The 57,671-nt window shown below is 71.1% G+C and carries 47 protein-coding genes and 2 pseudogenes (2 of these 49 cut by a window edge); 22 read left to right on the plus strand and 27 right to left on the minus strand.

The window, feature by feature from the left end:
* The 4 genes from H9Y04_RS25065 to H9Y04_RS25080 all read right to left on the minus strand — a co-directional run.
* On the minus strand, positions 1 to 42 hold the start of the coding sequence (locus H9Y04_RS25065; protein ID WP_187816266.1) for a putative immunity protein. It extends 504 nt beyond the left edge of the window; the window shows 42 of its 546 coding nt (coding positions 1-42); it begins with the start codon at positions 40 to 42; its stop codon lies beyond the left edge, outside the window.
* Entirely contained in the window at positions 39 to 698 is a 660-nt protein-coding gene (locus H9Y04_RS25070; RefSeq protein WP_187816267.1) for a suppressor of fused domain protein, read from the minus strand. The genes H9Y04_RS25065 and H9Y04_RS25070 overlap by 4 nt, the downstream gene beginning before the upstream one ends.
* Before the next feature lie 120 nt (positions 699 to 818).
* The gene (locus H9Y04_RS25075; protein ID WP_187816268.1) at positions 819 to 1,343 is read right to left on the minus strand and encodes an HAD domain-containing protein; all 525 of its coding nucleotides are present in this window, start codon (positions 1,341 to 1,343) and stop codon (positions 819 to 821) included.
* Positions 1,344 to 1,401: 58 nt separating this feature from the next.
* Positions 1,402 to 2,130, minus strand: coding sequence for a class I SAM-dependent methyltransferase (locus H9Y04_RS25080; RefSeq protein WP_187816269.1), 729 nt, complete (start codon positions 2,128 to 2,130; stop codon positions 1,402 to 1,404).
* A 337-nt stretch (positions 2,131 to 2,467) separates the two neighbouring features.
* Here H9Y04_RS25080 and H9Y04_RS25085 point away from each other — a divergent pair, with 337 nt between their 5' ends.
* From H9Y04_RS25085 to H9Y04_RS25095, 3 genes are all read left to right on the plus strand, one after another.
* Positions 2,468 to 4,465 (plus strand): glycosyl hydrolase family 28-related protein, encoded by a 1,998-nt coding sequence (locus H9Y04_RS25085; protein WP_308801090.1) that lies wholly within the window; start codon positions 2,468 to 2,470, stop codon positions 4,463 to 4,465.
* Between the two features lie 146 nt (positions 4,466 to 4,611).
* Positions 4,612 to 6,579, plus strand: a complete 1,968-nt coding sequence (locus H9Y04_RS25090) for a hypothetical protein (protein WP_187816271.1) — start codon at positions 4,612 to 4,614, stop codon at positions 6,577 to 6,579.
* 181 nt (positions 6,580 to 6,760) lie between these two features.
* A complete protein-coding gene (locus tag H9Y04_RS25095) occupies positions 6,761 to 8,668 on the plus strand; it encodes a S8 family peptidase (protein WP_187816272.1) in 1,908 nt (635 codons plus the stop codon).
* A 55-nt stretch (positions 8,669 to 8,723) separates the two neighbouring features.
* Here the strand turns inward: H9Y04_RS25095 and H9Y04_RS25100 are convergent, their stop codons facing one another.
* Complete coding sequence (locus H9Y04_RS25100) at positions 8,724 to 11,303, minus strand: helix-turn-helix transcriptional regulator (protein WP_187816273.1); 2,580 nt, start codon at positions 11,301 to 11,303, stop codon at positions 8,724 to 8,726.
* A gap of 123 nt (positions 11,304 to 11,426) precedes the next feature.
* Complete coding sequence (locus tag H9Y04_RS25105; protein ID WP_187816274.1) at positions 11,427 to 14,903, minus strand: indolepyruvate ferredoxin oxidoreductase family protein; 3,477 nt, start codon at positions 14,901 to 14,903, stop codon at positions 11,427 to 11,429.
* Between the two features lie 149 nt (positions 14,904 to 15,052).
* On the opposite strand from H9Y04_RS25105, the gene H9Y04_RS25110 reads away from it, so the two are divergent.
* Positions 15,053 to 15,499 carry an Lrp/AsnC family transcriptional regulator gene (locus tag H9Y04_RS25110; protein WP_187816275.1) on the plus strand — a complete coding sequence of 149 codons (447 nt, stop codon included), beginning with the start codon at positions 15,053 to 15,055 and terminating at the stop codon, positions 15,497 to 15,499.
* A gap of 11 nt (positions 15,500 to 15,510) precedes the next feature.
* Here H9Y04_RS25110 and H9Y04_RS25115 read toward each other — a convergent pair whose 3' ends face one another.
* Complete coding sequence (locus H9Y04_RS25115; protein ID WP_187816276.1) at positions 15,511 to 17,124, minus strand: long-chain fatty acid--CoA ligase; 1,614 nt, start codon at positions 17,122 to 17,124, stop codon at positions 15,511 to 15,513.
* A 262-nt stretch (positions 17,125 to 17,386) separates the two neighbouring features.
* Between H9Y04_RS25115 and H9Y04_RS25120 the strand changes: the two genes are divergently transcribed.
* From H9Y04_RS25120 to H9Y04_RS25130, 3 genes are all read left to right on the plus strand, one after another.
* The gene (locus tag H9Y04_RS25120; protein WP_187816277.1) at positions 17,387 to 19,138 is read left to right on the plus strand and encodes a helix-turn-helix domain-containing protein; all 1,752 of its coding nucleotides are present in this window, start codon (positions 17,387 to 17,389) and stop codon (positions 19,136 to 19,138) included.
* Positions 19,139 to 19,286: 148 nt separating this feature from the next.
* Positions 19,287 to 20,633 (plus strand): MFS transporter, encoded by a 1,347-nt coding sequence (locus H9Y04_RS25125; protein ID WP_187816278.1) that lies wholly within the window; start codon positions 19,287 to 19,289, stop codon positions 20,631 to 20,633.
* A complete protein-coding gene (locus H9Y04_RS25130; protein WP_187816279.1) occupies positions 20,630 to 22,267 on the plus strand; it encodes a carboxylesterase/lipase family protein in 1,638 nt (545 codons plus the stop codon). The genes H9Y04_RS25125 and H9Y04_RS25130 overlap by 4 nt, the downstream gene beginning before the upstream one ends.
* Before the next feature lie 78 nt (positions 22,268 to 22,345).
* Here H9Y04_RS25130 and H9Y04_RS25135 read toward each other — a convergent pair whose 3' ends face one another.
* Positions 22,346 to 23,083 (minus strand): TetR/AcrR family transcriptional regulator, encoded by a 738-nt coding sequence (locus tag H9Y04_RS25135; RefSeq protein ID WP_308801091.1) that lies wholly within the window; start codon positions 23,081 to 23,083, stop codon positions 22,346 to 22,348.
* 136 nt (positions 23,084 to 23,219) lie between these two features.
* Here H9Y04_RS25135 and H9Y04_RS25140 point away from each other — a divergent pair, with 136 nt between their 5' ends.
* The 4 genes from H9Y04_RS25140 to H9Y04_RS25155 all read left to right on the plus strand — a co-directional run bounded on the left by H9Y04_RS25140 (position 23,220) and on the right by H9Y04_RS25155 (position 27,127).
* Positions 23,220 to 23,828: an NADPH-dependent FMN reductase gene (locus H9Y04_RS25140; protein ID WP_187816281.1), complete on the plus strand. Its 609-nt coding sequence runs from the start codon at positions 23,220 to 23,222 to the stop codon at positions 23,826 to 23,828.
* A gap of 28 nt (positions 23,829 to 23,856) precedes the next feature.
* Positions 23,857 to 25,362, plus strand: coding sequence for an MDR family MFS transporter (locus tag H9Y04_RS25145; RefSeq protein WP_187816282.1), 1,506 nt, complete (start codon positions 23,857 to 23,859; stop codon positions 25,360 to 25,362).
* Positions 25,363 to 25,556: 194 nt separating this feature from the next.
* The gene (locus H9Y04_RS25150; RefSeq protein WP_187816283.1) at positions 25,557 to 25,865 is read left to right on the plus strand and encodes a hypothetical protein; all 309 of its coding nucleotides are present in this window, start codon (positions 25,557 to 25,559) and stop codon (positions 25,863 to 25,865) included.
* Positions 25,866 to 26,026: 161 nt separating this feature from the next.
* Positions 26,027 to 27,127 carry a glycoside hydrolase family 18 protein gene (locus H9Y04_RS25155; RefSeq protein ID WP_214661587.1) on the plus strand — a complete coding sequence of 367 codons (1,101 nt, stop codon included), beginning with the start codon at positions 26,027 to 26,029 and terminating at the stop codon, positions 27,125 to 27,127.
* Between the two features lie 195 nt (positions 27,128 to 27,322).
* Here the strand turns inward: H9Y04_RS25155 and H9Y04_RS25160 are convergent.
* Positions 27,323 to 27,933, minus strand: a pseudogene (locus tag H9Y04_RS25160) (dihydrofolate reductase family protein).
* A 73-nt stretch (positions 27,934 to 28,006) separates the two neighbouring features.
* Positions 28,007 to 28,849 carry a helix-turn-helix domain-containing protein gene (locus tag H9Y04_RS47970; protein WP_187816284.1) on the minus strand — a complete coding sequence of 281 codons (843 nt, stop codon included), beginning with the start codon at positions 28,847 to 28,849 and terminating at the stop codon, positions 28,007 to 28,009.
* Positions 28,850 to 28,856: 7 nt separating this feature from the next.
* Between H9Y04_RS47970 and H9Y04_RS25170 the strand changes: the two genes are divergently transcribed.
* A complete protein-coding gene (locus H9Y04_RS25170; protein ID WP_187816285.1) occupies positions 28,857 to 29,273 on the plus strand; it encodes a hypothetical protein in 417 nt (138 codons plus the stop codon).
* A gap of 81 nt (positions 29,274 to 29,354) precedes the next feature.
* Positions 29,355 to 29,885 carry a MarR family winged helix-turn-helix transcriptional regulator gene (locus tag H9Y04_RS25175; protein WP_308801092.1) on the plus strand — a complete coding sequence of 177 codons (531 nt, stop codon included), beginning with the start codon at positions 29,355 to 29,357 and terminating at the stop codon, positions 29,883 to 29,885.
* On the opposite strand, the gene H9Y04_RS25180 is transcribed toward H9Y04_RS25175, so the two are convergent.
* Entirely contained in the window at positions 29,872 to 31,401 is a 1,530-nt protein-coding gene (locus H9Y04_RS25180) for an SDR family oxidoreductase (RefSeq protein ID WP_308801093.1), read from the minus strand. The two genes, H9Y04_RS25175 and H9Y04_RS25180, sit on opposite strands and share 14 nt — an antisense overlap.
* Before the next feature lie 236 nt (positions 31,402 to 31,637).
* Here H9Y04_RS25180 and H9Y04_RS25185 point away from each other — a divergent pair, with 236 nt between their 5' ends.
* Positions 31,638 to 33,767 carry an MMPL family transporter gene (locus H9Y04_RS25185; protein ID WP_187816287.1) on the plus strand — a complete coding sequence of 710 codons (2,130 nt, stop codon included), beginning with the start codon at positions 31,638 to 31,640 and terminating at the stop codon, positions 33,765 to 33,767.
* Positions 33,768 to 33,850: 83 nt separating this feature from the next.
* Here the strand turns inward: H9Y04_RS25185 and H9Y04_RS25190 are convergent, their stop codons facing one another.
* Positions 33,851 to 35,233 (minus strand): cryptochrome/photolyase family protein, encoded by a 1,383-nt coding sequence (locus tag H9Y04_RS25190; RefSeq protein ID WP_187816288.1) that lies wholly within the window; start codon positions 35,231 to 35,233, stop codon positions 33,851 to 33,853.
* A gap of 325 nt (positions 35,234 to 35,558) precedes the next feature.
* The gene (locus H9Y04_RS25195) at positions 35,559 to 36,713 is read right to left on the minus strand and encodes a MerR family transcriptional regulator (protein ID WP_187816289.1); all 1,155 of its coding nucleotides are present in this window, start codon (positions 36,711 to 36,713) and stop codon (positions 35,559 to 35,561) included.
* A 249-nt stretch (positions 36,714 to 36,962) separates the two neighbouring features.
* On the opposite strand from H9Y04_RS25195, the gene H9Y04_RS25200 reads away from it, so the two are divergent.
* A complete protein-coding gene (locus H9Y04_RS25200) occupies positions 36,963 to 37,493 on the plus strand; it encodes an RNA polymerase sigma factor (protein ID WP_187816290.1) in 531 nt (176 codons plus the stop codon).
* 31 nt (positions 37,494 to 37,524) lie between these two features.
* A complete protein-coding gene (gene sigK, locus H9Y04_RS25205; protein WP_438818143.1) occupies positions 37,525 to 38,115 on the plus strand; it encodes an ECF RNA polymerase sigma factor SigK in 591 nt (196 codons plus the stop codon).
* A gap of 94 nt (positions 38,116 to 38,209) precedes the next feature.
* On the opposite strand, the gene pyrF is transcribed toward sigK, so the two are convergent.
* Positions 38,210 to 38,905 carry an orotidine-5'-phosphate decarboxylase gene (pyrF, locus tag H9Y04_RS25210; protein WP_187816292.1) on the minus strand — a complete coding sequence of 232 codons (696 nt, stop codon included), beginning with the start codon at positions 38,903 to 38,905 and terminating at the stop codon, positions 38,210 to 38,212.
* A 99-nt stretch (positions 38,906 to 39,004) separates the two neighbouring features.
* On the minus strand, positions 39,005 to 39,421 hold the full coding sequence (locus H9Y04_RS25215) for a hypothetical protein (protein WP_187816293.1): 417 nt from the start codon (positions 39,419 to 39,421) through the stop codon (positions 39,005 to 39,007).
* A 200-nt stretch (positions 39,422 to 39,621) separates the two neighbouring features.
* Between H9Y04_RS25215 and H9Y04_RS25220 the strand changes: the two genes are divergently transcribed.
* Complete coding sequence (locus tag H9Y04_RS25220) at positions 39,622 to 40,512, plus strand: alpha/beta hydrolase (RefSeq protein WP_187816294.1); 891 nt, start codon at positions 39,622 to 39,624, stop codon at positions 40,510 to 40,512.
* A 156-nt stretch (positions 40,513 to 40,668) separates the two neighbouring features.
* On the opposite strand, the pseudogene H9Y04_RS25225 reads toward H9Y04_RS25220, so the two are convergent.
* The 10 genes and pseudogenes from H9Y04_RS25225 to H9Y04_RS25270 all read right to left on the minus strand — a co-directional run bounded on the left by H9Y04_RS25225 (position 40,669) and on the right by H9Y04_RS25270 (position 50,722).
* Positions 40,669 to 41,498: pseudogene (locus H9Y04_RS25225) on the minus strand (IS5 family transposase).
* A gap of 188 nt (positions 41,499 to 41,686) precedes the next feature.
* Positions 41,687 to 42,652 carry an acyltransferase domain-containing protein gene (locus H9Y04_RS25230; protein WP_187816295.1) on the minus strand — a complete coding sequence of 322 codons (966 nt, stop codon included), beginning with the start codon at positions 42,650 to 42,652 and terminating at the stop codon, positions 41,687 to 41,689.
* A 211-nt stretch (positions 42,653 to 42,863) separates the two neighbouring features.
* Positions 42,864 to 43,925 carry a dihydrodipicolinate synthase family protein gene (locus H9Y04_RS25235; protein ID WP_187816296.1) on the minus strand — a complete coding sequence of 354 codons (1,062 nt, stop codon included), beginning with the start codon at positions 43,923 to 43,925 and terminating at the stop codon, positions 42,864 to 42,866.
* Positions 43,925 to 44,983, minus strand: coding sequence for an NAD-dependent epimerase/dehydratase family protein (locus H9Y04_RS25240; protein WP_236071369.1), 1,059 nt, complete (start codon positions 44,981 to 44,983; stop codon positions 43,925 to 43,927). Before H9Y04_RS25240 ends, H9Y04_RS25235 begins: the two co-directional genes overlap by 1 nt.
* A gap of 203 nt (positions 44,984 to 45,186) precedes the next feature.
* Positions 45,187 to 46,197 (minus strand): proline racemase family protein, encoded by a 1,011-nt coding sequence (locus tag H9Y04_RS25245; protein WP_187816491.1) that lies wholly within the window; start codon positions 46,195 to 46,197, stop codon positions 45,187 to 45,189.
* A gap of 1 nt (position 46,198) precedes the next feature.
* Entirely contained in the window at positions 46,199 to 47,122 is a 924-nt protein-coding gene (locus H9Y04_RS25250) for a dihydrodipicolinate synthase family protein (protein WP_187816297.1), read from the minus strand.
* A gap of 49 nt (positions 47,123 to 47,171) precedes the next feature.
* Positions 47,172 to 48,503 (minus strand): FAD-dependent oxidoreductase, encoded by a 1,332-nt coding sequence (locus H9Y04_RS47800; protein WP_187816298.1) that lies wholly within the window; start codon positions 48,501 to 48,503, stop codon positions 47,172 to 47,174.
* The gene (locus H9Y04_RS25260) at positions 48,500 to 48,751 is read right to left on the minus strand and encodes a (2Fe-2S)-binding protein (protein ID WP_438818149.1); all 252 of its coding nucleotides are present in this window, start codon (positions 48,749 to 48,751) and stop codon (positions 48,500 to 48,502) included. Before H9Y04_RS25260 ends, H9Y04_RS47800 begins: the two co-directional genes overlap by 4 nt.
* Before the next feature lie 97 nt (positions 48,752 to 48,848).
* Positions 48,849 to 50,033 (minus strand): NAD(P)/FAD-dependent oxidoreductase, encoded by a 1,185-nt coding sequence (locus H9Y04_RS25265; protein WP_187816300.1) that lies wholly within the window; start codon positions 50,031 to 50,033, stop codon positions 48,849 to 48,851.
* Positions 50,034 to 50,107: 74 nt separating this feature from the next.
* Entirely contained in the window at positions 50,108 to 50,722 is a 615-nt protein-coding gene (locus tag H9Y04_RS25270) for a helix-turn-helix domain-containing protein (RefSeq protein WP_187816301.1), read from the minus strand.
* 113 nt (positions 50,723 to 50,835) lie between these two features.
* Here H9Y04_RS25270 and H9Y04_RS25275 point away from each other — a divergent pair, with 113 nt between their 5' ends.
* The 5 genes from H9Y04_RS25275 to H9Y04_RS25295 all read left to right on the plus strand — a co-directional run bounded on the left by H9Y04_RS25275 (position 50,836) and on the right by H9Y04_RS25295 (position 56,439).
* Positions 50,836 to 51,516: a HEAT repeat domain-containing protein gene (locus H9Y04_RS25275; RefSeq protein ID WP_187816302.1), complete on the plus strand. Its 681-nt coding sequence runs from the start codon at positions 50,836 to 50,838 to the stop codon at positions 51,514 to 51,516.
* A gap of 4 nt (positions 51,517 to 51,520) precedes the next feature.
* Positions 51,521 to 52,525 carry a MerR family transcriptional regulator gene (locus tag H9Y04_RS25280; protein ID WP_187816303.1) on the plus strand — a complete coding sequence of 335 codons (1,005 nt, stop codon included), beginning with the start codon at positions 51,521 to 51,523 and terminating at the stop codon, positions 52,523 to 52,525.
* A gap of 166 nt (positions 52,526 to 52,691) precedes the next feature.
* Positions 52,692 to 54,035, plus strand: coding sequence for an MFS transporter (locus H9Y04_RS25285; protein WP_187816492.1), 1,344 nt, complete (start codon positions 52,692 to 52,694; stop codon positions 54,033 to 54,035).
* Between the two features lie 113 nt (positions 54,036 to 54,148).
* Entirely contained in the window at positions 54,149 to 55,459 is a 1,311-nt protein-coding gene (locus tag H9Y04_RS25290; RefSeq protein ID WP_187816304.1) for a BNR-4 repeat-containing protein, read from the plus strand.
* 149 nt (positions 55,460 to 55,608) lie between these two features.
* Positions 55,609 to 56,439: an IclR family transcriptional regulator gene (locus H9Y04_RS25295; protein ID WP_187816305.1), complete on the plus strand. Its 831-nt coding sequence runs from the start codon at positions 55,609 to 55,611 to the stop codon at positions 56,437 to 56,439.
* Positions 56,440 to 56,524: 85 nt separating this feature from the next.
* On the opposite strand, the gene H9Y04_RS25300 is transcribed toward H9Y04_RS25295, so the two are convergent.
* Positions 56,525 to 57,247, minus strand: a complete 723-nt coding sequence (locus H9Y04_RS25300; protein ID WP_187816306.1) for an SDR family NAD(P)-dependent oxidoreductase — start codon at positions 57,245 to 57,247, stop codon at positions 56,525 to 56,527.
* Positions 57,244 to 57,671, minus strand: partial view of a dihydrodipicolinate synthase family protein gene (locus tag H9Y04_RS25305; RefSeq protein WP_187816307.1) — the final stretch only. The gene runs 490 nt beyond the window's last position; only the last 428 of its 918 coding nucleotides appear in the window; the start codon falls outside the window, past its right edge; it ends in the stop codon at positions 57,244 to 57,246. The genes H9Y04_RS25300 and H9Y04_RS25305 overlap by 4 nt, the downstream gene beginning before the upstream one ends.

The following is a 57,671-nucleotide window of genomic DNA, read 5'->3' on the forward strand; positions in this document are numbered from 1 at the left end:
CTCGTCCATGGTCAGCTCGAATTCACCGTCTCCGGTCGTCATGACCCGATGGTCCCATCGCCACGGGACGCCGGCATGGGTGCGCAATCGTATGCCGTCCGGTACGCGCCCTGGACGACGGACGGACGTTGCGGGTCGACCGGATCGATCTCCCGCTCGTCGAAGAGGCTCTCCAGGGCCTCGAGGCCGTGGTCGCGGCGGTGGTCCTTCTCCGCCTCGGTGATCGGCAGCAGCCACAGGATGCGGGCGTGGGACGTCTCGCCCCAGGCGCAGACCTCGAAGTCGGGGCCGTAGGGGTACGGCAGGCTGATCAGGTAGTGGTCGCACGGGGAGTCGTCGAGCCACGGCCTGCCGATGGGGACGGTGTGTCCGACGTCCAGCCGCTGGCGGTCCGGGCCGCAGTGGTAGAACGCGTTCACGGTGAGGCTTTCCCGGTTCAGCCAGTCGTCCCGTGGGGCCGCGAGGAAGAACTCCGTCCCGTGCCCGTCCTCCTGGGTCGCCGCCCAGCAGCCGGACGTCACATACACCCACCACTCGCCCGGCCTGGCGGGGTGGATACGGAAGATCCGGAACCCGGGCACCCGCTCCTCGATGGGCCCTTCGACGCCCGGCAACTCGTCGATGACCTGCCCGGGAAAGTGCCGTTGCAGGTGCGCGCGCAGGGCCGCCCGGGCGGCGAGCAGGGAAACGGAAGACACGTTCCCATCATCGCAGCCGCGCCGGCGGCCGCCCCCGACGGGCCTCCGCGCACGGAGCGGAGCCCCGGCTCCGAGGATCGCGGCCGAGGCCTGCCACAGCCCTCCGCGCGCTCCGACCGCCTACGCGAGCGGCCGGCGCAGCCACGAGTCGAGTGCCGCGTAGTCGTCGTCGGTGAGTCCGATGCGGGCATCGACGCGGTGGAGCAGGGCGTGGGGACCGTGGTGATCGGCCGCCCAGGACCGATCCGCGTCCGTGATCTCGTCATCGACCCAGGCGAAGGGGCGCCCCGCGGCCCGTGCGACGAGGGTGCGGGTCTTCCAGTGCAGCCCCGCCCGGAGGTCCCGCTCGTCGCTCTCGGAGGGCTCCGGCCAGGAAACGACCTCGAGCGGAGGCAGTCCGAGCAGCGGGGCGATGCACTCGTTGGCCTCGTCCATCCAGGTCGTGGCCCACACCAACTCACAGGGCAGCGCGGCCAGTTTGCTGCCGTGTCGCGGGTCGACCCTGGTCAGAAGCGGGTTCGTGGCGACTCCGCGCAGGCCGGGGCCGAGCTCATGGACCGGGTAGTGCTCTGGAGGCGCCCCGAACGGGATCAGCGGACCGTCGACGTCGAGGAACAGCAGCGGAGGCAGAGAGGAGCGGATCACAGCCGCACAGGCTAGCGAGCGGCGCGCCGCGCCGGCGGTGCGCAGGAACGGCCGTACGTCACATCGGACGGTGGGCCACGAAGATGAATTCCCTGCCCGGGCGGTCCGCGGCGTCGCGGACCGAGTCGAGTGTGTAGTCGTGGGCAAACAGGTCGGCTTCGATTTCGGAGCGTTCGCGGAAGCGCAGGGTCGAGTCCGAGGTCAGAGTCTGACCGTCCGCGGCAAAGACGTAGGTCCAGCGGAAGGTGACCAACGGCAGGCTCACGTCGAGGAGTTCGACCCAGCTTTCGACCTCGCCCGCGCCGGGGATGTCGGTCAGGCGGTACGAGGCTTCGCGGGTCCACTCCTCCCAGGCACGCCGGGCCGGATCGCGGGTCTCGAAGACGAGGTGTCCGCCCGGCCGGAGCGTCGCATGGGCGCTGCGCAGGGTCTGCCGCCATGCCTCCGGGGCGACGATCTGCTGGGCGACGTTCGCCGTCATCGTCGCAAGGTCCGCCTGGAGCGGCGGCGCGGCGCCGGCATCGCCGTGGATCCAGCGCACCCTCTCGCCGCCCGGCTTGGACCGGGCCACGTCGAGCGAAGCCAGGGCAGGGTCGACGCCGGTGACCTCGATGCCCCGGGACGCCAGGAGGAGGGCGAACACCCCTGTCCCGCAACCGATGTCCAGCACCTGGCGCGCCCCGAACTCCGTCGCCATGCGGAGATACGTATCGAGATCGGGGCGGTCGCCGTCGAGCACGTCGTAGATCGCGGCGAGCCGCGGGTGTCCGAAGCATTCGTCAGCCATGCGCCCGACCGTACGCAGGCCTCCGCCGGCTCGGCGACTCGGTTTCGGGCCCCGAGGGCGGGGAGCGGCCGCGCAGGACAGGAGCCAGGTGATGCAAAAACCGCACTACACTCTGCAAGTTGACGGCTTAGCAGTGACATTTTGCGACCGAAGCTCTTGTCGCGCGGTCACGTCGGCCCTACTGTCACCTCACCTCACCTCACCTCACCTCACCCCGGCCGCCGCAGAGAATCGAGTCGCTCCGATGCCGCTGATCCGTCGGACCATCCGTCGCGCCCGCACCGAGAGACCGGCGCCGCCCCCGGCAGCGGCCCAAGTCCCGTGCGTCACAAGGACGGTGAGCGTTCTCGTCGTCCTCGGCCTCGCCACCGCGGGGCTCACGAGCGCCTCCACAGCGTCGGCGGGGTCCTCCCCCACCGGGCCGACTCCCGTGACCCGTGCGGGACTTGCCCCCGCGCTCACGGAAGGCCGCGGTGCGTCCGTACGGTTCCTGGAGCAGGAGGCCGAGAACGCCGTCACGGACGGGGAGCGGATCGGTCCGGACCGGACCCCCTACACGCTGCCCGCGGAGGCCTCGGGCCGCAGCGCCGTACGGCTCGAGCGCGGTGAGTACGTCGAGTTCACCCTGCCGAAGGCGGCGAACGCGATCACGGTCCGCTACAGCATTCCCGACGCCCCCGGCGGTGGTGGCATCAAGGCACCGCTCGACATCACGGTCGACGGCAAGCAGCGCCGCACCATAACCCTGACCTCGGAGTACTCCTGGCTGTACAACCAGTACCCGTTCTCCAACGACCCCGCGGCCGATCTCCTCCACCCCGACTGGTGGATCACCGAGTGCTCCTGCGTGCCGAGCGCCACCACCCCCGCGCCGGAGATCAAGAAGCCCTTCCGGCCCATGCACTTCTACGACGAGCAGCGGATGCGTCTGCCGAAGACCTACCAGGCCGGTGACAAGGTCCGCCTCACGGTCCCGGCCGACAGCAAGGCCGACTGGACGGTGATCGACCTGCTCGACTCGGAGCTGGTCGGCGCCCCGCATGTGCGGCTCAAGGCCGTCAACGTCCTGGCGCACGGCGCCGACCCCACCGGGCGCCGTGACTCGGCCCCGGCCATGGACCGGGCGATAGCCCAGGCCAGGCGCCTGGACCTGCCGGTGTACGTGCCGCCGGGGACATACCAGGTGAACCGGCACATCATCGTGGACGACGTGACGATCGAGGGCGCCGGCAACTGGTGGACCGTCTTCAAGGGCAAGCAGGTCGCACTCGACGAGCCCGCGCCCGACGGCTCCCGCCACACCGGCGTCGGCTTCTACGGGCGCGACGCAGCCGACGGGGGCAGCCGCAATGTGCACCTGTCCGGGTTCGCCATCGAGGGCGACGTACGGGAGCGGATCGACACCGACCAGGTCAACGGCGTCGGCGGCGCGCTGAGCGACTCCAGCATCACGGGCCTGCACATCCGGCACACCAAGGTCGGCCTGTGGTTCGACGGTCCCATGGACAACCTCCGCGTACGCGACAGCATCGTCGTCGACCAGATCGCGGACGCCCTCAACTTCCATACCGGCGTGACCGATTCCAGCGTCACGCACACCTTCGTGCGCAACACCGGTGACGACGGCCTGGCGATGTGGTCGGAGAAGTCGGCGAACGCGCGCAACACCTTCGCCCACAACACGGTGCAGTCCCCCGTACTGGCCAACGGCATCGCGATCTACGGCGGCACCGACACCACCGTGTCCCACAACCTCGTCGCCGACCCGGTCCGCGAGGGCAGCGCGCTGCACGCCGGATCCCGCTTCGGTGCCGAACCCTTCGCCGGGAAGCTGGAGTTCAGGAACAACACGACCGCGCGCGCCGGAACGTACGAACTCAACTGGAAGATCGGACTCGGCGCGATCTGGCTGTACGCGCTCGACCGCGACGTGGACGCGGACATCCGCGTCACCGGCGACCACTACCTCGACTCCACGTACAACGCGATCATGATGGTGAGCGAGTGGAGCGTGAAGGACAAGTACGCGATCCCCGCCGCCCACTTCAAGGACATCCGGGTCGACGGCACCGGGACCTCGGTACTCAGTGCCCGGGTGAAGGGGTCGGCGACGTTCGAGAACGTGGACGCCCGCCATGTCGGCGCCGTCGGCGTCAACAACTGCGGCGCCTTCAACTTCCCCGCCACCGGCTCGGAGTTCTCGCTCACCGACCGCGGCGGCAATGACGGCGGTACGGCCACGGGGTCCTGGCTCGCGCCCTGGATGCTGCCCAACACGATCACCTGCGACGACCGCCCGCCGGTGGTGACTCCGCCGCCGCCGGCGCCCTGGTGATCCCGCCACTCCCCCGTGAGCCCTCATCTCCGTGAGGGCTCACGGGAGTTGACGGTTGTGTGCCGCCTGTAACCAGATGCGCCGTCACTCGTTTGGCGGAGAGAAGGAACTCTCCCCTGACGAGCCTCGGAAGGCGTCACAGCCCCGTGTTCACCCTCCCCCGCCGCACCCGCCCCGTCGACCACGCGGAAGCCCACCTGGTCGATCAGTACACCCGTCTGGTGAGCCTCGCCTACCTGGTGCTGCCCGCCTCCCTGTCCCGGCACCGCCGCGTGCTGCTGGCCCACGGGATAGCGCAGCGGGCCCTGCCGCGCACCGGCAGGATCCGCGGCACGCGCCACCACGAGCGCGTGCCTCAGCAGCGCGGCGACACGGGCGGCGGGCAGTCCGTCGGCGACCAGCTGCGCGAGCGTGTGCTGCGCGCCGCGCTCGACTGCGAGCGCCGTCCCCGCGGCTGGCCGAAGCGCCTGCCTCCGCCGCGCACGGTGCTGACCTGGCTGCCGGTCGTATGGGGCCTGAGGCTGTTTCCGCGGGCGGGCGGCGCGGAGGAACTCGCGCTCGGCGCCAAGCTGGCGCACGTCCCCGCCGCCACCAGGGCCGCCTTCGTGCTGCGGCACCTGGAAGGCCTGGCCGACAGCAAGGCGGGCGCGCTCCTCGCCGCCGCGGGCGTAGCGGATCCGCGCCGTGCCCTGCGCGCATCCCACCGCCTCGACGCCACCGCGGGCGCCTCGGCCGAAACGCTCCTGCGCTCACAGGAGTTCGACGCGTGCTCGGTGCAGACCCGCCCCACCGATCTGCTGCGGCGCCGGCGGCGCTTTGGGCTCCTGTGGGCCGTCACGGCCGTCGTGGCCGTACTGGTCGTGCTGGCCACCGCACTCGGCGGCGACGACACCGAGCCGTCCGCTGCCGCCCTGCCCACCGGAGCGGCGGGCCCCGACCAGCTCGTCCGTGTGGGCGGCGACGTCTGGGCGGACACCTCGCGCGTCGATTTCACGGCCTGGCCTCCCCGTGGCGACCGGACCCGTGACGAGGAGCTCCTCACCCGCGCCCTCGCCACCTGGGCCGCGCCGCCGCAGGGCACCCGTATCGCCAAGAGCCCCGGCACCACGGCCCAAGCACCCACCGGTGCACCGCAGTTGCTGTACGCCGGAGAAGTCGACGGACAGACCGTGGCGGTGTTCCACGAGGGACAGCGCCTGGTGCGCTACAGCGAGCGGGACGGCGAGGCCGCCACGCTCGACTTCGCCCGCGCCGACGACTCCGATGTCACCACCGCGGCAGCCGTCGCGCTGACCCGCGGCGGCAACGGCACCCGCTATCTGCTGGCCCCCTGGATCGCCGAGGCGGAGCGCCGCGACCTGCTGCGCCCGGACACCCCAGCCCGTGCGCTGGAGTTCGGCAAGGACGGCATCACCGAGCCCGCCGCCGTCCCCTCCCCTGGAGGCTCCTGCGACGCCTGGCCGGTGCTCCAACTGCGCTCCTCCGACCGCATCGTCGAGAAGCACGCCTTCCTGGTCACCGATCTCGGCGGACTCACGCCCGCCCACCTCAGCTACACGCCGCTGCCCGGCCAGGGCGCCCCGGCCCGCCAGCCTCGTGAGGCCACCAGTACGAACGCCCTGACCAGCTGGGCCACCACCGCGTGCCGCCTCGACGAGTTCCGCGACGACGGCGTACGCGCCGTGAACGTATGGGACTTCGCCGAACAGGACCTGCCGGAGCGCGGCGGCCAGGCGGTGTGGTCCTGCGCCCGGGCCACCACGTGGCGCGGCCCCGGCCAGGTGCTGCTCCAGTTCAAGGCACGCTCCGCCGGTCCCGCGCCCGTGGTCGGCCGGGCCGCGCCGACGGCGGCGTGCAGCCGGTTCGGGCAGCACGTCCTGGCCACCGCGCAGTGGGTCGCGCCCTCCGGGGCGCGCTATCTGCTCGCCGCGGGCAGCAGGCAGGTCACGTCCCTCAAGGTCTCGGGCGCCGTCGACGCCACCGTCCAGGGCCGCACGCTCGCGCGGCGGATCGACTCCGCAGAGGTCCGGCCGAAGGTCCGCGCACGGCTCGCGAACGGCTCCACGCTCAAGCCCGTGGCCGGGACCGGCAACATCGAGCGGGCGGACGGATAGGTGGTGCACGTCGTGCGGCGCCGGATACGGGTACGCCGTGCGCCGCCGGATACGGGTACGCCGTGCGGCGCCGGATAGGGGTACGCAACCCGCTGATTGCGTACCCCTACTAAATACGGACCCGGATTGCCGCGGCCCGCAGGGGACTTCGAGGGTGGGGGCCACTCGGAGAGGAGTCCCCATGAGCATGACAGGAACGTTCCGGCGAAGAGCGGCTGCCGTCGCCACCGTGGCACTGGCAGCCGGCCTTCTCACCACCCAGGCACCGGCCCAGGCCGCCGCGCCTGCGGCGGGGAAGCTGCGCGACCTCGGCACGGCAGAGGTGGTGCCCGACCGCTACTTCGTGGTCCTCAAGGACAGCGCCGCGCGCCAGTCGGGCGGCGTGCCCGCCCAGGCGCAAGGACTGGCGAAGAAGTACGACGGCAAGGTCAAGTACACATACACCAGCGCCCTCAAGGGCTTCTCGGTCACCATGAACGAGCGGCGTGCCGAGCGGCTCGCCGCCGACCCGGACGTGGCATACGTCGAGCCGGTGGGGTACGCGCACGCCGTGGGGGAACAGCCCAGCCCGCCGTCCTGGGGCCTGGACCGCGTCGACCAGCCCGATCTGCCGCTGAACCAGAAGTACGGCTACCCGGACCAGGCCGGTGAGGGGGTCATCGCGTACGTCCTGGACAGCGGCACCCGCCTCAGCCACCAGGACTTCAGCGGACGCATCACCTCGGGACCCGACTTCATCGACAACGACTCCAACGCCTCCGACTGCAACGGGCACGGCACCCATGTCGCGGGCACGGTCGCGGGCACCAAGTACGGCGTGGCGAAGAAGGCGAAGGTCGTGCCCGTGCGGGTCCTCGACTGCCAGGGCAGCGGCGCCTGGGACGTCATCGTCAAGGGCATCGACTGGGTGACGCAGAACGGCACCAAGCCCGCCGTGGTCAACATGAGCCTGGGCGGCGAAGGCACCCAGTCCACGGCGGAGAACGCGGTGAAGAACTCCATCGCGGCCGGCTTCCCGTACGCCATCGCTGCAGGCAACAACGGGCGCGACGCCTGCGGATTCAGCCCCGCCCGCACCCCCGAGGCCATCACCGTCGGCAACAGCAACGACCAGGACGCCCGCTGGACGGGCAGCCCCGCACCGAGCAACTACGGCTCCTGCCTGGACATCTGGGCACCGGGCAGGAACATCACCTCGGCCGCGAACTCGGGTGACACCGGATCCACCACCATGACCGGCACCTCTATGGCATCCCCGCATGTCGCGGGCGCCGCGGCCCTGTACCTAGGCGCCAACCCGGACGCCACACCGCGGCAGGTGCGTGACGCGCTCGTGAACAACGCCGGCAACAAGATCACCAACCCGGGTACGGGGTCGCCCACCGGGCTGCTGTACACCGGATTCATCGGCGGCGGCGAACCGCCCGTCGAGGACGACTTCTCCCTCGCCGCCGAGCCGACGGCCGGCGCCGTCGACCCGGGCCAGTCCGCCACCACCACCCTGTCCACCGAGGTGACCAAGGGCGCGGCGCAGAGCATCGACCTGTCCGCCGCCGGGCTGCCCTCGGGAGCCACGGCCACGTTCGAACCCGCCACGGTCACCGCGGGCGACTCCGCCGCGCTGACCATCGCCACCACCGCGAGTACCCCGGCGGGCAGCTACCCGGTGACGGTCAAGGGCACCGGCACACAGGCCGAGCACTCCGTGACGTACACCCTCACCGTCAACGGTGACGACCCGGGCCCGGGCCGCACGTTCTCCGTGAGCGACTTCCGGATGATCCCGGACGCGGGCACGGTCACCTCGTCGCTGACCTCCAGCGCGAGCGGCAACGCGCTCAACCCGGTCTCCGTGACCGTGGACATCTCGCACCCGTGCGCCGAGGACGTGGCCCTGACGCTGGTGGCGCCCAACGGCAACGAGTACCGGATCAAGCAGGCTTCGTACGGCAGTTGCACCTGGTACTCCGGCGGCACGTACACCGTCTCCGGGGTGTCCTCGGCGGCGGCCGGCACCTGGCAGCTCAAGGTCTCCGACGCCTACGCCCAGGACGTCGGCTGGCTGAACGGCTGGAGCATCACCCTGTGAGACGTCCCGCGTCCCGCATCTGAACGCGGGCCCTCCCCGCGGGAGCCCTCCGCCCTCATCGCGTCCATGCGGTGAGGGCGGAGGGCAGTTCCGTACGGGAGGTCAGGGAGAGTTTCCGCAGGGCCTTGGCGATGTGCTGCTCGACCGTGCGGGGCGACAGGATCAGCTCGGCCGCGATCTCGGCGTTGGTGCGGCCCTCCGAGGCGAGCAGGGCCACCTCCCGCTCGCGCGGCGAGAGTGCGGATCCGTACGCCGGCCGTCCGCGGCGCGGCGGCGCCGGACGGTCCAGACCGTGGCGCCGCAGGACCGCGCCGCACCGTGCCGCGTCCGCGACGGCACCGAGCGCGGCGAACTGCCGCTCGGCGGCCACCAGTTGATCGGGGGTCTGGTGGGCGTCGAGCGCGCTGCGTCCGGCCCGTTCCAGGGCGAGCGCCGCGTCGTAGGGCTGCGGGACGGACGCGTAGCGCTCCGCGGCCTGCGTGAAACCGCTGCGGGCCTGCCCGGCGCGGCCGGCGAAGTGGGCGAGCAGCGCACGGCACTGGGCGTGCGCGGCGGCGGCGAGCGGTGCGTCGCGGTCCGCGATGCCCTCGGCGAACTCGGCAACTGCCCGCTCCGCGGCGCCCTGTTCGCCGGTGCGGCACAGCAACTCGACGTAGGACGGCACCAGTTCGGCACCCCATACCCAGACGGCTTTGGTCCGCAGGCGCCGCCACGCCGCTTCACCGGTACGGAGCGCCTGGGCCTCCTCGTCACGGTCGAGCAGACCCCGCAGCAGCACTCCCCCGGCCGCGGTGACCACGGGTGCGGCTCCGTTGTCGGGGGCGCTCAGGCCCGCTGCGCGCAGCTGCCGGTGCGCGGTGCTCCAGTCGCCGTGCGCCAGGGCCAACTGGCCTGCCACCAGGTGGGCCTCGGGCCGCGCGGGCGAGAGCGGATTGCGGGCGGCCAGTGCCTTGGCCCGGCTCTCCAGGTCCGACCAGTTGCCCCGTCCCCAGTCGATGCGCAGGGTGGTGCCCTTGGTGAGGTCCGCGTTGAACTCGGCGCCCACTCGCGACGCCAGCTGCAGGGCATGGCGGATGAACCGGTCGGCGCGGTCGTAGTGCCCCAGCCAGGCGACACCGTCGGCCGCGTTGCACAGGCCGCGCAGCACCTCGATGCGGTGTTCGCCGCCGAGCGCGTGCGCGGCGGCCAGTTCACGGGTCAGCGCCCACACCGCGGGATCGCCGGTCTCGGCCGTGAGGGAGACCCGGCCGGCCAGCGCCATCAGCTTGAGCGCGGGGTCCCCCGACCGGTCGGCGGCGGCCTGCGCCCGCGCGAGCCAGCGTTCGTTCTCCGTCACCGCGACGCCGGTGAGGAACGGCATGGCCAGGGCTACCATCGCGCGCACGGCCGGTTCGGGGCGGCCGCTCAGCTCGTCGACGGCGTGCGCCAGTTCGGCCAGCCCCTGCTGCGGGCTCCCGCCCTGGTTGACGATCAGCAGCGCCAGGTCGCGGCGGAGCTCCCCTCTGATGCCCAGGGGCAGCTGCTCGCTGTTGATGAGCCGTTCGAGCAGGGCCTGGGTGGTGTCGTCGAGTCCGGACAGATGTCCCGCGACCTGGGCGAGCTTGCGGGCCAGGCGTACCTCGACGGCCTGCGGCAGCCCTTCGGTGGCCAGCGCCTCCCGCAGCAGCTCGGCGGCCGACTGCGGGTCGGGGGTGCGCTGTTGTACGGCCCGGTCGGCGGCGGCTTCCGCCGTGCGCAGCCACGCCTTGGTGCTGCCCGCTGCACGATGGTGCCGGGCGACGCGGGCCAGCGGGACCGGCCGGGGCAGCCGTGCCAGCGCCTCGGCGGCCCGTCCGTGCAGCCGGCGGCGTACCGGTCCCGGCAGCCGGTCGAGCACCGCGCGGGCGGCGAGCGGCGGGTGGCAGCGGTAGGCGGCCTGCGCGGATTCGGCGAGCAGGCCACGGGCGAGTGCGGTAAGGAGAGCGTCCTGGGCGCGGGCGGCGGGCAGCCCGGCGACGGCGGCAAGGACCTTCTCGTCCGCGGCCTCGTCCAGTACGGCGGCCGCGTGCACCACGGCCAGGGCGTCCGCGTCGAGACGCGCGCAGCGGTCGAGGGTGAGCTGGGCGAGGCGGGGCGGAGCGCCGGGTGTCGCGGGGGCGGCCAGCAGGTCCGCCAGTACGTGGGGCAGTCCCGCGCTCGCCTCGTGCAGTGCCCGTGCCTGCTCGTCCGGGAGCTGCGACCAGCCGGCGACGTCGGCGGCGGTGAGCGGGGCGAGCTCGATCTGGGTGCGGGAGACGGTGTGCGCCTGGCTGCCGGCCATGCCGAGGGGAAGTCCTGGGGTCGGCAGGTCCTCGGGTCGGTACAGGAGCAACAGCCGCATCCCGGAGGGTGGTTCGGCCAGCGCGTCCCGCAGGAGGCTCAGCGTCGCGGCGTCCGCCCACTGCACGTCCTCGACGACCACCGGCTCCGGCCCTGCGAGCAGTTCGCCGTCCACCGGTCCGGCGCCGCAGCGCACCACGCGCGCTTGTGGCACGGCCGCGGCCACGAGGGCGCTCTTGCCGACGCCCGCCTCTCCGGCGACGTAGACGACGCATGGCGCCTGGGCCTGCGCCGCTCGGAGCGCGGCGAGTTCCCGCGCCCGGCCGATCAGCGCCACGCGACCACCCCCTGGTTGAGCGTGTGCACGACGAAGATGCACGGCAGGTGATGATCGCGCAAGAAGGAGGCGGCGAGGAACCCCTGTCGCACCGGCCCCCGTCCTGTGCCTGCCCGGCTGGCTCTACCGCGCCAGCTCGTCCAGTGCCTGCCGCGCCCGCGTGCGGTACTCCTCGACCCGGGCCATCTTGATGTGCTCGTATCCCTTGATGGTCTGCGGCAGTTCGGCAAGGCGTACGACGTCGTCGGCGTTGTCGGGAGTGAGCCGCTCCAAAGCCTCCCGTATCAGTTGCTGGTACTGCGTGACCAGGGCACGCTCCGTGCGCCGGACCTCGGTGCGGGCGAAGGGGTCGAGCGGGGTGCCCCGCAGGCGGCGCGCGGCCTTCAGGAGACGAAAGGCGGGTTCGCCGGTGCGGCGCAGGCGGATCTTGCGGTCGATGCCGAGGGCGCGTAGCACGGGCGGGTGCAGCAGGACCGAGATCTGCGCGTCGGGTCCGAACTCGGCGCGGATACGGGCCTGTTCGGTGGGGTCGAGGTGCAGGCGGGCCACCTCGTATTCGTCCTTGTACGCCATCAGGTGATGCAGGGAGCCGGCGAAGGCGTGCGCGATCCGGCGCCCGTCCTGCTCCCCCGCACGTGCGGTGGCACGGGCGGTCACGGCCCGCACCGCGCGGTGGTAGCGCTCGGCGTAGGCGCTGTCCTGGTACTCGGTGAGGTCCCGCACCCGCACGGCGACCGCTTCCTCCAACGTGCTGCTGCGCGCGAGGGCCGGGGCCGCCTCGCCCTCGCCCGCCTGAGAGTCGACAGGCCTCGCCTGTGAGTCGACGGGCACCGCCTGAGGGTCGAGCGCCAAGGCGCGCCCCCAGCGGAACGCGGCGAGGTTCTTCGCCACGGACGCGCCGTTGAATTCGACGGCCCGTTCCACCGCCCGCGCGCTGACCGGCAGACATCCGTGCTGGTACGCGGCGCCGAGCAGCATCATGTTGGCGGGCATGTGGTCGCCGAAGAGCCGCTCCGACAGGCCTTGGGCGTCCAGCGCGAGCGGTGCCCCGTCACGGGTCACGGAGGCGATCCTGACCAGCGCGTCCTGCGGACTGCCGGGCACAGCGACCTGTCGGGTGATCATTGCGGCGGTCGGCACCAGCGCCGAGTTCACGACGGCAATCGTCCGCTCGGGTGCGCAGGTCGCCAAGGTGGCGTCGGCGGCCGCGCCGAGCAGGTCGAAGCCGATGAGAACGTCAACACCACCCTTCGAAGCGCGTACGGAGCCGGTGACGGGGTTCTTGCCGATACGGATGTCGCTGACGACGGGCCCGCCCTTCTGCGCGAGTCCGGTCTGGTCGAGTCCGGCCGCGTGCAGCCCGTCGAGATGGGCGGCCATCTGCAGGATCTGGGAGACGGTGACGACGCCGGTGCCGCCGATACCAGGCATCCGCAGGACGACTTCACGGCCGCCGAACCGGTCCAGCGGTTCGGGCAACCCGGTGGGCGGTACGGGCAGCCGGGACGGTTGCTTCGCGCCGGATTCCCCTCGCGGGCTCCGGCCGGGCTCCACCAGCAGGAAGGAGGGGCAGTCGCCCTTCAGGCAGCTCAGGTCGGAGTTGCAGGAGGGCTGGTGGATACGGGTCTTGCTGCCGAACTCGGTCTCGACGGGCTGCACCGACAGACAGGTGGACTGCTCGGCGCAGTCGCCGCAGCCTTCGCAGACCCGCTCGTTGACGACCACCTTGGTGGCAGGGGCGGGCAGCAGTCCGCGCTTGCGCATCCGGCGTTCCTCGGCCGCGCACCGGTCGTCGTGGATGAGCACGGTGACCCCGTCGACGGCGGACAACTCCTCTTCCACTGACGCCAGTTCGTCGCGGTGGCGCACGCTCGCCCGCGGGTCGAGCCGGACTCCGCGGTAGGCGCGTGGCTCGTCCGTGGTGATCACGATGCGGCGGACGCCTTCAAGGGCGAGGAAACGGGTGAGCGCCGGGATGTCCAGGGCGCCCTCGACGTCCTGTCCGCCGGTCATGGCGACGGCCTTGTTGTAGAGCAGCTTGTACGTCATGGTCACTCCGGCGGCCACGGCGGCGCGGACGGCGAGGGACCCGGAGTGGTGGAAGGTGCCGTCGCCGAGGTTCTGGACGAAGTGCCGGTCGTCGGTGAACGGCGCGAGGCCGAACCACTGCGCTCCTTCGCCGCCCATCTGTGTCAGGCCGACCAGGTTGCCGCGCAGGCCGCTGCCGTCGAGCGCCACCATGGCGTGGCAGCCGATGCCCACGCCGACGAGCGTGTCCTCGGTGGTGCGGGTGGAGCGGTTGTGCGGGCAGCCGGAGCAGAAGAACGGGGTACGGGCGGCGACCAGCGGCAGCAGTCCCGGTGCGGCGGGCCGCGGCTTCGGTGCGGGCCCGGCCGTGGCGTGCGGCAGGTGTTCGGCGCCGATGAGTCCGGTCAGGGCCCTGCTGACGTCCTCGGCCTTCACGGTGCCGCGCACCGGCAGCAGGGTGCGGCCCGCCGCGTCCCGGCGGCCGAGGACGACAGGGGCGCCCGTCCTTCCGTACAGGAGCTGCTTGATCTGGCCTTCGAGGAAGTCGCTCTTGTCCTCCACGACCAGCAACGTCTCGAGCCCCTCGGTCAGTTCGGCGAGGTGTTCGCCGTCCAGGGGGAACGGCATGCCCAGGGCGATGAGGCGTATCCCGAGCCGCTCGATCGCCGCCTCGTCGATGCCGAGGTCGCTCAGTGCCCTGCGGACCACGGCGAACGACGCGCCGGCAGCGACCACACCGAGGCTTGCCTGCCGGGGGGAGGTGACGATCCGGTTGAGGTGGTGCTCGCGCGCGTAGTTCCGGGCGACGGACAGGCGTCGGGTGAGGAGATCTTCTTCCGCGTCGAGTGCGGCCGGGCCGACCAGGACCGGCGTCGCGGGCTGGGTGCGGCGCTGCGGAACAGGGATGCCGTGGCCCAGTTCGTCGAGGTCGACGGTGGCCGAAGAGTCCGCGACGTCCGCCACGATCTTCAGGGCCGTCCACAGGCCCGCCGCCCGCGACAGAGCGACCGCGTGCAGTCCGTATGCGATGACCTCGCGCACCGAACCGGGGGCGAACAGCGGCAGCCCGAGGCTCTGGCACATCACCTCGCAACTGCTCGGCAGCGTCGAGGACTTGCAGTCCGGATCGTCGCCGATCCAGGCGACCGCGCCGCCCAGCGGAGCGGTCCCGGCGGTCGTGGCGTGCCGGATCGCGTCGGCCGCCCGGTCGAAGCCCGGGTTCTTGCCGTACCAGAACCCGGTGACGCCCTCGTGGCGTCCGCCCGGCAGCCTCCCGAGGAGCTGGGTGCCGCCGACCGCGGTGGCGGCGAGCTCCTCGTTCAGGCCCGCCCGGAAGACGACACCGGCCTCGTCGAGGAACCGGGCCGCGCGCCCCATCTCCAGATCCACGCCGCCCAGCGGGGAGCCCTGGTACCCGGACACGAACACCCGCGTGTCCAGGCCCCGTTCATGGTCCAGCCTGCGCTGCTCGAGGGTGAGGCGCACCAGGGCCTGCACCCCGGACATCAAGGCACGGCCTTCGCCGGCCGTGTACTTGGCGTCGAGGGACGGGACTCGGGCGGGTGCACTCACGGGTTCCTCCACGGCGGCGGACGTGCGGGAAGCGGGAACTCCCCCAGCACACAACCCGCTTCCCCGGCACGCAAGACCTCCTCGTGCTCTCCCGCACAAGACGCAAAGAACTCATGACATCGGCGCTGTTCGCTTGCTTTCATTGCGCCATGCCGGGTCATGAGCTGGACGAGACCGATCACCACCTGCTGCGCCTGCTCCAGGCGGACGGCCGCCGTACCTTCTCGGAGATGGCCCCCGAGGTCGGCCTGTCCGTGGCCGCGGTCAAGCGCCGGGTCGACCGGATGCGCGAGTCGGGGGTCATCACCGGGTTCACGGTGCAGGTCGACCACGCCAAGCTGGGCTGGGGCATCGAGGCGTTCACGGAGCTGCGCTACGCGGGCACCACCAGCGTCAAGGAGATCCTCGCCAGTGCCTCCCGAACCCCGGAGGTGCAGGCCGTGTTCACCATCGCCGGTGACCTCGACGCCCTGGTCCACATGCGCGTTCGGGACATCAACCATCTGCAGGAGGTCATCGACCGGCTGCGCGGATCCGGCAAGGTCATCGGGACGCGGACTCTGATGGTGCTCGGCTCGTGGACGCGCGACGACTGAACCGCCGCTGGTCAGCGGCCGCGCAGGGACTGGCGCAGCGCCTCCTTGGAGAGCTTGCCCGTGCCCGTGGTGGGGATGGCGTCGAGGACGACGAACTCGTCCGGCAGCCACCATGAGGCGACCTGCCGCGAGACGTGTTCACGCAGTTGCTCCACGCTCGTGGTCGCATCCTCGCGCAGCACGACGAACGCCACGGGGCGCTCGACCCAGCGCGGATCGTCCCGGGCGACGACGGCGACCTGTGCGATGTGCGGATGCGTGGCGATGGCGGCCTCGAGTTCCACCGAGGAGATCCATTCGCCGCCGGACTTGATCAGGTCCTTGATCCGGTCGACGAGCCGCAGATAGCCGTGCTCGTCGAGGGTGGCCAGGTCGCCGGTGCGCAGCCAGCCGTCCTCGGTGAAGTGGTCCGCGCCCTCACCGCCGAAGTAGCCGCCCGCCACCCAGGGCCCGGCGACCTGCAGTTCACCCACGGACGTGCCGTCATAAGGGAGTTGAGCGCCGGAATCGACGTCCACGATCCGCAGGCTCACCAGCGGCACAGGCTGCCCCTGCGCTCCTCTGACGGCGTGCCGCGCCTCGTCGCCGAGGCTGTCGTGCTGGCTGCGCAGTCCCCCGATGGCGCCGACCGGGCTGACCTCCGTCATCCCCCAGGAGTGCGTGAGCGGAATCCCGACTGCCCGCTCGTATGCGGTGGACAGCTCGGTGGTGATCCGCGATCCGCCGCCGAGGAGCAGCCGCAGTGCGCTGAGGTCGCGGCCCATGAGCGCGGGAAGCAGATCGGTCCAGACCGTGGGGACGGCGGCGGCGAGCGTGACCCGGTGGCGCTCCATGAGGCCGGCCAGGTGCGTGCGGTCGGCCGACGGCCCGGGCAGTACGAGGTCGGCGCCGGCCATCAGGGCGCCGTAGGGCAGCCCCCAGGCATTCGCGTGGAACATCGGGACGATCGGCAGGACCACGTCCCGCTCGGTGACGCCGATCAGTCCGGCCGCCATGGTCCCGAGGCAGTGCAGCACCGTCGAACGGTGGCTGTACAGCACGCCCTTGGGGCGGCCGGTGGTGCCGGAGGTGTAGCACAGGCCGGCCGCGAGATTCTCCTCCGCGGCCTCGAACGTCGCCTCCAACGAGCCCTCGTACGGCTCGGATCGGGCCACCAGCTCGTCGTAGTCGTGGAAGCGCGGGTCCCGCGGCAGATCGGCGTCGGTGCCGTCGGGGAACACGACCCAGTGCCGTACGCCCGTCAGCCGGTCGACGAGCTGCCGGATCAACGGCAGATGGCGCCGGTCGAGGAAGACGACCTCGTCGCCGGCGTGCTCGACGATGTACGCGAGGTGGTCGGCCGAGAGCCGGATGTTGAGCGTATGCAGCACCCGCTTGCTGATCGGCGCCGCGGCGTAGACCTCCAGGTGGCGTCGGTGGTTGGCCGCCAGCGTCGCCACGCGAGCGCCGGGCGCCACGTCCAACGCGTCGAGCGCGCCGACCAGTTGGCGTACCCGCCGGGCCCACGCACCGTAGGAGAGCTCGCTCCCGTCGGCGTCGATGACGCGTTTGTGCGCGAACAGCGTCTCGGCGCGCTCGAAGAGGTGCGCGATCGTCAGGGGCCGCGGCTGCATGAGCCCGTCCATGGGTGGCTCTCCTCCCGTACGGATCCGGGCGTACGCGGATCCGCCACGCGCCCGTGCCTCGTGGCAGGCGGCCGTCAGGGCGCCGATCACGTGGTGAGCTCACCGTAGGAGGACCGATCACCGGCCCGGGAGGTGAGCATCGACCACAAGTCGGTCCCCAGGGGTAGACGAAACGTCCACCGGTCAGCACCATGGGCGATCACTTGGGCGACCGGCCGCGGACCGGCACCGGCGCCCGCCCCTCGACGAACGGCGTACGGACATGAACGAGCGAGCGGACACGACCGACCGACCCGGCCGTGAACGCGAGCTCGCCTCGCTGTACGCGACAGCACGGTCCCTGACCGCCCTGGGCGACGTCGACGACGTACTGGACTCCATAGTCCGGCACGCCCACGACCTCATCGGCACCGACTTCACCTACCTCTCCCTGCTCGGCGACGACGGCGTCCTGAGCATCACGGCCAGCGAGGGAACCATCTCCGCGGAGTTCCGCTCGGCGCACATCTCGCCGGGCACCGGGCTCGGCGGCAAGGTGATCGCCTCGCGCGCCGCGCACTGGGTCAGCGACTATCTCGCGACGAAGGAGCTGCGGCACGATCCCGGGTTCGACGCCGTCGTCGGCAACGAGGGTCTGGTCGCCCTGCTGGGGGTACCGCTCCTCGTACGGGGCCGGGTGATCGGAGCGCTGTTCGCGGCGCATCGCAGCGAACGCCGGTTCCGTACCGACGAGATCGCGCTGCTCAGCGCGTTCGCCGACCATGCCGCGGTCGCCCTGGACAACGCCCGTCTTTACGAGGAGAGCCGCGGCGCACTCGCCGAGCTGCGGTCGGCGTACCGCACCATCGAGGAGCAGATGGCGGTGATGGAGCGGGCGCAGTCGGTGCACGAGACCTTGACCAGGGTCGTCCTGGCGGGCGGCGGTCCCCAGGTGGTGGCCGGTGAACTCGCGGGCCAGATGGGCGGAGTCATCACCATCCTCGACCGGGACGGCGATCCCCTCGCCCGCGGCGGCGCGGGAGAGGAATCGGGTCACCCGATGCCCACCGAACTGATCGAGCGGGCACGCGGCACCGGGCGCGCAGAAACCGGCCGCGACAAGGACGGCCGGTGGCACAGCGCGGCCAGCATCCGGGCCGGGGAGAGCCTTCTGGGCACGGTGGGGTGGAGCCGTTACCAGGAGCCCTCGGCCATGGATCTGCGCAGCCTCGAACTGGCCACGCACGTCGTCGGGTTGCTGATCCTCAAGGACAACGCGGCCGCCGACGCGGCCGAGCGGCTCAGCGGTGAGCTCCTCACGGAGCTGATCGTCGCGGGGCCCGACGCGAGCGTGACCCAGCGGACGAGGGCCCGCTCCCGCGGCATCGACCTCGACGCCCTGGACGTGGTGCTCACCGCGGAAGTCGAAGGGGCGAGCGCCGCCGAGGTCGTGCGCCGTCTGCATGTGATCGCCCGGCAGGAGGCGGGTCTCGCGGGTGAGCATCTCGGCCGGGCGGCACTGATCGCGCCCGCCGAGGACGCGGAGGCCTTCGCCCGCGCCGTCCATGCGCGGCTCCGCTCGGAGTTCGGGCGGCCCGCCCTGGTCCTCTGCGAAAGCGTGACGGGCCACGACTGGGCGCGGGCCTTCTCGCGGGCCACGGGCTGCATGGCCGTCGTCCGGCATCTCGGGGCCGGTGACCTCGGCGCCACCACGGAGCGTTTCGCGCTGTACGCCCTCGCCTTCGACGTCGACCGCCGCGACGAGCTCGACCGGTTCCTCGCGGACACGATCGGTCCGCTGCTCGACTACGACGCCCGACGGTCGACGGATCTGATCGCCACGCTGGACGCCTACTTCGGCCACGACGGCAACCTGCGCCGCACCGCGGACGCCCTCCGCGTCCACCTCAACACCCTCCTGAAACGGCTCGACCGGATCAGCGGCGTCCTCGGCCACGACTGGCGGGCGAGCGACGATCTGCAACTGCGCCTGGCGATCCGCCTGGAGCGGCTGCGACGAGCCGTACGCGCCTGACGACAGGCTCGCGACAGGGTGGTGTTTCTTACCACCGAGCCACTTCCAACTGGGGAAGTTTCTGACCTCATGACGCCCTGCGCCGCTCCCTACAGTCACGGCCACCACAGCGGACAGAGCCGTGCACCGCCTGACTGAGGGAGACCACTTGAGCGTCACCGACGACACCGACCGCGTCCATGCGGTCGCGAGCCGCAAGGCGGCATTCCATCTCCTGCCGATCCTGTGCCTGGTCTACTTCATGGCCTTCGTCGACCGGACCAATGTCGGCCTGGCGAAGACCTCCCTCGAGGCCGACGTGGGCATCAGCGTCGCGGCCTACGGCACCGGAGCCGGCATCTTCTTCCTGAGCTACGCGCTCCTGGAGGTCCCCAGCAACCTGATCATGCACCGCATCGGACCGCGGCGCTGGATCACCCGGATCGCCATCACCTGGGGCGCCCTGTGCGCCTGCATGATGTTCGTGCAGGGCGAGCTCTCCTTCTACCTCGTCCGCTTCCTCCTCGGAGCGGCCGAGGCCGGGCTCTACCCGGCGCTGATGTACATCGTCACCGTCTGGTTCTCGCAGCGGCAGCGCGTGTCCGTGGTCGGCATCCTCTACCTCGCGGTCTGCGCCGGCCTCGCTCTCGGCGGCCCGCTCGGCGGCGCGCTGATGGAACTGCAGGGCACCGCCGGTCTGTTCGGCTGGCAGTGGATGTTCCTGATCGAAGGCGCGATCACCATCGTGGTCGGCGGCGTCGTATGGCGCTGGATACCCGACAAGCCCGCGGACGCCCCCTGGCTCACCGCGCGCGAGGCGGAGGTCCTGAACGAACGGGCCGTCGTACGGACGGCGCCGGCGCACACCGAGCTGAAGGGCAACGCGAAGATCGCCTTCGGCCGGCCCTTCATCCTCACGCTCTCGGTGATCTACTTCGCCAACCAGATCAACAGCGTCGCCATCCAGTACAACTTCCCGTCGATCGTCGAAAGGCTCGGTGTCGAAGGGTCGTTCACCATCGGCCTGGTGAGCGGCAGCGTGGGCATCGGCGCCCTGGTCGGCGTCCTCGTCATCCCCTGGCTCCACCGCCGCGCCTCGGGCGAGCTCCATGTCCTCACCGGCGTCACGGCCGCCACGGTGGTGGTGGCCGCGGTCTACACCCAGGTGGACGGCGCTCTGGCCCGCATCCTGCTGATCGACCTCGCGATGATGCTCCTGATCGGGGTGCTCCCGCTCTACTGGTCGGTCGCGATGGCACGGATGTCCGGGCTCATGGCCGCCGCGGGCCTCGCGTTCATCAACACCGTAGGACTCCTCGGCGGATTCACCGGCCCCTATCTGTACGGCTTCGCGGAAGGCCGCGGCAGCGAGACGGGCGGGCATGCGGTGCTGCTCGGCGCCGCGGTGCTCGGCGTGCTGCTGCTCCCGCTGCTGCGGCACACGGTGCGCGCCGAGGACCGCAAGACGGCAGCCGCCGAGCCCCGGCCCGGCGTCCAGGTGGAGGAGGCCCGATGAGAGCGATCCGGCGCGTGGGCGCGGCACTGCTCGGCATGGTCCTCGCGGCCACCACGATGAGCGCCGCGTCCGCGGACACGACGCGCAGCACGTCCGTCGTACGGCACACCGATCTCGGCACGGTCCGCGGACTCGACCAGAGCCGCACGACGGGCACGTACTCGTGGCTGGGCATCCCCTACGCCGAGCCGCCCGTGGGCCCGTTGCGCTGGCGCGCGCCGGTCACCCACCGGCCGTGGCACGGGGTGCGCGAGACCACCGCGTACGGCAACGGCTGTATTCAGCAGGGCCGGCTCTTCAGCCCGGCGCCGAGCGGTCCGCACTACGGACTCGACATCCGCGACGGCCTCGGCAAACCCGTCGGCTCCGAGGACTGCCTCACCCTCAACGTGTTCCGTCCCGCGACCGAGAAACGGGACCTGCCGGTCATCGTGTTCGTGCACGGCGGCAGCAATGTGGTCGGCTACTCGGCGGACCCGATGTACGACGGGCGTGCACTCGCCCGCAAGGCGGACGCGGTCGTCGTCACGGTCAACTACCGCCTCGGGGTCTTCGGCTGGCTGGACCTGCCCGCGCTCAAGTCGGGGGATCCGCACGGGGATTCGGGCAACTTCGGGACGCTGGACCAGGTCGAGGCGCTGAGGTTCGTGCAGCGCAACGCGGCGGCCTTCGGCGGTGACGCGTCGAACGTGACGGTGATGGGCGAGTCGGCCGGCGCCGTCGACGTCTGGGCGCTGATGGTCTCGCCGCTGAGCAAGGACCTGATGCACAAGGTGATTCCGCTCAGCGGCGGTCTGCTCTTCTCGACACCGCAGAAGGCCCGCACGTACGCCGAGGCGTTCCGCGACGAGGCGGTCGGCGCCGGCACCGACCCGCAGGAGGCGGTGCGCCGGCTGCGGGAGCTGCCGGCGGAGGAGCTCGTACGGGCGCAGATACGCCGCGGCGCCGCGGTGGGCGACCCGCCCGCGGTGATCGCCGACGGCACCGTCCTGCCCACGGACTACCACGCCGCGATCGAGGCGGGCCGGTTCCGCGACATCCCCGTCCTCGCGGGCAACACCCGCGAGGAGGGCAAGCTCTTCGGCTCGCTCATCGGCGCCTACCGGCCCACCGACTACGAGCGCTTCACGCGGCAGTACTTCTTCGATCCGGACCAGCCTTCCCCGTACGAGGAGAGCGACTTCCTCACCGACCGCTATCTGCCGGTCGACGGTCCGGGCGGCTGGAACGAGGCGGCCGGACAGCTGACCGACGCCATCTTCACGGGGATCGCGCTCGACTCCCTGGACTCGGTGCGCAAGGCCGGGAACACCCGCGTGTACCACTACCGGTTCGACTGGAACCAGGAACCGGCGCCGTTCGACACCGTCTACGGTGCCGCGCACGCGATGGACCTGCCGTTCCTGTTCCGCACCTTCGACGAGGGCCTGTTCACCTTCGCGTTCAGCCGGCGCAACGCACCCGGCAGGCTCCAGCTGTCGGACCTGATGACGGACAGCGTGCGGGCCTTCGTCCGCACCGGCGACCCGCAGCATGCCGCGCTCGGCATGCGCTGGGAGCAGTGGCCGAACACCCTGGTCCTCGACGCCGACGACCGGCGGGCGACGGTCCGCCCACTCTCCCCCGCCGGCTAGGGACGCGAGACCGCAGCCCCGGCCTCTTCGTACGCGAGGAGGCCGGGGCTTCCTGGTGCGCCTGCCCGGGGGACGCGGTCAAATACCGAGGCGCCGCGCGATGCCGTCCAATACGCAATCCACGCCGAACTCGAACTCCCACCCGGGGTCGTCCTTGCGGGAGGCGGCCAGAGAGTACGTGCGGTAGACGGGGTAACGCCCGGACTCCATCAGGTAGTTCATTTGCGGGGCCAGCGCCTGGCGGGCCTCGGCTCCGCTCCCCCACCCGTGCTGTTCCTTGAACTCACGCAGGGCGATCTCCGACTGCACCGCGCCCTGCACGTACGAGGTGACGGCACGGAACGCGGCCATCATCGCGTCGGCGTCGAGGCCGAGGTCGACCAGTGCGGCCAACTGCCGCTCGGCCACTGCCATCCGGGTAGGCGTCAGCTGAACGGCCCCCGCCGGAACCCGGCCCATCCAGGGATGCCGCAGCATCAACTCCCGGGTCTGCACGGCGAAGGAGCGCAGCACCTCGCGCCAGCCGGTGATCTCGTCGGGCACGGCGAGCTCAGCCGAGACCCGGTCGATCATCAGCGCCCACAGATCGTCCTTGCCGGACACGTGCCGGTAGGCGGCCATGGGGGCGACGCCCAGTTCGGTCGCGAGACGGCGCATGGTGACGGCGTCGGCGCCTTCCCGGTCGGCGAGCTCGACCGCCGCGGCGGCGATCCGTTCGAGCGTCAGGGCCGTACGGGGAGCGGGAGCCGTGCGCTCCAGGCGCTCCCAGAGCGAAGGCTCCACGATCCGGCTCTCGTCCTTCTTCCACTCTGCCACTGACCGCTCCTCCATCTCGACGTCGCGTACAGCGTATCCCTCAGTGGACGCCGTACACATCGCTTGTGTACGTTGTACACCGCAAGATACGCCGTACACATGCCGCGCCGTTCGCAGATCGCCAGGGGGTACCACCATGTCCAGCACCACGGCCCGCACCGCCGAGCCGCTTCGCGTCGCCGTCCTCGTCGGCTCCACCCGCGAGGGTCGTTTCGCGCCCATCGTGACGAGGTGGCTCAGCGGGCAGCTCGGCCGCCGCGACGACATGCGCACGGATGTCATCGACCTCACCGAGACGCCGCTGCCGCACACCCTGCCCGCCTTCGGACAGGAACCATCGCCCTCCACCCTCGAATTGCTGGCCGCGGTCTCACCCCGCCTGGCGGCCGCCGACGCGTTCGTGTTCGTCACGCCCGAGTACAACCACAGCTTCCCGGCCTCCTTGAAGAACGCGATCGACTGGCACAACGAGCAGTGGCACGGCAAGCCCGTCGCCTTCGTCTCGTACGGCGGCCTGTCGGGCGGTCTGCGCGCGGTCGAGCAACTGCGCGTCGTGATGGCCGAGTTGAACGCCACGACCATCCGCAACACGGTGAGCTTCCACAACGCGTGGGGCGACTTCGACGAGGACGGGAACAGCACCGAGCCGGCCGCCGACGTCGCCGCGAAAGCCCTGCTCGACCAACTGTCCTGGTGGGCGCACGCCCTGCGGGACGCCAGGTCCGTTCGTCCGTACGCCGCATGATCCACCGTCATCCAAGGAGGGGAATCCCATGGATACGCGTACGGAAGTGACTCCATCGGTGACCGAAGACGCCGCACCGAACGGGGAGGCTCCGCCCTCTCGGCTCGTCATCCTCGGGCTGCTGCTCGGCATCATCCTCGCCACACTCGACGGCACCATCGTCGGCACCGCGCTGCCGTCGATCGCCGGTGACCTGGGCGGTCTCGACCGGCTCTCCTGGGTCATCACCGCCTATCTGCTCACCACGGCCGTGTCCACGCCGATCTGGGGAAAGCTCGGCGACCTCTACGGCCGCAAAAGCAGCTATCTCTCCTCGATCATGCTCTTCCTCGCCGGGTCCGTGCTGTGCGGACTCGCCCAGGACATGGGGCAGTTGATCGCCTTCCGGGCCCTGCAGGGCATCGGCGCAGGAGGACTCTTCGTAGGCGCACTGTCGCTGATCGGCACCCTGCTCACCCCTGCCGAAGCGGGGCGCTCCCAGGCACTGATCGGCATCATGATGCCCGTCGCGCTGCTCGGCGGTCCGCTGCTCGGCGGCTTCCTCACCGACCAGCTGGACTGGCGCTGGGTGTTCTACGTCAACATCCCGGTCGGCGCGGTGGCCCTGGCGATCATCGGGACCCGCGTACGGCTGCCTCGGCGGCGGGTCAAGGCCCGGCTCGACCTGGCGGGCGTAGCACTGCTCACCACAGCGGTCCTCGCCCTGACCCTGCTCGGCAGTTGGGGCGGCGCGCGCTATGCCTGGACCTCTCCGCAGACCATCGGCATCGCGGCGGTGGCGGCCGGAGCACTCGCCGTCTTCGTACGGGTCGAACTCAGGGCGCCGGAGCCGGTGATCCCTCCCCGCCTCTTCGCGGACCGGAACTTCACGGTGGCGCAGGTCCTCAGCTTCGTCACGGGGGCGGCGATGATGGCGGGGGCCAGCTACCTGCCGCACTACATGCAGTTCGTGCAGGGCACGTCGTCGACGGTGAGCGGCCTGCTGCTGATTCCACTGATGCTGGGCATGATCGGGACCCAGCTGGCCATCGGGCGGCGGATCGCGGACGGCGGCGGTTACCGGGTCTATCCCCTCGCCGGGGGCGCGGTCGCCACAGTGGGTGCGCTGGCGCTGCTGGTCCTCGGCGTGGACACGCCCGTGTGGGTGGCGTCCGCGGTGACATTGGTGCTCGGGGTGGGAATCGGGTGCCTCATGCAGCCGTCGATGCTGATCACCATGAACAGCGCGGAGCCCCGGGACATGGGGGCGGCCACCGGCACGCAGACGCTGCTGCGAACGGTGGGGGGATCGCTCGGCGTCGCGGTGCTCGGGTCGGTGTTCGCGAGCCGGCTCGCGGACTCGGGCGCCGGGACGGTCGGGGCCGAGCTCACCCCGGAGGCGCTGCGCCGCCTGCCGGACGGAATCCAGGCGGCGTTCCGCGCGGGGGTCGTGGACGGGATCCAGGGGATCGCCGTCGGCACGGCCGCGCTGTGCGCGGTGGCGTTCGCCGCGGCCTGGGTGATCCGCGAAGTGCCGCTCCGGGGGCGCGAATAGAGGTACGCGGGGCGCGGACTCCAACGGGCCGGTGAGCATCCGGCGTACGGTGTCGGCGCACGCCGCCGCCAGGCGTAGAAATAACCAGCACCGGCAGGGGTGCGCGGCCGGTTGCCGCGCGCACCTGCCGGTGCTTGCTTGTGTGCTGAGCGCGTTCCGGCCACGGGGCGCGACAGCACGAGGGGGAGGTCCCCATGAGCCAGAAGTTCGTCCAGATCATCGACTTCGAGTCACAGCGGATCGACGAGATGCAGCAGCTGCTCGACCGCTTCGGCGAGCAGATGCAGGGCACATCCGGCGGCCCCACGCACCGCATCCTTCTGGCCGACCGGGAGCAGCCGGGACGTCACCTCGCGATCATCGAGTTCGAGTCGTACGAGGAGGCCATGCGCAACAACGAGCGCCCCGAGGTCGCCAAGCTGAACGAGCAGCTCACGGCCCTGTGCACGCGGCAGCCGTCCTTCACCAACTGCGATCAGCTGGACTCGCGCGAACTGAAGTGACCTGAGGCGGAGTTACGCGTCCGCGGAGCGATGGGAATCACGGGACCGCGGACGACGAACAGGAAGGGGGAGCAGGGAGCGCACGCCATCTTGCCGGGCTTGGTCTGGACCTGCCATGCTGCCCGCGCCGTCTGGCCGCTCCCTCTCCCCCGGAGGTCCGTATGCGCCGCCCTCTTCTCGTACGGCACAGATTTCTCGCCGTCCTCGGCCTGCTCGTTGCGCTCCTGCTGCCGACCGCGCCCTCGAGTTCCGCCGCGGCCGGCACCCCGCCGCAGATCTACGGGGCCTGGCACTGCGGCGACGACTTCTGCACCTGGGGCCGGGTGCGCTCCGTCGCCGAGTTCGACTCCATGAACCACTGGCTGATCGACCGCGGGGACGGACGCCCCTCGGTGAACCTCGTCGTGCTCAGCTTCGTTGAGCCGCAGAAGCTGCTCCATCTCACGGACGACGCCACGACGGTGGACGGCGCACCCAAGGGCATGACGCCCGAGATCGTGCAGTACTTCACCTCGCGCGGGGTGCGCGTGATGCTGTCCATCGGCGGACTCACCTACGCCGACGAATGGGATGCCGCACTGGCGGAGAACCCCGCGCAACTCGGACGCAACGCCGCCGCGTTGGCTTCCCGGCTCGGCGTCGGCATCGAGATCGACTACGAGCAGAACACCGACCCGAACCTCGCCGGGCTGCAGGCGTTCATCGACGCCTACCGCGCGGTGCACCCGTACGACGCGAGCGGCGGCAATCCCGCGGCGCGGCTCACCATCGATGTCGCGGCCGGCGACCGCTGGCTGATCGACATCAACCGCAAGGCGACTGCGGACTGGCTGCGGACGGACGCGCCGGTGCTCGACTACGCGAACGCGATGGTGCCGGCGCGCCAGCCCTCGGTGAGCGCGGCGACCGCGAACTGGCAGGAGCACGTGGACGGCAAGCCCCAGTTCGCCCCTCCGGTCCCGCCGCTCGCGCCCGCCAAGTTCACGGGCAGCCTCTACATCGCGTACGGGCGTTCACCGCTGGCCGAGTGCACGAACTTCGCGAGTTCGCTGCAGAACGCGACCGGGAACTTCGTGCAGAACGTGGCGCCCAACGGGGCGGGCTCGACGCCCGGCATGCTCGGCTACATGTTCTGGGCTGCCGAGAAGCCCTCCACCCGCGGCATCGGAACCCAGCCGCCGAACACCTGTGAGGGCGGCGTGGGCGCGGGAACCACGGCCTATTCCGTACCTGTGCCGATGCCTGCCCTGCGGCAAAGCTGAGGTGCACACCGGGACGGGCGGCTACCTTGGGGGGCCGCCCGCCCCGGACCGTCCCGACCGGCTGCCTCGACCAGCTCACCGCGCTGGTGAAGGCGCGACCGAAACGGATGCAGCACCGTCCTCACCTCATCGCGGTCCTCATCACCAAGACCGGGCTCGACTGCCAACTGCCCTGGCCTCAACCGGTAAAGATCTCTAGCGGCGCACCTTGAACCTGAGGTGCAGTACCCGGTCGCCCTGGATGACCACGTGGGGGTCCTCCAGCAGCTGCTGGCCGTCGATGCTGCCGAAGTAGCGTTTGCCCGACCCGAACACCACCGGCACCACGTCCATGGCCACCTCGTCCACGAGCCGGCCGCGAGGATCTGACCGCCCACCTCGCCGGCGCTCACAGCGACGACGCGTTCGCCGGCGAGCTCCTGAGCCTTGTCGATCGCAGCCGTCACGCCGTCGACGAAGTGGAACGACGCCTCGGGGTGCCAGCCCTCGGGCTTGGGCCGATGGGACACGACGACCACGTGGTCGCCGGCGGGCTGGTTGCCTTCCCAGCCGTTCATCAGGTCGAAGAAGTGGCGGCCCATCACGATCGTGCCAATCGACTCCCACATCGGCCGGACGTACTCCGCCGATGCACGTGAGACCTGGAAGCCGCTTCCGACGCTGGAATGGTCGTACTTCTGGTCGCCGCCTTGGGCGATCGGGGTGTTGCCGCTGAAATACCACTCGTGGAGTGGTCCGACGTCGTCGTCGGCGTCGGCGATGAAGCCGTCCACCGACACCACGTTGTGCATGATTACTGTGCCCACGGGTCCTCCTTGGCTCTCCCTGCGTGCGCACCCCGATCATGTCGCCCCGGGAGGCGACCGGGCATGTAAGAAATCAATCAGCGGGCATCGGTCCTGCGTCCGGCGGAAATCCTTGTTCGGCGGGGAACCGGCGCCGCAGGGCCAGGTACTGGGTCGGGGTGTGGCCGGTGAAGTCTTTGAACTCCCTGCTGAAATGAGCCCGGTCGAAGTAGCCTGCCGCGTGCGCGAGTTCCGACCAGTCGACCGGACGCAGAGGGTCCACGGACAGGATCAGCCGCGCGAAGCGATAGATCCGCGCCACCCGCTTCGGGGTGACTCCGACATGAGCCTTGAACTGCGCGGCCAGGTGGTTGCCGCTCACCCGGGCGTCCGCGGTCAGCGCACCGATCGGGATCGTTCCGTCGGACGCCTCCAAACGCCTGCCTGTGTGCAGGACCAGATCGAGACCGCGCGAGGGGTCCTCGGTAAGCCGCGACAGCAGCTCCGCTTCCAGCACTCGCAGTGTCTCGGTCGCCGAGGTGCTGTCGGCGACCTGGTTGCGAAGCCGGTCCAGCGACCGTTGCCAGACGGCGTCGACCGGCACCCATCGGTCCCGCAGCTCACTCACCGGCATGTCGAGGAACGGCGACATCCCCCACGGCTTGAAGTGCACCCCGACGAGCCGCACCCGTGCGGGGTATTCGACGAGGAAACGCCTGGCCCATACGCCCATGAACCACCCATCGGCCAGCACGGCCGGCGGCACGGCAGGGTCGGAGTCCCACAGGCGGACGGGCCCGCCCAGGTTGAGGAACAGGTGTGCCGACGGCATCGGGGGGGTGTTCATCCGGCGGTGGCGCGGCACCCCGGTGAGGCAGTAGATGTCGTCGACGAAACGATCGAGGGGCGGACAGGGAGCCCGGCCGACGTATTCCACCGGCACAGTGTGCCGGACAACCGTTCAGTGCGCGAGGGACGTAGCCGGCCGAGGGTTTCCGGCCTTTGATGATTCCGTCGCGGAGAGCGGCGAAGGCACCGTCCTCGATCTGCGTTTCGTAGGCCTACAGCGAATTTCCTGCTGGAAGGACATCGGCAAATTTCATCTGCGGACGGCGAGCCCGGCGGAGCGAGCCACGCTGGAGTCACGCATCGGCCCGATCGGAATGAAATGGGTCTTTCTCGTCGAAGGCGATTCACTCGAAAGCTATTTCATCGCCGGCCGTCTGCTGTGGGCGGAGTTCGTTCTTCCGTCACCGTTCACTGCGCCCAATCCCCTCGATCCCCTCAACAAACAAGAGGCGAGGTTGTATCAGCCCGTCGGAGACGTGGTGCATTCCACCGCCGCGTACCGCTCTCCTTAGAGGGGATAGGACGCAGGTGAGAATTCCTCGCTTGTGGGGGCCGCGTGAATAGGGAGAAGGCTCCGATAGGGTGGCCGGGTGGTGAGTGCGGGAGATTCAGGAGCAGGCGGCCGTCGGGCGCCGGCCGCGGCGGATGCGGAGCTGCAGGCGTTGGCGGTGCAGCTGCGTCGGATGAACGGTGAGATCAACCGGGTCGTGCACGGCTTCGCCGCCCAGCAGGGTCTGCACGCGACCGATGTGCAGGCGCTCGCCGCGATCCTGGACGCGGAGGAACCCCTCACCCCCGGCCGCCTGCGGGCGCACCTCGGACTCACCTCGGGCGCCGTCACGGCCTGCCTCGACCGCCTCGAACGAGCCGGGCACATCCGGCGCTCCCGGGACACCGTCGACCGCCGCGTGGTGCACCTGCACTACGTGCACGACGCGCGGCGCACCGCCCGTGCCTTCTTCCGCCCGCTGGCCACGGCCGCGAGCGAGGCACGCAGTCAGTTCACGGACGATCAACTGGCCGTGGTCGTACGGTTCCTCGCCACGCTCAACGACGAGCTCGCGGTGGTGCGCGAGGCGGCCCCCGAGAGCACTCCGCCTCACACTCGCCTCACCGGCGCTTAGCCTGCCGGGGCCTGGTGCCCGACGGCTCCTGCGCCGCGGCCCGTGTGATGTTGCGGGCCATGCCTCCGAACACAACGGTGTGGAAGGGCGCCACGCTCCACCAGTACAGGTGCCCCAGCAGGCCCCGCGGATGGAACAGCGCACGCTGCCGGTAGCGGGTACGGCCGTGGCCGTCCTGCTCCACGTACATCTCCAGCCAGGCCAGACCGGGCAGCCGCATCTCGGCGCGCAGCCGCAGCAGCCGGCCCGCTTCGATCTCCTCGACCCGCCAGAAGTCCAGTGAGTCGCCCACGCGCAGATGGTGCGCGTCGCGCCGGCCGCGCCGCAGCCCGACGCCGCCGACGAGGCGGTCGAGCCAGCCGCGTGCCGCCCAGGCGAGCGGGAACGAGTACCAGCCGTTGTCGCCGCCGATCCCCTCGATCACCCGCCACAGCGCCTGCGGCCCGACGTCCACCGAGCGTTCGCGGCAGTCGGTGTACAGGCTGCCGCCCGCCCAGTCGGGGTCGGTGGGCAGCGGATCGCTGGGAGCGCCCGGCACCGACGCGGAGGACCAGCGGGTGGCGACCTGGGCATCGCGGATCTTCTGCAGGGCCAGTTCGACGGCGGCCGCGAACGGCAGCGGCCGGCCCGGCGGATCGGGCACGTACGTGGCGATGTCGTGCTCGCCGCAGACGACTTCGTGACGCAGCGACTCGGTGAGCGGCCGCGCGATCGAGCGCGGGACCGGCGTGACGAGCCCGACCCAGTGGCTGGACAGCCGTGGCGTGAGGACGGGCACGGGCACGATCAGACGCGGCGGCAGGCCGGCGATCCGCGCGTACTGCCGCATCATGTCGAGATACGTGAGGACGTCGGGCCCGCCGATGTCGAAGGTGCGGTGCACCTCGGCGGGCAGGTCCGCGCAGCCGACGAGGTAGCGCAGGACGTCGCGTACGGCGATGGGCTGGATTCTCGTGCGCACCCAGCGCGGCGTGATCATCGCGGGCAGGCGTTCGGTGAGATAGCGCAGCATCTCGAAGGACGCGGATCCGGAGCCGACGATCACCGCGGCGCGCAGCACCGCCGTCGGCACACCGGAGTCGAGCAGGATCCGGCCGACTTCCGTGCGGGAGCGCAGATGGGGCGAGAGCTCCGCCTCCGGCACGCCGGCCGGGGCGAGCCCGCCGAGGTAGACGATGCGGCGCACCCCGGCCGCTCGCGCCTGCTCGCCGAAGATGCGGGCGGCTGTCCGGTCGGTCTCCTCGAAGTCCGTTCCGGTGCCGAGTGCGTGCACCAGGTAGTACGCGGTGTCGACGCCCCGCATCGCTTCGGCGACGTCCGAAGCGTCGGTCACGTCGCCGCGTACCACCTCCACCTGCCCGGCCCAGGGGTGGTCGCGCAGCTTGCGCGGGGTGCGGGCGAGGCAGCGCACCCGATGCCCGGCGTCGAGCAGTTCGGGCACCAGGCGGCCGCCGATGTAGCCGGTGGCGCCGGTGACCAGACAGTGCAGGCCCGGTGCGGTGTCCGCGGTGCTCACGTGGTCCTCCGAGCGGTGGTGGTGTTCCAGCAGTTGTTTCCGGAGTTCCAGCGTTCGCGGATGCGGGTGGGAACGCGGCGCGACACACCGCATCCGGACGGGCGGGTCCGCCCGAATACAGGGACATCGCGCTACGGGACACGCGAGGTACCCCTGCCCGACACGGCCCGGCGCGAGAATGTTTCAATCATTGAGATTGTTTATCTTCAAGCTATATTCGCTTCGAGAGGATCTTCATGTTCAGCGGAGCACGGCTCGCGCGGTGGCTGGTCCCCGTCGTCCTCCTGATCGCCTGGCTGGGCATCGGCGGCACGCTCGGGCCCTACGCAGGCAAGCTGGGGGACGTCGCCACCAACGACCAGGCCGCCTTCCTGCCCCAGAACGCCGAGTCCACCCAAGTCCTCGACGCCCAGCGGGAGTTCCGCCAGGAGGAGACGCTCCCCGCGATCGTCGTGTGGACCGGTGAGAAAGAGGGGCAGAAGCTCGGGGACGCGGAGCGCACCGCCGCCACCGAAGCGCTCGCCTCGCTCAAGGGCGCCCAAGGCACGGTCGACACCCCCTCCCCCGCGCTGCTCTCGGAGGACGGCGAGGCGCTGCAGGGCATCGTCCAACTGCGTCCCGACCTCGGGGAGAAGCTGCCCGAGGTCCTGTCCCAGGTGGACGCCGCCGCGTCCAAGGTGCCAGGCACCAAGGCACAGATCGCGGGTCCGGCGGCCAGTCAGGCCGATCTGTCCGACGCCTTCGCCGGCATCGACGGACTGCTGCTCGCAGCCGCCCTGGTCACGGTGCTGCTGATCCTGCTGCTCGTCTACCGCAGTCTGCTGCTGCCGATCGTCATCATCCTCGGCGCGGTCTTCGCCCTGGGGCTCGCCTGCGCCATCGTCTACGTGCTCGCCGACCACGACGTCGTACGGGTGGACGGGCAGGTGCAGGGCATCCTGTCGATCCTCGTCATCGGCGCGGCGACCGACTACGCGCTGCTGCTCACCGCGCGTTTCCGCGAGGAGCTGCCCGTCAGCCAGGACCGTATCCACGCGATGCGGTCGGCGCTGCGGCGGTCGTTCGGGCCGATCGTCGCAAGCGGGGCGACGGTGGCGCTCGGTCTGCTCGCGCTGCTCCTGAGCGATCTCACCAACAACCGCGCGCTCGGGCCCGTCGGCGCCATCGGCATCGTGTGCGCCGTGCTCAGCACGCTCACGTTCCTGCCGGCCGTTCTCGTGCTGCTCGGCCGTGCCGCGTACTGGCCGGCGAAGCCCAAGTCGGCGCAGGAGTCGGCGGGTCACGGGGTGTGGACGAGGATCGCCGCGCTGGTGGACCGGGCGCCGCGCAAGGTCTGGGCGTTCACGCTCGCCGCTCTTCTGGTCTGCGCCGGCTTCGCGCCCATGCTCACCTCCAAGGGCGTCCCCCTGGACGAGGTGTTCGTCAAGGACACGCCCTCCGTGGCCGCTCAGGAGACCCTCGGCCGGCACTTCCCCGGCGGCTCCGGCAACCCGGCCGTCGTGATCGCCGAGGCCGACCGGCTCGGCCCGGTGCTGGCCGCCGTCGAGGACACCGAAGGTGTGTCGTCGGCCGCCCCGGTGAGCGCGTCCGGCCGGCCCGGCGGCGGTCAACCGCTGGTCGTGGACGGACGCGTACGCATCGACGCGACCCTGCGCGACGCCGCGGACAGCGACGGCGCCAAGGACACCGTCGGGCGTCTGCGCACGGCGGTGCACGCGGTACCCGGGGCCGATGCGCTGGTCGGCGGGTACACCGCGCAGCAGTACGACACCCAGCGCACCGCGCAGGACGACCGCATGGTGATCGTCCCGGTGGTCCTCGCGATCATCCTCGTGATCCTGATCGGGCTGCTCCGCTCGCTGGCCATGCCGCTGCTCCTGGTCGCGACGGTGGCGCTCAACTTCCTTGCCACGCTGGGCGTCGCCGCCCTGGTCTTCGAGCAGCTGCTCGGCTTCGGCGGCACGGATCCGTCGGTGCCGCTGTACGGGTTCGTCTTCCTCGTGGCGCTCGGCGTGGACTACAACATCTTCCTGATGTCCCGGGTCAGGGAGGAGTCCCTGCGCCATGGCACCCGCGAGGGCGTGCTGCGCGGGCTGACGGCGACCGGCGGGGTGATCTCCTCGGCGGGTGTCGTGCTCGCCGCCACGTTCGCCGCGCTGGCCGTGATCCCGCTGTCGTTCCTCGTGCAGATCGCCTTCATCGTCACGTTCGGCGTGCTGCTCGACACCCTGGTCGTACGGTCGCTGCTCGTGCCGGCGCTGGTGCGCGACATCGGGCCGCGCGCGTGGTGGCCGGGGAAGCTCAGCCGTGAGCGGCCCGCGGCGGGCAGCCGTACGGAAGAGTCCTTGGCGCACGCAGATCGCTGATGCTGGGCCGGTGGCCGAGCCGCTTGTCGGGCTCGGCCACCGGGTCGCTCGACGGTCGGGCTCGGCCACCGATCGCTTGACAGTCAGGCTCGCCCACGGGCCCGTTTGAAGCGCTCCAGGCCGTCCGCCAACTCCACGATCGGATCCGGGTAGTCGCCGACCGCGGCGCGTTCGAGGCCGGGCAGCTTCCAGGGTTCGTGGACCGACGGGCCGTCAAGACCCGCCAGTTCGGGCACCCAGCGGCGCGTGTAGACGCCGTCCGGGTCGTACCGCTTGGCCTGGGTCACCGGGTTGAGAATCCGGTTGGGGCGGGTGTCGGTGCCGGTGCCTGCCATCCACTGCCAGTTGAGCTGGTTGTTCGCCACATCGCCGTCGACCAGCAGCGACAGGAAGTGCTCGGCGCCGATCCGCCAGTCCACGTACAGGGTCTTGGTCAGGAAACTCGCGGTGAGCAGCCGGCCACGGTTGTGCATCCAGCCCTCGTGCCGCAACTGCCGCATGGCCGCGTCGATCACGGGGTAGCCGGTGCGGCCCTCCTTCCACGCCTCGATGTCCGCACGCGCGGCCGCCGTCGCGGGGGTGCGCCAACGGTCGTGCTGCGTGCGGTAGTTCTCCCTGGCCGCCGCAGGGCGTGCGGCCAGGACCTGACGGTGGAAGTCGCGCCAGGCCAGCTGCCGTACGAAGGCCTCGGCGCCCGCGCCGCCCTTGCGCACCGCTCGCTGGACGCACTCGACCGGCGAGAGCGTGCCGAAGTGCAGATGCGGCGAGAGCCGCGATGTGCGGTCGCCGCCGAGGTCGTCGTGCCCTTCCTCGTACTCCGCGAGGCCGCCGCGCAGCCAGGCTGTGAGCTGCTCACGGGCCTGCCACTCGCCGCCGGCCGCGAGTCCCGGTGAGACACCGTGGAGGTGCTCGCGTACGGGAAGGGGCTCCGAGCCGACGCCTTCGGGCACCGGGACCTTGCGCGGGGCCGCGAGCGGGGTGCGCATCGGCTGCTGCGTCCAGTGCCGGTGATACGGGGTGAAGACCGCGAAGTGATCCGACGAGGCCGGGGTCACCGTGCCGGGTGCCACGACGGTGCCCACACCGTCATGCACCACGAGACGGCACCCCGACGACTCCAGAACGGAACGCAGCCGGTCCTCGCGGCGCCGGGCGTGCGCACTGTGGTCGGCCGCCATGTGCACCGCATCCGCGCCGCATTCGGACACCACCTTGGCCACCTCGTCCGCGAGGTCTCCGGACCGCAGCACCAGGCGCCCGCCGCGCTCGCGCAGTCCGGCGTCCAGGTCGACGAGGCAGTCCGCGAGGAACGCGAGCCGGTTGGGTGCGGCGAATCCGGCCGCGTCGACGGCACGGTCGCGTACGAACAGCGGCACCACCTCACCCGCCCCGTCCAGAGCCGCCCGCAGGGGCGGGTGGTCGTGCAGGCGCAGGTCGGAGGTGAACAGGACGACCGACACGGTCATGGGGTGTTCCTTCGGGAGGGCCGGTTGCGTCGGGTGGGGGCGCAGTGGATGCGGACACCCTTCGATTCGCTGCACCGACGTCTCACGGATGCAATCGACGTCCCAGCGATGCAATCGACGTCTCCCACATGCACCGGATGGCCGCGACGCGAGGGGTGCATCCGACGGAGGGCCGACTCCCGAATCCCCTGCGGCGGTCGGGCACCCTGCCCACTCCCCTCAACCGCCGGCCGGCCGCGCGTCAGCGGGAGTGACGCGCGGCCGGCGCACGATGCGTTGCTTCGCGTGCGTCACGGTGCTCGGCGTGCGTCGGCCCGCTTCCGGTTCACCCGCTGTCGTCCGGCAGGTTCCGCGGCGGCGCCGTCGACGACTGCAGCACGGCGCGGAACAGCGATTCGAGGACCGCGAGGCCGGAGGCGAGACCCGTCAGGCGGCTCGCACCTTGTTCGTGCGCCGCACTGCTCCAGCCCGTACCGGCGAGCAGCACCAGCGGGTGGCTGCGAGCGCCCCGCACACCCCACTCCAGCGAAAGCAGCGAGCGGACCACGGAGAGGTCGGCGGTCCGCCGGGTCTGCGACCACAGCACCACCGCGCACGGGCCGATGCGGCGCACCGCCGACTCCAGGGCTTCCGCGGAGACCGCGGCGCCGAAGATCCGGGTGGGCAGGCCGCGTTCGACGAGCGCGGCCCACAACGCCTCGATCGCCAGGCAGTGCTGCTCGTCCGGCATACAGGCGAGAAGCACCGGGGGCAGCAACGGCTCGTGCTCCGGGGCCCGGACGGCGGACCGCAGCGTCGTCGAGACATGCCAGGACAGCATGTGCTCGATGTCCACGACGCACTCGCCTGATGTGGCCCACTTGCGGCCGACGGCGTGCAGCGTCGGCGCGATGATCTGCTCCCAGGCGACGACGACGCCGTACGAGTCGACTGCCGACCGCAAACGGGCCTGCACCGCGGCGGCGTCCAGCCGCAGCGCCGCCCGTCCGAGGCCGCGGCTCTCGGGCCACACCTGGCCGAGCGGCAGCTCACCCAGGTCGCCGAGCCCCGAGCCGGGGCTGAAACCCGAACCGGGGCCGGAACCCGAGCCCGCGCCGGAAGCGGTGTGCGGGCCGGAACGGGAGCCAGAGCCTGTGGAGCCCGGCTCCGCACCGCCGCCGCCGAGTTCCTTGGCGGGCACCTCCCGCGCCACCGGCGCACCCGCCAGGGCGAGCCGGGCGGCTTCCGCGGGAGCGATGCCCTGCGCGGTGAGCCGGCACATCTGCTCGAGCCTTGCGACATCGGCAGGCCGCCAACGCCGGTGACGGCCCTGCTCACGGCTGCTGGGGCCGATGCCGTACCGGCGTTCCCAGGTGCGCAGGGTGGTGGGCGCGACGCCGAGCCGGCGCGCCAGCGCGCCCGTGGTCAGAGCGGCCTCGCCCGGCGCGGACGCGTCCCCCGGCTGTGTCCCGCGCTCCTGGTCGTCCGCCTCACTCGTCATCCGCTGCTCCTCACCACTGCGTAGACCTCTGCATGCGTACTTCCGCGTTTCGCCTGCATACGGAGGCACCTGCGTCGCCTGCGTACGGAGACACCTGCGCCACTGCCCGACCACTGCGTCCGCTCGCCGCCGCTACCGCTACACCAAACGATGCACAAACGGTTCATGTTGTGCACTGCTTCCGTCGCGGACGAGCCTCCCCGTAGGCAAACGGTGCAGCCCCGTCGCACCCGACGAAGGAGGTACGAGATGACCACGACGGCCGAGTCCTCCGTGGCCTTCGAGGAGCTGTACGACGAGTGGGCCTCGCTCGTGCATCTGGCGGCGCGGCGCGCGCTCGGCGACGAGTTCGAGGCCCAGGACGTCACGCAGCAGGTGTTCGTCGCCGCGTGGCGGGGCCGCTCCGGCTACCGCCCCGAGCGCGGCAATGCGCGCTCCTGGCTCCTGGGCATCACCCGTCACAAGATCGCCGACGCGCTGGCGGCGCGGACACGCAGGGCCAAGCTGGTCGACGCGGCCGCCCATAGGGCGCCCCAGGTGTTCGTCCCCTCCGCGGACGGGCTGCTCGCGCAGCAGGCCGTGGACCGCATCGTGATCCAGAGCGAGCTGGCCCGCCTTTCGGCCGTACAGCGGGACGTCCTGCGGCTGGCCTTCTACTCGGACCTCACCCAGGTGCAGATCGCCGAGCGGACCGGCCTGCCGCTCGGCACGGTCAAGAGCCATGTGCGCCGGGGTCTGCACGTTCTGCGGGACAACCTCGAGCCCGGTATCCAGTGTTGAGCGATCCGCGACCCGTGGGCGAGGGAGTCCGGTGAGGACGGCAGACGGCAGCGACGCGGGCACCCGCCCCACCGGGCGTGTGGACCTCGCCGTGGCGCTCGCCGCGGTGGCCCAGGGCGACCAGGAGCACTTCGGCCTCGTCTACGACCAGGTCGGCGGACCGGTGCTCGGCCTTGTTCGGGGCGTCCTGCGCGATCCGGCGCAGGCGGAGGAAGTCGCGCAGGAGGTCCTGGTCGAGGTGTGGCGCAACGCCGCACGGTTCCGGCCCGACAAGGGCAGCGCCATGACCTGGGTGATGACCTTGGCGCACCGCCGCGCGGTCGACCGGGTCCGCTCGGTCGAGGCCGCGCGGGAACGCGAACACAAGGCGTCGCTGCTCGACCGCACACCCGCGTACGACCACGTGACCGAACACGTCGAAGCCCGCCTGGAACAGCAGCGCGTGCGTCGTTGTCTCGGAGCGCTGACGGCGCTGCAGCGCGAAGCGGTGACGCTGGCCTACTACCGGGGTCTCACCTACCGCGAGGTCGCCGAGGTCCTCGCCCTGCCCCTGGGCACGGTCAAGACCCGCCTGCGGGACGGACTGATCCGGCTGCGCGACTGCTTGGCCACAACCACCTGACCACCACGGACCTCATCGCCCTGCACTCTCCGCCCTGAGCAGCCCCTACCCTCCGGGCAGCCGTCTGATCACCGAGCCCGGCGGAAAGCCGCGGTCACAGCCCCAAGTCGGCGCGGACGAGTCGGATGGCGGCCACGGGGTTCGGCGCCCGGGTGACCGATCTGCCCACGACAATGTGGGACGCCCCCGCGGCGACGGCGGCGCGCGGGGTACCAGGCCGGGCGTGCTCGGCTGGGTCCTCACCGGGCAGCGCGACGCCCGGCGTGACGATCAGCGGGTTCGAACCCAGTACGCCACGCAGTTGCGCGGCTTCCTGCGGTGAGGCGATCACACCGTGGCATCCCGCCCGGTGCGCCAGTTGCCCCAGACGCAGCACCTGCTCCCCGGCGGAGGCGTTGACCCCGACATCGGCGAGGTCGGAGCCGGTCATGCTGGTCACGACGGTCAGAGCAAGTACGCGCAGGCACGCAAAGTCGCGGGCCGCCGCAACAGCGGCGGCCATGATGCCGGTGCCTCCCATGCTGTGCACCGTCACCATCGACGCACCCAGTGCACCTGCGGCACGGACCGCGCCCGCAACGGAGTTCGGAATCTCGAAGAGCTTCAGGTCCAGGAACACCTCCTTGCCCTTGGCCACGAGGTGCTGGACGAAGTCCGGCCCGGCCGCTGTGAGCAGTTCGAGCCCGACCTTGTAGAACTGGCACTCGTCGCCCAGCCGGTCGACGACCTCTTCAGCCGCTCGGCGGTTGTCGAAATCCAGGGCAACGATGATCGGACTGTTCGGCTCCATGGCGTCATTGTCCAGATCACGCTCAACCGCGGCTGAGGCGGTCCCAGGTGTATACGAGACAACCCGCTTCCCTCGGCCCAACCCCGTACCGATGCCCGTTCAATCGCCAGTGGTACCCCAAAAGCACAGCTCATCGGGGTGGCCGTCGCTGCGGTAGGCAACTGTGCAACAGCCGGACCCACGCCCGAACGGCGGGAACCACCCGTCACCTGAACGCTTGACCGCCTCCTCGATGATCACCCGTGAGGGCTCGGCCGTGCCGAACAACTCAAGGACTTCCCCACCCTCGACCATCCGCACGTCGCCGGCATCTTCCATGTCCGGCTCACACCGGACGACGCGCGCGACATCAAGCACCGAATGCGCTGCCTCTTCCTCCAGCCAGCCGCTGCCGTCCAGGTCAGCGAGCGTCTCGACGCCTTCCTCCCGGTAGTAGTCAGCATCCCGGGCGAAGACGGCCTGCCGCGGATGGTCGAGCGCGGCCTGCCGATCAATCCGGAAGGGCGTGAAGTACACCCACCTACTCGCTCCCATGCAGGCGACCGTACCTACGACGTACGACACGGAGGCAGCCCCGCGGACACTCCCAGATCGACGGTTTATCGGGCACCCGCCAGCGTGATCCGGCCAGGACGGACCCTGGTGCGCCTTTCTCCAAGAGGTGCGGTCGACATGTGAGCAAAGGTGCCCCTCCATGGCCATGACAAGGGGGATACGTGATCAAGAGATGGCTGATCGTCGGCGCGGCCCTGGCCGGTCTGTTCACCGCAGGTCTGGCACCGGTTCAAGCGGCGGCGGAACCGGCAGCACCGCAGATGGCAGCACCTCCCGTCCGGGACGACTCGATCGATGAACCCGTGTACTTCCTCAAGGGTTACTCGAAGGGCGACCCGCCGGGTGTCAACTGCGGCAACTACTGGGGCCCGGCACTCAAGTTCTTCAAGGACGAGGGATGGCAAGGCCCACGGCACACCGTGGCCTTCTACGCCAACGACAGAAACTGCAGCATCCGTATCGCTCGGGGCTCCACTGCGACATCCATCCGCGAACTGGGCCGACGCCTCGCCTGGGACATCCACCGCCGCTACTCGACGCAAGGAAAGTCGGTCGACCTCATCGGCCACTCGATGGGCGGACTCATCGCTCGCGCGGCACTGACCGGCGTCCAGGAGCAACTGCCCGGCTGGCCGCCGTACATCTACGTCGAGGATGTGGCGACGCTGGGCGCCCCGCACGACGGTATGGCACTCGGCTACTTCTGCCTGGCGGTCCAACTGTCGCGTCAGTGCAAGGAGATGCGGCCCGGCTCCGCATTCCTGGACTGGACGGCACAGAATCCGCAGTCGGCGCAGGGAACCGACTGGACACTCATCGGCGCGAGGGACGACGGAGTCGTCGGCATGTCCGCGCTGCGGATGCGTGCCGGCCACAGGGTCTGGTACACGGGGGACAACGAGGGCTGGAGCCATGGCGCACTCAACGACATCACCACGGGCACGTACGCGATGATCTACGAGAACCCGCCGGAGGTCGCACAGGAGAAGGAGAACGGCGCGGCACCCGTGCGCGCGGCCATGAACTCCCTGTACTGGTGGAAGAACTGGTAACCGCGTAGGCGAGAAAGAACCGACAACCTTCCTGGACAGCACCACGACCTTGGTGCTGTCCAGGAAGATCAGCTGCTGTGGACGATGTCGAGGACGTACAGATGCTCGTGGGGACGGTTGATCCAAAGGAAGCGCCCTAGGAGTTGTCTTCAAATGTCACGCCCACATCAGGAGCGAGGCGAGGGTGACTGCTGCCTGGTAGGACTCGACGGTCTTGTCGTAGCGGGTCGCGATGCCGCGCCACTGCTTGAGGCGGTTGAAGCACCGTTCCACGACGTTGCGCCGCTTGTAGAGCTGCTTGTCGAAAGTCGGCGGGCGCCCGCCCCGGCTGCCGCGTCGGAGCCGGTTGCGGACCTGATCGACGCGCTCGGGAATGGTGTGGCTGATGCCGCGACGTCGCAGCCAGGTCCGTATGGCACGGGAGCTGTAGCCCTTGTCTCCCAGCACGTGGGCGGGCCTGACCCGGGCCCGGCCTGGCCCGAGCCGGGGCACCCGGATCGCCTCCATTACGGCGGTGAACTGAGTGCAGTCGTTGGCGTTCCCGCCGGTGACCGTGAAGGCGAGCGGGCGGCCGAAGGCGTCGCAGGCCAGGTGGATTTTGCTGGTCAACCCTCCCCGGGAGCGTCCGAGCGCCGGCGGGCGGAGCCCCCTTTTCGAGCCCCGGCCGCGTGCTGGTGGGCGCGCACGACGGTGGAGTCGACCGAGACCAGCCAGTCGATGTCTCCGGCCGCGTCCGCCCTGGCCTGCGCGGCCCGCAGCAGCCGCTCGAAGGTTCCATCCAGCGCCCACCGCCGGAAGCGGGTGTGGAGTGTCTGCCACGGCCCATACCGCTCGGGCACATCCCGCCATGCCGTGCCGGTACGGAACTTCCACACGATCCCGTTGAGGACCCTTCGGTCATCCAACCGCTTGCGGCCCCGCAAGGACGCGGGCAGCAGCGGTGAGACGAACTCCCACTCCTCGTCAGACAGTTCATGGCGACGTATCACCCGACCATGATCCACCACTCAAGATCAATTGAAGACACCGCCTAGGCGTGATCTCTGAACCCATTGCCCGTAGCAGCCCCGCAATGAACTCCGAAAGAGCGGAGGCTTGGGGCGGCGTGTGCCCGTGCAGGAACCGCCGGTAGCGGTCAGCGACGATACGACGCGGGCCGGTCAGGTCATGCCGGTCACGGCAGCCGCAGCCACCCCCGCCCCATGTGCCAGTGGCCGCCGCTGTCCAGGTGGTCGAGCAGGGCTCGCTGCAGGGAGTTGGCGCGGGGCAGGCCTTGGGTGCTGGTCGTGCCCGGGCGGGTGTGGAAGACGAACTCCAGGACGTCCTCGTCGCAGACCGGGAGGTCGCCGTGCGGGGTGAAGAGGCGCTGGAAGGCCAGGATGTTGGCGTCCGGCTTGAGGTGGTCGCGCAGCGCCGGGTCGAGCAGCCAGGAGTGGCAGGTGGCGAACTCGGCCGCGTGTTCCGGATGGTGGCGCCCCATGAACGGCCTCGCCGCGGCCAAGGAATCCTCACAGGCGGCGGGCGTGAGCGGTCCGTCGGCGGCGATGTGCACATCGAGAACCGGTGCGCCTTCGCCCGGCCCGTCAGCCGGTGGACCATCCGCTTCCCAGGAGGCGGAGTCGTACGTCCGCAGTTCGAACTGCAGGCGGCCGAGGCGGTGCAGGGTGCCGCGCAGGTGGCGGACGATCCACGTCTGGCGGTCGAAACCGCCCGTGCCATGGGCGAGACGGTACGTGGTCATCTTGGCGCCGAGGTCGGCGAAGGTCGCCCGGTTCACCTCGTCCGGGATGCCGCGTTCGCGCCGCGGGACGAGTGCGTCGTGCAAGGACAGCAGGCAGACGTGGACGTAGAAGTAGCGGCCCGCCTCGCCGAGTTCGGCGGGGGCGTGCGGCCACTGGTCAGACGTGGGCATGCCCGCGGTAGCGAACAGGGCCCGCCGGCAGTGGATCAGCGCGTCCCACAGTTCGGGCGTGCGCTTCGGGTCGGGCAGCGTGGCCGCAAGGGGAGCCCGGTCGGGTTCGGGGATGGCGAAGTAGTCGAGCGCGGTCGAGAGTTCCGCCTGCGACAGCGGTTTGGGGTCGGGTGTGCGGGAGTCGGCGGGCTGACTGCACAGCGTGTCGAGCCAGTCGTCTGCGGTCATCGGTGTGCTGCCTCCGTGAGCGGGAGTCGGGCGGCCGCAGCGGGCGCGATGGGCGCGGCGGCTTCGGTCCTACGAAGCACCGCAAGGGTTTCCGGCCGACGCGTGCGGAGTCAATCCGGGCGACGTGCGCGGCGTCGATCCGGCCGACGTGCGCGGCGTCAATCCGGCCGACGTGCGCGGCGTCAATCCTGGGCACCCGCCGACCACGACGTCAGCTCAGCCAGCGTTCGAGCCCTTCGGCCACGAAGGCGTCCTCCTCCCTCAGCCACAGGTACAACTCGCGCACCCGCGCGATCTCCTCGCGCTGCCCGGGCGAGAGCGGCTCCCCGGGATCCAGGCACCAGATGCCGTCCAACAGCCCTTGCTGCCGCAGCACTTCATGGACCCCGGCAATCACACCCGCAAAGGAGTTCCGCACGTCGTACACGGCGGCGTTGGAGTCGGTGTCGCCCGTGAGGCGGGCCAAGGCGCGCTCGCGGGCCGCGTGGTCGCCGGCGCGGGCGGCGTGGACCTCCGCGAGGAGGCGTACGGCGGAGCGGGTCCACACGGCCCAGTGCCCGAGCAGCCCGCCCACGAAGTGCCGTACGACCGGGCCGGCCGGGCCGTGCACATGGAAGGGGGTGAGCAGGTCGTCGACAATGTTGTCGTCGTTGCCGGTGTAGAGCGCGACCTCGGTGCCGCGGTCGGATTCCGCGATTCCCTGGACGAGTTCGAGGGTGCGGTAGCGGTCGAACGGCGCGGCTTTGACCGCGACCGTGGATTCCTGGTCGGCCAGCCGGCGCCAGTACGTACGGGGCAAGTACCGTCCGCCGACGGCCTCCTGGAGGTAGAAGCCGATCACCGGCAGTACCTCGCCGACGGCCGCCGTACGGTCGAGCAGCGCGTCGAGGTCCGCTTCGGGCAGCCCGGCCGGAGAGACGAGGACGGCGTCGTAGCCGAGTTCGCGGGCGGTCGCGGCTTCGGCGACAGCTTGCCGGACGGGGCCGCAGACCCCGGCGATCAGGGCCACGGGCCGCTCCCGGACCTGCTTGGCGGCCTCTTCGGCGGCGAGCTGCAGTACGGGCCTGAGCAGGCCGTGGTCGCGCAGGGCGAACTGCGTCGTATGCACGCCGACGGCGAGCCCGCCCACGCCGGCCTCCATGTAGTAGCGGGTCAGGGCGCGTTGGCGGCGCTCGTCGAGCCGGCGGTCCGCATCCAGGGCCAGGGGGTGGGCCGGGATCACGGTCCCCCGGTGCAGCAGGGCGGCGATGTCCTCGGTCAGACGGGCGGCCATCAGAAGCGTCCGTCCCGTCGCTCGAACTTGGTGGGCTTGTCCCAGGTCTCGCCGCCCGCGAGCAGCCAGTCGGCCTGAAGGTCGATCAGGGCGCCGAGCGGCAGATCCGGGTAGCCGAACAAGGTGTGGCAGAGCGTCGCGTCGCTGAGCAGACTGGTGACGGGCGGCTCCCCGCTGAACCGCGGTGTGACACCGAGCCGTTCGGCCAGGCGCAGCGCAAGGACCCGGACGCTCGCGGTCTCCGGGCCGGTGAGATTGAGCGTGAAGGCCTCGTCCGGGCCGGTATGGCCGAGGCAGCGCAGCACGACTTCGTTGGCGTAGCGCTGCCAGACCACGTTGACGGCGCCGGTCGTGAGGTCGACCGCCTCGTCCCGCAGCAGGGTGCGAGCCAGATCGGCGAGCACTCCGTAGCGCGGTTCGCAGGCGTAGTTGAGGCGGATCAGCGCGACCGGTGTGCCGAAGGTGCGCGCGGCGTGCCGGAAGACCTGCTCACGGCCCAGGCAGGTGAGTGCGTAGTCGCCCTGCGGGCCGGTGGGGTCGCTCTCGCGGGGTCCACCGGCCGTGGGCGCCGTCATGGCGTACACGTTGCCGGTGGACAGCGCCACGGTCCGGGCCGCGGGAAAGCGGCGGGCGACATACGCGGGCAGCACCGTGTTCGTCATCCACGCCTGCTCGGGTGCGGTCGCAGTGCCGAATTTCGCTCCTACGAGGTGAATGACCGCGGTGGCATCGGGCAGGTCTGCTACCGCCGCCGGGTCGCCCAGGTCGACGCGCAGCGTCCGTACGCCCTGCTTCTCCAGATGCGCGGTGCGCGCTTCGTCGGTCCAACGCGACACCGCGACCACCTCGATATCACCGCGTCCTGCAGTGTCGAGCGCACGGCGCGCCATGACGGATATCCCCGTGCCCGTCTTGCCCCCGGCGCCGAGGACCAGCATGCGGCCGGCCGGCCAGGCGGCGGCCTCGGCGGCCAGTTCCGCGCCGGGGCGGGCGAGTTCATCCTCCAGTTCCGCCACGGACCGGGGCAGGACTTTCCTGCGAACTCCCATCTCGGACATGCGAACCCCCATCCCGGAATTCATTCCCTTTTGCGGAATGAATTCCTCGAATCAATTGAGCCGCAGCAAAGAAAGCATGGGATATCGCACGACGCAAGGGGTTGACGCGGAGGATTGAATTGGATTGAATCCCGAGGAATCCTTCGCCAGGAAATCGGCGGGAAAGAATGAATTCTTTCCCGCCGGGCCCGCGGATGAGTTCGTCAGAGTGTGAACCCGCGAGGGAAGGGGTCGTCCGGGTCCAGGAGGTACTGCCCCATGCCGGTGATCCAGGCCGAACCGGTCACCGTGGGGATCTGCGCGGGCAGGCCGCCCACCGTGGTCTCCTCGATCAGCCGGCCGGTGAAGCGGGTGCCGAGCAGGGATTCGTTCACGAAGTCCTGGTCCAGGGGCAGTTCACCGCGTGCGTGCAGCTGTGCCATGCGGGCCGAGGTGCCGGTGCCGCAGGGCGAGCGGTCGAACCAGCCCGGGTGGATGGCCATCGCGTTGCGCGCATCGCTGCCGTTCTCGCCCGGGGCCACGAGCTGGACGTGCTTGCAGCCGCCGATGGTGGGATCGGCCGGATGGATGGGCCGGTTCTGCTCGTTGATCGCGTCCATGATGGCCAAACCCGCCGCGAGCATGCGGTCCTTGGCGACGGCGTCGGTGCGGTCGAAAGGGATGCCGAGATCGGCGATCGGCAGGATCGCGTAGAAGTTTCCGCCGTACGCCATGTCGTACGTGACCGTGCCGATCCCCGGCACGTCGGCCTTGGCGTCCAACTGCAGGGCGAATGAAGGGACGTTGCGGATCGTCACCGCCGTGGCCCGGCCGTCCTCGACGGCCACGCGGGCCAGGACGAGACCGGCCGGGGTGTCCAGACGTACCTCGGTCACCGGCTCGGTGACCTCGACCATGCCGGTCTCGACGAGGACGGTCGCGACGCCGATCGTGCCGTGGCCGCACATCGGCAGACAGCCGGAGACCTCGATGTACAGCACGCCGTAGTCGGCGTCGGGCCGGGTGGGCGGCTGCAGGATCGCACCGCTCATCGCGGCGTGCCCGCGGGGTTCGTTGACGAAGAACTCGCGTACGTGGTCGAGGTGTTCCATGAAGTACGCGCGGCGCTCGGCCATGGTGGCGCCCGGGATGACGCCCATGCCACCGGTGACGACGCGGGTCGGCATGCCCTCGGTGTGGGAGTCGACGGCGGAGTAGTAGCGCGATGCCCGCATCTCAGGCACCCACCGGCTGCTCGGCCAGATAGCTCACCGCACGCTTCATGTCGGCGTCGAGCGCGGCCAGTTGGCCGCCCGCCAGCGGCCCGCGCGGTGGCCGGCACGGTCCGCCGTAGCGGCCGACGAGGTCCATTCCGTGCTTGATGGCCTGGACGAACTCGGTGCGCGAGTCCCAGCGGAAGGCCGCGACGAGGGGCTCGTAGAGCTCCCTGGCCTCCGTGAGCCGGCCGGCCAGCGCAAGCTCGTAGAGGCGTACGGACTCGGCGGGGAACACGTTCGGGAAGCCGGCGAACCAGCCGGTGGCGCCCATCAGGAGCGCCTCGAGGACCAGGTCGTCGGCGCCCGCCACCACGGTGATCTCCGGCGCGCGCTCCCGTATCTCCAGGATCCGCCGTACGTCACCGGAGAACTCCTTGACGGCCACGATGTTGTCGATCGCGGCGATCTCGGCGACCACGTCCGGGGTCAGGTCCACCTTGGTGTCGATCGGGTTGTTGTACGCCATGACCGGCAGGCCCGCGGCCGCGACCTGCTCGAAGTGGTCAATCACCTCGGAGGTGTTGGCGCGGTACATGGTCGGCGGCAGACACAGCACACCATGCGCGCCGTCCTCGGCGGCCTTCTCCGCCCACGCCCTGGCCTGGTGTGCGCCGACACCGTGCACACCGACCACCACGATCCCGTCGTCGCCGACGGCCTCGATCGCGGTACGGGCGACGGCCCTGCGTTCCTCGTCGGTGAGGGAGGAGTACTCGCCGAGTGAGCCGTTGGGGCCGACGCCCCGGCAGCCGTTGTCGATGAGCCAGCGGCAGTGCTCGGCGTACCGGTCGAGGTCGACGCGGAGTCCGGCGGGGGCGGCCGGGTCCTCCGCGTAGGGCAGGGCGGTGGCCACGATGACCCCGTCGAGCTTCTCCTGTGTCATGTCGTTCCCTCTCCTTGTGCTCGTCGGGGGGTGCGGTGTCATCTGTGCGTCAGAGGGTCGGTTCCTCGGCCAGCTCGCCGAGGCGGATCGGGGCGGCGATCGGCCGGCGGGCGAAGGTGGCGGCGGCGTCCGGGATGCCGGTGAGCTCGGCGACCGCACGGCCGCAGACGCGGCCCTGGCACGGGCCGAGTCCGGCGCGGGTCACGAGCTTGAGCGCACGGCCGCCGCAGACCTCGCGCTCGCGGGCGGCGCCGCGCAGTTCCCCGTACGTGACCTCCTCGCAGCGGCACACGAGGGTGTCCTCGCGCAGCCAGGTGCGCCAGCCGTCCCGTACGGGGTACGCGGCATCCAGCGCGGCCGCGAAGCGGCGTCCCCTGCGGGCCTTGCGCAGCGCTCGTACGGGTGGTGCGGGGTGGGCGCCGAGCAGCCGGGCGGCGCTGGCGCCCGCGATCTCGCCCTCGGCGGCGGAGAGTTCGGCTCCGCCGATGCCGGTGAGCTCACCTGCGGCGAACACTCCGGGTACGGAAGTGGCCTGCGCGGCGTCCACCGTGACGAACCCGTCGGCCAGGGCGCAGCGCGCCGCCACCGCGAGTTCCAGCTGCGGTGTGAATCCGAATCCCACGCACACGGCGTCGACTTCGACGCGGCGCGCGCTGCCCGGGACGACCGTCCAGTCGGGACGCAGCCGGGCGGTCGTGACCGACTCCACGCGATCCGTGCCGTGCGCCTCGATGACCGTGGTCCGACGGCGATACGGGACCCGCTGCCGGGCCAACACGCTTGCGTATCCGGCCAGTTCACCCAGCTTGCCGATGCCCGCCGACAGGCCGCCGCCCGGCCGGGCGAGCCATCCGGTGACGGGGTCGCCCGCCTCCAGCACCCCGGCGACCTCCGCGCCCACGTCGAGCAGGGACCGGGCCACGGGCAGCAGGAACGGTCCGGTCCCGGCGAGCAGCACCCGCTCCCCCACCCGTACTCCTTGGCCTTTCGCGAGCGCCTGCGCGGCGCCCGCCGTGAAGACGCCGGGCAGATCCCAGCCGGGGAACGGCAGCGCGCGGTCAAAGGCGCCGGTGGCCAGCACGAGGGCCGGAGTGTCGATGCTGCGCCCGGACCTTCCGGGGCCGTCCGCAGGTCCGGTGCGCACATGCACCCGGTGCCCGCCCGCCACCGGTTCGAGCGCCCACACCACCGACTCGGCCAGGTGCTCGACGCGGGCCGGCAGCGTGAACCGCTCCGTGCCCGCGCGGGTGTCCTGCCGGTGGTACTGGCCCCCGAGCCGGGCGCCCGAATCGATCAACAGCACGTCCGTGCCTGCCTGCGCGGCCGCCCGGGCCGCCGCCATTCCGGCAGGCCCCGCGCCCACGACGACGACGCGGCTCATGACGGGAGCTCCGCACCGTGCTGCACGCGGATGTCGTCGCCGTCGCGCACCAGGCGCTGACAGGCCCGTACATCCGCGACACCGTTCACCACGACCAGACAGTCGAAGCAGACACCGATTCCGCAGAAGACACCTCGCGGCCGACCGCTGCCCCGGGTCGTACGCCAGGACGTGAGGCCCCTGCCGAGCAGCACGCCCGCCACGGTCTGCCCCTCGAGGGCCGTGGTCTCCTCACCGTCGATCCGCACCTTCACGCCGCGGCCTCCCCGTCGATCCGTACGCTCACGCCACGGCCTCCCCGTATTTCCGTACGGTCCTTTGGCGGCCTCCCGTCGATCGGCATCCTCACGCCGCCGCCTCCCCGTCGATCACGGCCGCCCGGTCCACGCGGAAAGGCTCCGGGTCGACCTCGGGCACGGCTCCCGTGAACAGATCGGCGAGCAACCGGCCGGTGGCGGCGGCGAGTCCGATGCCCGCGCCCTCGTGACCGGTCGCATGCCACAGGCCGGGCAGCCTGGGATCGGCGCCGATCACCGGCAAGTGGTCGGGCGCATAAGGGCGGAAGCCTCCGTACGCCCGCATCACCGGCACATCGGCCAGGACCGGGAAGAGCGCGACGGCCTTACGGGCCAGCTCGCGAAGGACGTCGATGCGTACGGTGTCGTCGAAGCCGACGCGTTCGCGGCTGGAGCCGATGAGCACGGTGCCCGCCCGCGTGGACTCGACGACCGTGGAGGTCTGCAGATCGGCCTCGCCGCTGGCGACCGCTCCCACGTAGTCGGCGTCGTACACCTTGCGCCGTACGGTGCCGGGCGGCAGCGGACCGGTCACCAGGATCATGCCGCGCCGGGGCAGCACATTGATCGGGGCGCCGACCCGGGCGGCGAACGAACCCGCCCACGGGCCACAGGCGTTGACCACCGCACGGCAGGCGATCGTGCCGCGGTCCGTGCGCACGCCGCTGACCCGGCCGGCGGAGTCCCGGGTCACCCCGAGCACCTCCGTGCCGGCCCGGACCTCGCCGCCACGTGCCCGTACCGCGGCGAGCAGGGTGGTGGCCGCGAGCACCGGCTGCAGCTGGGCGTCCTCGGGATAGTGGACGGCGGCGGTGACCTTGCGGGTGAGGTGGGGTTCGAGTGCCGCCGCGTCCGCCGGGGCGATCTCGTCCGCCCGGATCCCCACGGCACGTTGGGCGGCCGCGAAACGCGACAGCGATGCGGCGGCGTCCGGCGTGGTCGCGACGACCAGGCCGCCCTTGGCCTCCCACTCCGCCTCCGCCAGAGCGGGGCCGAGCTCTTCGCGCAGCGCGGCGAGCAGTTCGGGCCAGCGGCGGCGCGAGACGCGGGCGAGTTCCAGCTCGGGGCCGGGCGCCTTGTCGGAGACCAGCACATTGCCCTCGCCCGCGGCGGTCGTGCCGGCGGCGATCGCACCGCGGTCGAGCACCGTCACCTCGAGGCCGGCGGCGCTGAGCGCCTCCGCACAGGCCGCGCCGATCATGCCGGCACCGGCCACCACGACGTCCGGGCTCACCACCCACCCCGCTTTCGTTCATTTCAATGAACGGGGCGAGACTAGAAAGGAGTTGAGGGCACGGTCAACCCTTCTCACAGCTCCGGCTTCCGCGGCGCAGGCACCGCACACGATCCCCGCAGCGCGGGCGGCCCGGAATCCGCCGGGTACTCCAGCATCAGAACGGAGACGACCGGCCCGCCGACGGTCTCGTAGACATGCGGGCCGCGCGCGTCGAAGCACACGTAATCGCCGGGCCCCAACTCGTACGGCGCCTCCGGCGGACCCACTCTGAGCTGCCCCGACGTCACAACGACGTGTTCGCGCCCCGGGTGGCCCGCGGAGTGCTGCACCTCGCCCGGGCGCACTCGCTGGTCGTACAGCTCGATCGCCTTGTCGGTGATGTCCATGCGGCGCAGCATCCGCAGATCCACCGCGTTGCTGCTGAGCACCTCGAGCCCCCTGGAGCGCACGAGCACCACATCCGGGTCGGTGCGCTCGGTGAGCAGGGAGGAGACCGGAACCCCGAGAGCGTTCGACAAACTGAACACTGTCTCGATCGTGGGGTTCCCCGTGCCGGACTCCAGCTGCGACAGCGTCCCCTTGGCGATGCCGGACGCGCGAGCCAGCGCGGAGAGCGTGAGCCCCGCCTGTTCGCGCAGCACGCGAAGGTTCGCCCCCAGCACCCTGCCGGCCTGTTCCCGTACCACCCGACCTCCTCGGCTCCTGTGCGCTGGAGGCTACCTCGCGGTGCGCGCGGCCGAACCGGTTTGACCTTCACACGGTGACAAGGTCTTGGTTCGTGACCGAGGAGGTGATCTCGATGACGATCACGACACAGGACACGGAGAGCACCCGCGTGCTCCAGGCACTCGGCGACGGCCGTGCGTCGGTGCGGCTGCGGGCCGCGCTGGCGGCCGGTTCGGCGCCCGCGCCGGGGTTGGTCACTGCGCTCGTCGAGCTGTGCGCGATCGAGCCGGAGTTCTTCGTACGGGACATGCTGACCTGGGCGCTCACCCGCCACCCGGTGGACCTGACGCTGCCCGCGTTGCTGCGCGAACTCGGATCGGAGTGCGTCCAGGCACGGAGCCAGGCCCTGCACACGCTGTCCAAGCTCGGGGACCGGCGCGCCTGGCCCGCGCTCACCCACGCGCTGCTGACCGACACCGAGGACGAGGTGGCGCGCAGCGCCTGGCGGGCCGCGGTGATCCTCGTACCGGAGGGCGAGGAGCCGGCGCTCGCCAATGTGCTGGCGACGCAGCTCGGGCGCGGCGGCCGGGAGACGCAGCTGAGTCTGAGCCGGGCGATGATCGCGCTCGGCGACCGCGGTGTGCCCGCCCTGGAGGCGGCAGCGACGGCGCCGGGCGAGGGTGTGCGAGCGCATGCCCTGGCCACGCTGCGGCTGCTGCGCGATCCGGACGCGGGGTTCGAGTTCGCCGTCGAGGAGGCGAAGCGGATCGTCGCGTTGCAGGACCGCCCCGGCGATGATCGCCCGGAACAATAGGCACATGCTGATCGGCGAGGTGGCGAGAAGGTCCGGGGTCAGTGCCCGCATGCTGCGGCACTACGAGTCGCTCGGGCTCCTTCGGCCCACGGCGCGTACGGGCACGGGCTATCGGGAGTACTCCGCCGAGGACATCCGGCGGATCTTCCATATCGAGAGCCTGCGGACGCTGGGCCTGTCGCTGCGCGAGATCGGGCGGGCGCTGGACGATCCCGGCTTCGCGCCCGCGTCGCTCGTGGGCGATCTCATCGCGCAGACGCGGCAGCGCATCGCGGCGGAGACGGAGCTGCTCACCCGGCTGCAGCGGATCGACTCCGCCGACCCGGGCAGTTGGGAGGCGGTGCTCCATGTGGTCGGGCTGTTGCAGGCGTTGGGGTCGCACAGCCCGGACGCTCGGCAGCGCGCGGCCCTGGACTCGGCCGATGACGCTCCGGTGCCGAGGGAGGCCTTGGCCGAGGCGGTGCTCAGCGAGACCGATGCCCATGTGGCGGGCGCGCTTCGCTGGGCGCTGGCCCGGGCGGGCGAGGACGTGCCGGCGGTGCTCGCGGAGGGCCTGACCTCGGCGAGCACCGAGGTGCGGGAGCGTGCGGTGCGCTGCCTGGCCGAGATGACCGGCGCCGATGTGACCGACCTCCTGCACCGCGCCCTCGCCGACGAGGACGCCGTGGTGCGCGGCCATGCGGCGGTCGCGTTGGGCAGTCGCGGAGCCGTCGAAGCGCTGCCGGTGCTCGTCGACATGATCGTGGAGGGTACGAGGGACACGGATGCGGCCGACGCGTTGAGTGTGCTGGCGGGGGATGCGGCCGCGGCGGAGCGGATCGCGGGGCTGCTCGTGGACCGCCTCGGCCGGCCGGATACGGAGGCGGGGGCGCGGGGGCGGCTGACGCAGGCCTTGGCGGGCATTCCCGGCGAGACGACCGACCGCGCTCTCGCGGAGTTGTCGCGGGACGAGGACCGGGCAGTGGCGCTGACCGCCGCGTATCTGATCGACCTGCGTGCGTCAGACTGAGCGGCGTGCGGTGTGTGTGTGCGCGGGCGTCACCCACCTTCTCAGCACTCATCCACATAATGCAATCCCTATTCAAACTGTGGACCGTCCTGTAAGTTCCGGCGGCAGCGCAGAGTTCACAGCCCTGCGCGCAGAACGGAACGGCGCAGGAGGCGCAGTGAGCCACATGATCGACCAGTCGTCGCGCGGCGCCGGCCAGGCCGACGACCCACAGACGGCCGACGTCCCACAGGTGAAGGAGCCGGACGCCAAAAGCCTGCGCAAGGTCCTCGTCGCGGCGGGCCTCGGCCACTTCGTCGAGTGGTTCGACTTCGGCATCTACGGCACCCTCGCGGTGATCCTGGCCCACCAGTTCTTCCCCTCGGGCAACCCCCAGGCCGAACTGCTCTCCACCTTTGCCGTTTTCGGCGCCGGGTTCGTCATGCGCCCCCTGGGCGGCATGTTCTTCGGCTCGCTCGGCGACCGTATCGGACGGCAGAAGACGCTCGCGATCGTCGTCCTCACCACCTCGGCCGCGACCCTCGCCATGGGACTGCTGCCCACTCACGCCACGGCCGGCGTGCTCGCTCCGGCACTGCTCGTGCTGTGCCGTCTCGTCCAGGGCTTCGCCGCGGGCGGCGAGAGCGCGGGCGCCACCACCCTGCTCGCCGAGTACGCGCCCGAGCGCCGCCGCGGCTTCGTCACCTCGTGGATCGACGCCTCCGGCTTCGCCGCCTTCGTCGCCGGTTCCGGCCTCGTCCTGCTGCTGTCCGCAGCTCTTGGCGACGCGATGGACGACTGGGGCTGGCGCATCCCCTTCCTGCTCGCCGCCCCACTCGGAATCGCCGGGTTCTATCTGCGCTCGCGGCTCGAGGACTCCCCCGAGTTCCGCAAACTCAAGAGCGAAGGAGGCCAGTCGCGTTCGCCGCTGCGCGAGAGCTTCACCATCGCGCGCACGGCGATGCTGTTCTGCGTCGGCTTCATGGTCATCAAGGCCGTCGGGCACTGGGCGCTGCAGACGTTCATGCCCGGATATCTGCAGACCACGCTGGAGTTCAGCCGGGTGCAGGCCTTCGCCATCACCACGGCCGGTCTGTTCGTCGTCGCGCTCGCGGTCCCGTTCATGGGCGCGCTGTCCGACCGCGTGGGCCGCAAGCCCCTCCTCATCGCGGGCAGCGCCGGCATGGCGGTCCTCGCCTGGCCCGCGTTCTGGCTCCTGAGCGTCGGCAACGGGCTGCTCGCCGCGGTGGCGATGATCGCGCTCGGCCTGTGTCTGGCCGCGTTCGACGGCGCGATCTCCGCGGCGCTCGCCGAGCTGTTCCCCACGCGGGTGCGCTACGGCGCCATGGCGGTCTCGTACAACTTCGCCGCCGCGATCTTCGGCGGCATGACCCCCTACTTCGCCACCTGGCTGATCGGCGCGAGCGGTTACGCACTCTCCCCCGCCTTCTACCTCATCGTGATCGCCGTCGTCTCCGGCGTCACGGTGCTCAGGGCGCGCGAGACGGCACCCGCTCGCATCTCCGACTGATCTGTTCGCCGCACGTCATCCACACGGCCCCCACCGCACTCCTCGTACACGGTCCACCGCACTCCCGTCATCCCCAGCTCGCCGCACGTCACGTCACTCAAGGGAGAGTCACCTTGCGGCTTCTCAGTGCACGCTCGTACGCCGTCACCGCCGCGGCCCTGGCCGGTCTGCTCACGCTCGCGGGCACCGGGCAGGCCGCCCCCGCACCCAGCGGCACCCAGCCCCTTGCGGCGGCCACGGTCTCCCCCGTTCCGTACGCCATGGACTCGTCCAACCAGGCCGCCTGGTGGACGCCGGTGGCCACGTACAAGGGCGTGGGCCAGTACACCTACTTCGCCTTCAACGAGCCGGGCTCGACCGCGGCCACCCACCGTCCTGCGATCGCGCGGCGCGCCCCGGACGGTACGTGGAGCCGCCTTCCGCTGCTCACGAGCACCGGTGCGCAGGCCGAGTTCACGGACGACATCGGGCACAACCAGCCGTCCGTCGCACGCGACGGCAGCGGCCGGCTGCATGTGTTCACGTCCATGCACTGCAACCCCTGGCGCTACTTCCGCTCCACGGCCGCCGGCGGAAACGTCACGGACCACGCGTCCGAACTGCCCGACGCGGGACAGGGCATCACCTATCCCGTCCTGACCACGGCACCCAACGGCGATCTGTATCTGACCGCCCGCGTCGGCTGCGGCAACGACCAGCGCCCCGGCAAGCTCTACCGCTGGGACAACGCGGCCTCCCGCTGGACCACCGTGGCCACCTTCGCCGCCGCGCAGTACCGCTCCGTCTATCCGGACGATCTGGCCGTGGATGCTGCAGGACGGGTGCACATTCTGTACGAGTGGTCCAAGGCGCCCTCCTCGGCCTTCCGGCACCAGCTCTCGTATCTCCGCTACGACCCGGCCACGGGCACGTTCGCGGACAGCACGGGTGCGACCGCCACCGTGCCCGCCACTCCGGGCACCGCGGACGTGATCCAGGACCTCACCACCGGTGAGCAGTGGAGCACCGACAACACGGGATACACCGGACCGGCCGTGCAGAGCGCCAAGTTGACGCTCAGCGGGTCCTCGCCGCGTATCGCCTATCGCTATCGGTCGGCCGACAGCGGCGGTGTCTTCCGCGTGTACTTCGCCGCACCGAGCGGCGGCGGCTGGGCGCGCCAGACCGTGTACGCCGGCGGGCAGACCGCCGCGGCCCTGGGCATCACGCGGGACGAGACGGAAGCCGAACGGGTCTACTACGTCACCGCGTCCGGCACCGACCGCGTGTTCGCCGCACGTGCCGTGGGCGGCGCCTGGCAGTCGCAGTCGGTCGCGCCCGGACTCGCGGCGGACCGGCTCGCGGTACGACGGGACTCGGACGGCGTCGACGTCCTCTACCTGCCGGACACCGCGCACGGCACGCTCCACTACGGGCGTCGCTGAGGCCGCTGACACCGGTGACAGCCGGGCGAGATCTCCGGAGAAAGCCGGAAAAGACGGACGGCATTTGATCCATTCCGCCAGAATGGACAAGAATATTGCAAGTAGTGGATAACGCATGTGGCCACGGCCGCTGAGGGAAGAGGAGCACCATGGCAGCCGAATCCGTTGCCGGTACGCAGGCGGTCGAGCGCGCCATGTCGCTGCTCGGCTGTTTCACCGATGAGCAGAGCGAGCTGCGGATCACCGAGCTGTCCGCGAAGACCGGCCTCGGCCAGTCCACGGTGTCGCGGATGATGTCCTCGCTCGACCGGCTCGGCTATGTGGCACAGGACTCCCGCACGGGTCTGTACCGCCTCGGCCCCGCGGTCGTGACCATGGGTTCGGTGGCGCTGAACGGCTCACCGATCTACCGCGCCGCACGCCCCATCGCACAGAACCTCGCGCACGCCACGGGACTCGGCGTCAATCTGGCCGAGTTCCGCGAGAACGCGCTCTTCTATCTGTGCAACTTCGAGGGCGCCAAGTCCCCCAAGTCCTTCACGATGGCCGGGCGTACGGCTCCGCTGCACGCCACGGGCATGGGCAAGGCGCTGCTCGCGCAGCAGTCGCCGGAGTTCGTCCGCGCGTACTTCGCCGACGGCCTCGCGCACGGCTACACGCCGCACACCATCACCGACCTGACGGACATGGCGGACGCGCTCGCCGAGATCCAGAGCCGCGGATACGCCACCGAGGTCGAGGAACTCGCCTTCGGCCGGGCCTGTCTGGCCGCCCCGATCCGCGAGCGCGGCGGCCAGGTGGTGGCCGCGCTGTCGCTGAGCGGGCCGCTCTCGGAGCTGGATCTCGCCCGGCGCCAGCAGGAGTTGGCCCTCATGGTGATCGAGGCCGCGGACGAGGTGTCCGTGGCACTCGGCTACACGGTCTCCTTCGCCGCCCAGCCACGCCTCGCCCCGGCGGCGGCACGCGAAGCCTCCCGCTGAGCACACCGCACGACAGGCCTGCCTCGGCCCACGGTTCTTCAACCGCGGGCCGAGGCAGGCCTGTTGAGTACAGACATCGGTCCGCTCACGTATCCCCGTACAACTTGCCCCGCAGATCAGGGCGCAGGAACGCGGCCGGTGAGGCGATGGACAGGCCGCCGTCCACCGGCAGGACGACACCGGTGACGAACGGGGCCGAGGCCAGGTAGAGCACGGCCCCTGCGACATCGGAAGGCTCGCCGACGCGCCCCAGCGGATATCCCTCGCCGACCTGCGGTAGATCGTGGTTGCCGATCATGCCGGGCGCGACCGCGTTGACCCGCACCCCGCGCGGACCGTAGTCGAGCGCGAGCTGCCGGACGAGCCCCTCCACGCCCGACTTGGCCGCCGCGTATCCCGGCAGTGAAGGTGCGGCGAGTGTGGCGTTCACCGAGCTGATCGCGACGATGCTGCCGCCCGCCGGGAGTACGGGCAGGGCGGCGCGGGCGGGGAAGAACGCGGTGTCGAGGGTATTGGCGATCGCCCGGCGCCAGTCGTCGGGATCGGCCTCGTGCGCCCGCGCGGGCGCCATGACGGCGGCCGCGAGCACCAACACGTCCAGCCCGCCGAGGCGTTTCACGGTGCGGGCGACCGCCGCGTCGGCGCCCGCGGGTGCGCTGACGTCGAGCGTCAGGTTCTCCACAAGCGCCTCGGGGACGTCACCGCCGACGGACACCCCGACGACGCGGTCCCCGGCCTCGGTGAAAGCCTCGGCGACGGCATGGCCGATCGGTGACGTACTCCCGATCAGCAGAACGGCACGGCTCATGCGCGCACCTTATGCCGCACGGGCAGCTGAAGATCTTCGAGGATGTCGTCGAGCGCCCTGGCGGTCAGCGGATCGAGCACCTGCGCCGGCAGCCGTACGGCACCCGATGCGATGATGCCGCGCCGGCGCAGCACCTCCTTGTGCACGGCCCAGGCCTGTCCCGAGCGCATCCCGAGGTGGATGAGCGGGAGCAGCCGGCCGAACGCCGCCCGTGCCGCGGCCCGGCGTCCGGCGGCGAGGTCGTCGAGGATGGTGCGCAGCAGGTCGGGGAACTCGCAGGCGGGCATGGTGCCGACGCTGCCGTGGTCGTACTCCTCGAGCAGCGAGAGGGCGTTCTGTCCGCCGAGGACGGCGATGCACGTGCCCGCGGATTCGGTGACGGCGGCGACCTTCAGCGGGGTCGGGGGTGCCTCGACCTTGACGG

Source organism: Streptomyces polyasparticus, assembly GCF_014493765.1.
Taxonomy (GTDB): domain Bacteria; phylum Actinomycetota; class Actinomycetes; order Streptomycetales; family Streptomycetaceae; genus Streptomyces; species Streptomyces polyasparticus.

What these genes read in the sequence shown, in the direction of transcription:
- H9Y04_RS25080 (WP_187816269.1), bottom strand. Translation starts at nt 2,130, where the DNA reads ATGGCTGACGAATGCTTCGGACACCCGCGGCTCGCCGCGATCTACGAC.
- H9Y04_RS25095 (WP_187816272.1), top strand. Translation starts at nt 6,761, where the DNA reads ATGAGCATGACAGGAACGTTCCGGCGAAGAGCGGCTGCCGTCGCCACC.
- H9Y04_RS25110 (WP_187816275.1), top strand. Translation starts at nt 15,053, where the DNA reads ATGCCGGGTCATGAGCTGGACGAGACCGATCACCACCTGCTGCGCCTG.
- H9Y04_RS25115 (WP_187816276.1), bottom strand. Translation starts at nt 17,124, where the DNA reads ATGGACGGGCTCATGCAGCCGCGGCCCCTGACGATCGCGCACCTCTTC.
- H9Y04_RS25120 (WP_187816277.1), top strand. Translation starts at nt 17,387, where the DNA reads ATGAACGAGCGAGCGGACACGACCGACCGACCCGGCCGTGAACGCGAG.
- H9Y04_RS25130 (WP_187816279.1), top strand. Translation starts at nt 20,630, where the DNA reads ATGAGAGCGATCCGGCGCGTGGGCGCGGCACTGCTCGGCATGGTCCTC.
- H9Y04_RS25140 (WP_187816281.1), top strand. Translation starts at nt 23,220, where the DNA reads ATGTCCAGCACCACGGCCCGCACCGCCGAGCCGCTTCGCGTCGCCGTC.
- H9Y04_RS25145 (WP_187816282.1), top strand. Translation starts at nt 23,857, where the DNA reads ATGGATACGCGTACGGAAGTGACTCCATCGGTGACCGAAGACGCCGCA.
- H9Y04_RS25150 (WP_187816283.1), top strand. Translation starts at nt 25,557, where the DNA reads ATGAGCCAGAAGTTCGTCCAGATCATCGACTTCGAGTCACAGCGGATC.
- H9Y04_RS25155 (WP_214661587.1), top strand. Translation starts at nt 26,027, where the DNA reads ATGCGCCGCCCTCTTCTCGTACGGCACAGATTTCTCGCCGTCCTCGGC.
- H9Y04_RS25185 (WP_187816287.1), top strand. Translation starts at nt 31,638, where the DNA reads ATGTTCAGCGGAGCACGGCTCGCGCGGTGGCTGGTCCCCGTCGTCCTC.
- H9Y04_RS25190 (WP_187816288.1), bottom strand. Translation starts at nt 35,233, where the DNA reads ATGACCGTGTCGGTCGTCCTGTTCACCTCCGACCTGCGCCTGCACGAC.
- H9Y04_RS25195 (WP_187816289.1), bottom strand. Translation starts at nt 36,713, where the DNA reads ATGACGAGTGAGGCGGACGACCAGGAGCGCGGGACACAGCCGGGGGAC.
- H9Y04_RS25200 (WP_187816290.1), top strand. Translation starts at nt 36,963, where the DNA reads ATGACCACGACGGCCGAGTCCTCCGTGGCCTTCGAGGAGCTGTACGAC.
- pyrF (WP_187816292.1), bottom strand. Translation starts at nt 38,905, where the DNA reads ATGGAGCCGAACAGTCCGATCATCGTTGCCCTGGATTTCGACAACCGC.
- H9Y04_RS25230 (WP_187816295.1), bottom strand. Translation starts at nt 42,652, where the DNA reads ATGACCGCAGACGACTGGCTCGACACGCTGTGCAGTCAGCCCGCCGAC.
- H9Y04_RS25235 (WP_187816296.1), bottom strand. Translation starts at nt 43,925, where the DNA reads ATGGCCGCCCGTCTGACCGAGGACATCGCCGCCCTGCTGCACCGGGGG.
- H9Y04_RS25240 (WP_236071369.1), bottom strand. Translation starts at nt 44,983, where the DNA reads ATGTCCGAGATGGGAGTTCGCAGGAAAGTCCTGCCCCGGTCCGTGGCG.
- H9Y04_RS25245 (WP_187816491.1), bottom strand. Translation starts at nt 46,197, where the DNA reads ATGCGGGCATCGCGCTACTACTCCGCCGTCGACTCCCACACCGAGGGC.
- H9Y04_RS25250 (WP_187816297.1), bottom strand. Translation starts at nt 47,122, where the DNA reads ATGACACAGGAGAAGCTCGACGGGGTCATCGTGGCCACCGCCCTGCCC.
- H9Y04_RS47800 (WP_187816298.1), bottom strand. Translation starts at nt 48,503, where the DNA reads ATGAGCCGCGTCGTCGTCGTGGGCGCGGGGCCTGCCGGAATGGCGGCG.
- H9Y04_RS25275 (WP_187816302.1), top strand. Translation starts at nt 50,836, where the DNA reads ATGACGATCACGACACAGGACACGGAGAGCACCCGCGTGCTCCAGGCA.
- H9Y04_RS25280 (WP_187816303.1), top strand. Translation starts at nt 51,521, where the DNA reads ATGCTGATCGGCGAGGTGGCGAGAAGGTCCGGGGTCAGTGCCCGCATG.
- H9Y04_RS25285 (WP_187816492.1), top strand. Translation starts at nt 52,692, where the DNA reads ATGATCGACCAGTCGTCGCGCGGCGCCGGCCAGGCCGACGACCCACAG.
- H9Y04_RS25295 (WP_187816305.1), top strand. Translation starts at nt 55,609, where the DNA reads ATGGCAGCCGAATCCGTTGCCGGTACGCAGGCGGTCGAGCGCGCCATG.
- H9Y04_RS25300 (WP_187816306.1), bottom strand. Translation starts at nt 57,247, where the DNA reads ATGAGCCGTGCCGTTCTGCTGATCGGGAGTACGTCACCGATCGGCCAT.